The 57,671-nt window shown below is 41.1% G+C and carries 59 protein-coding genes and 5 pseudogenes (1 of these 64 running past the window's edge); 14 read left to right on the top strand and 50 right to left on the bottom strand.

All coding sequences use genetic code 11. The features are described 5' to 3' along the window. Positions 1-29: 29 nt before the first annotated feature. On the bottom strand, positions 30-224 hold the full coding sequence (locus D7D50_RS10245; protein ID WP_227877765.1) for a hypothetical protein: 195 nt from the start codon (positions 222-224) through the stop codon (positions 30-32). A gap of 285 nt (positions 225-509) precedes the next feature. Next, positions 510-1,445, bottom strand: a complete 936-nt coding sequence (locus D7D50_RS04920) for a dihydroorotate oxidase (protein ID WP_120701642.1) — start codon at positions 1,443-1,445, stop codon at positions 510-512. Positions 1,446-1,818: 373 nt separating this feature from the next. On the opposite strand from D7D50_RS04920, the gene gdhA reads away from it, so the two are divergent. Next, positions 1,819-3,165 (top strand): NADP-specific glutamate dehydrogenase, encoded by a 1,347-nt coding sequence (gene gdhA / locus D7D50_RS04915; RefSeq protein WP_120701641.1) that lies wholly within the window; start codon positions 1,819-1,821, stop codon positions 3,163-3,165. A gap of 245 nt (positions 3,166-3,410) precedes the next feature. Here the strand turns inward: gdhA and dnaJ are convergent, their stop codons facing one another. The 13 genes from dnaJ to D7D50_RS04845 all read right to left on the bottom strand — a co-directional run bounded on the left by dnaJ (position 3,411) and on the right by D7D50_RS04845 (position 15,158). Beyond that, complete coding sequence (gene dnaJ, locus D7D50_RS04905) at positions 3,411-4,553, bottom strand: molecular chaperone DnaJ (protein WP_023027240.1); 1,143 nt, start codon at positions 4,551-4,553, stop codon at positions 3,411-3,413. Between the two features lie 267 nt (positions 4,554-4,820). After that, positions 4,821-5,453 (bottom strand): DJ-1/PfpI family protein, encoded by a 633-nt coding sequence (locus tag D7D50_RS04900; protein WP_120701640.1) that lies wholly within the window; start codon positions 5,451-5,453, stop codon positions 4,821-4,823. Between the two features lie 111 nt (positions 5,454-5,564). Next, entirely contained in the window at positions 5,565-7,388 is a 1,824-nt protein-coding gene (gene dnaK / locus D7D50_RS04895; protein WP_120701639.1) for a molecular chaperone DnaK, read from the bottom strand. Positions 7,389-7,630: 242 nt separating this feature from the next. Then, positions 7,631-8,173, bottom strand: a complete 543-nt coding sequence (gene grpE, locus D7D50_RS04890) for a nucleotide exchange factor GrpE (RefSeq protein WP_023027243.1) — start codon at positions 8,171-8,173, stop codon at positions 7,631-7,633. Between the two features lie 6 nt (positions 8,174-8,179). Next, positions 8,180-9,214, bottom strand: a complete 1,035-nt coding sequence (hrcA, locus tag D7D50_RS04885) for a heat-inducible transcriptional repressor HrcA (RefSeq protein ID WP_023027244.1) — start codon at positions 9,212-9,214, stop codon at positions 8,180-8,182. A 166-nt stretch (positions 9,215-9,380) separates the two neighbouring features. Beyond that, positions 9,381-10,154, bottom strand: coding sequence for a M15 family metallopeptidase (locus D7D50_RS04880; protein WP_120701638.1), 774 nt, complete (start codon positions 10,152-10,154; stop codon positions 9,381-9,383). After that, positions 10,147-10,845: a histidine phosphatase family protein gene (locus tag D7D50_RS04875; RefSeq protein ID WP_023024350.1), complete on the bottom strand. Its 699-nt coding sequence runs from the start codon at positions 10,843-10,845 to the stop codon at positions 10,147-10,149. The genes D7D50_RS04880 and D7D50_RS04875 overlap by 8 nt, the downstream gene beginning before the upstream one ends. A 41-nt stretch (positions 10,846-10,886) precedes the next feature. Then, positions 10,887-11,603 (bottom strand): histidine phosphatase family protein, encoded by a 717-nt coding sequence (locus D7D50_RS04870; RefSeq protein WP_120701637.1) that lies wholly within the window; start codon positions 11,601-11,603, stop codon positions 10,887-10,889. 133 nt (positions 11,604-11,736) lie between these two features. Continuing rightward, entirely contained in the window at positions 11,737-13,074 is a 1,338-nt protein-coding gene (locus D7D50_RS04865) for a PFL family protein (RefSeq protein ID WP_120701636.1), read from the bottom strand. An 18-nt stretch (positions 13,075-13,092) separates the two neighbouring features. Then, a complete protein-coding gene (locus tag D7D50_RS04860; protein WP_006595627.1) occupies positions 13,093-13,359 on the bottom strand; it encodes an ACT domain-containing protein in 267 nt (88 codons plus the stop codon). Between the two features lie 162 nt (positions 13,360-13,521). Further along, positions 13,522-14,112 carry a rhomboid family intramembrane serine protease gene (locus D7D50_RS04855; protein WP_120701635.1) on the bottom strand — a complete coding sequence of 197 codons (591 nt, stop codon included), beginning with the start codon at positions 14,110-14,112 and terminating at the stop codon, positions 13,522-13,524. A 113-nt stretch (positions 14,113-14,225) separates the two neighbouring features. Further along, positions 14,226-14,654: a CPBP family intramembrane glutamic endopeptidase gene (locus D7D50_RS10240; RefSeq protein WP_227877764.1), complete on the bottom strand. Its 429-nt coding sequence runs from the start codon at positions 14,652-14,654 to the stop codon at positions 14,226-14,228. Between the two features lie 318 nt (positions 14,655-14,972). Further along, positions 14,973-15,158 carry a hypothetical protein gene (locus tag D7D50_RS04845; RefSeq protein WP_120701633.1) on the bottom strand — a complete coding sequence of 62 codons (186 nt, stop codon included), beginning with the start codon at positions 15,156-15,158 and terminating at the stop codon, positions 14,973-14,975. A 480-nt stretch (positions 15,159-15,638) separates the two neighbouring features. On the opposite strand from D7D50_RS04845, the gene D7D50_RS04840 reads away from it, so the two are divergent. Next, positions 15,639-15,842, top strand: coding sequence for a CsbD family protein (locus D7D50_RS04840; protein WP_021154436.1), 204 nt, complete (start codon positions 15,639-15,641; stop codon positions 15,840-15,842). A gap of 235 nt (positions 15,843-16,077) precedes the next feature. Here the strand turns inward: D7D50_RS04840 and D7D50_RS04835 are convergent, their stop codons facing one another. The 8 genes from D7D50_RS04835 to D7D50_RS04805 form a co-directional block, all read right to left on the bottom strand. Then, entirely contained in the window at positions 16,078-16,482 is a 405-nt protein-coding gene (locus tag D7D50_RS04835; RefSeq protein ID WP_227877763.1) for a DUF1211 domain-containing protein, read from the bottom strand. After that, the gene (locus D7D50_RS10235) at positions 16,443-16,640 is read right to left on the bottom strand and encodes a TMEM175 family protein (protein WP_227877762.1); all 198 of its coding nucleotides are present in this window, start codon (positions 16,638-16,640) and stop codon (positions 16,443-16,445) included. The genes D7D50_RS04835 and D7D50_RS10235 overlap by 40 nt, the downstream gene beginning before the upstream one ends. 151 nt (positions 16,641-16,791) lie before the next feature. Continuing rightward, positions 16,792-17,442 carry a DsbA family oxidoreductase gene (locus tag D7D50_RS04830; RefSeq protein WP_120701632.1) on the bottom strand — a complete coding sequence of 217 codons (651 nt, stop codon included), beginning with the start codon at positions 17,440-17,442 and terminating at the stop codon, positions 16,792-16,794. A gap of 23 nt (positions 17,443-17,465) precedes the next feature. Then, positions 17,466-17,645 (bottom strand): type Z 30S ribosomal protein S14, encoded by a 180-nt coding sequence (locus tag D7D50_RS04825; protein WP_120701631.1) that lies wholly within the window; start codon positions 17,643-17,645, stop codon positions 17,466-17,468. Beyond that, complete coding sequence (locus D7D50_RS04820) at positions 17,646-17,915, bottom strand: hypothetical protein (protein ID WP_120701630.1); 270 nt, start codon at positions 17,913-17,915, stop codon at positions 17,646-17,648. Beyond that, entirely contained in the window at positions 17,912-18,832 is a 921-nt protein-coding gene (gene trxB, locus D7D50_RS04815; RefSeq protein WP_120701629.1) for a thioredoxin-disulfide reductase, read from the bottom strand. Before trxB ends, D7D50_RS04820 begins: the two co-directional genes overlap by 4 nt. 8 nt (positions 18,833-18,840) lie before the next feature. Further along, positions 18,841-19,155 carry a thioredoxin gene (gene trxA / locus D7D50_RS04810; RefSeq protein ID WP_120701628.1) on the bottom strand — a complete coding sequence of 105 codons (315 nt, stop codon included), beginning with the start codon at positions 19,153-19,155 and terminating at the stop codon, positions 18,841-18,843. A gap of 442 nt (positions 19,156-19,597) precedes the next feature. After that, positions 19,598-20,284 (bottom strand): ArsR/SmtB family transcription factor, encoded by a 687-nt coding sequence (locus D7D50_RS04805; RefSeq protein WP_120701627.1) that lies wholly within the window; start codon positions 20,282-20,284, stop codon positions 19,598-19,600. A 415-nt stretch (positions 20,285-20,699) separates the two neighbouring features. Here D7D50_RS04805 and D7D50_RS04800 point away from each other — a divergent pair. Continuing rightward, positions 20,700-20,999 (top strand): annotated as a pseudogene (locus D7D50_RS04800) (tyrosine-type recombinase/integrase); the annotation flags it as partial. Positions 21,000-21,458: 459 nt separating this feature from the next. Here the strand turns inward: D7D50_RS04800 and D7D50_RS04790 are convergent. From D7D50_RS04790 to D7D50_RS10190, 12 genes and pseudogenes are all read right to left on the bottom strand, one after another. Continuing rightward, positions 21,459-22,508: a DUF389 domain-containing protein gene (locus D7D50_RS04790; protein ID WP_120701625.1), complete on the bottom strand. Its 1,050-nt coding sequence runs from the start codon at positions 22,506-22,508 to the stop codon at positions 21,459-21,461. Next, positions 22,505-22,828, bottom strand: coding sequence for a potassium channel family protein (locus D7D50_RS04785; RefSeq protein ID WP_001253404.1), 324 nt, complete (start codon positions 22,826-22,828; stop codon positions 22,505-22,507). Before D7D50_RS04785 ends, D7D50_RS04790 begins: the two co-directional genes overlap by 4 nt. Before the next feature lie 13 nt (positions 22,829-22,841). Continuing rightward, on the bottom strand, positions 22,842-23,183 hold the full coding sequence (locus D7D50_RS04780) for a hypothetical protein (protein ID WP_000397556.1): 342 nt from the start codon (positions 23,181-23,183) through the stop codon (positions 22,842-22,844). Continuing rightward, on the bottom strand, positions 23,108-23,410 hold the full coding sequence (locus D7D50_RS04775) for a TMEM175 family protein (protein ID WP_004240734.1): 303 nt from the start codon (positions 23,408-23,410) through the stop codon (positions 23,108-23,110). The genes D7D50_RS04780 and D7D50_RS04775 overlap by 76 nt, the downstream gene beginning before the upstream one ends. Positions 23,411-24,333: 923 nt before the next feature. Beyond that, complete coding sequence (locus D7D50_RS10340) at positions 24,334-24,468, bottom strand: hypothetical protein (protein ID WP_023024363.1); 135 nt, start codon at positions 24,466-24,468, stop codon at positions 24,334-24,336. Between the two features lie 43 nt (positions 24,469-24,511). Beyond that, positions 24,512-24,850: a Cd(II)/Zn(II)-sensing metalloregulatory transcriptional regulator CadX gene (gene cadX / locus D7D50_RS04755; RefSeq protein WP_000711078.1), complete on the bottom strand. Its 339-nt coding sequence runs from the start codon at positions 24,848-24,850 to the stop codon at positions 24,512-24,514. Between the two features lie 11 nt (positions 24,851-24,861). Further along, positions 24,862-25,476 carry a CadD family cadmium resistance transporter gene (locus D7D50_RS04750; protein WP_002911684.1) on the bottom strand — a complete coding sequence of 205 codons (615 nt, stop codon included), beginning with the start codon at positions 25,474-25,476 and terminating at the stop codon, positions 24,862-24,864. Positions 25,477-25,775: 299 nt separating this feature from the next. Then, positions 25,776-27,839 (bottom strand): heavy metal translocating P-type ATPase, encoded by a 2,064-nt coding sequence (locus D7D50_RS04745; RefSeq protein ID WP_002893754.1) that lies wholly within the window; start codon positions 27,837-27,839, stop codon positions 25,776-25,778. Position 27,840: 1 nt separating this feature from the next. Next, positions 27,841-28,119 (bottom strand): DUF6110 family protein, encoded by a 279-nt coding sequence (locus D7D50_RS04740; protein ID WP_002902306.1) that lies wholly within the window; start codon positions 28,117-28,119, stop codon positions 27,841-27,843. A 180-nt stretch (positions 28,120-28,299) separates the two neighbouring features. Beyond that, a pseudogene (locus D7D50_RS04735) lies at positions 28,300-28,890 on the bottom strand (IS256 family transposase); the annotation flags it as partial. Positions 28,891-29,038: 148 nt separating this feature from the next. After that, positions 29,039-29,372: pseudogene (locus D7D50_RS10230) on the bottom strand (diacylglycerol/lipid kinase family protein); the annotation flags it as partial. A 3-nt stretch (positions 29,373-29,375) separates the two neighbouring features. Beyond that, positions 29,376-29,519, bottom strand: a pseudogene (locus D7D50_RS10190) (IS982 family transposase); the annotation flags it as partial. Between the two features lie 350 nt (positions 29,520-29,869). Between D7D50_RS10190 and D7D50_RS04720 the strand changes: the two are divergent. Both D7D50_RS04720 and D7D50_RS04715 read left to right on the top strand, forming a co-directional pair. After that, positions 29,870-30,478 (top strand): DUF1269 domain-containing protein, encoded by a 609-nt coding sequence (locus D7D50_RS04720; protein ID WP_120701624.1) that lies wholly within the window; start codon positions 29,870-29,872, stop codon positions 30,476-30,478. Positions 30,479-30,722: 244 nt separating this feature from the next. Then, on the top strand, positions 30,723-30,944 hold the full coding sequence (locus D7D50_RS04715) for a tyrosine-type recombinase/integrase (protein WP_002893762.1): 222 nt from the start codon (positions 30,723-30,725) through the stop codon (positions 30,942-30,944). A gap of 109 nt (positions 30,945-31,053) precedes the next feature. Here the strand turns inward: D7D50_RS04715 and rpsI are convergent, their stop codons facing one another. From rpsI to rlmB, 5 genes are all read right to left on the bottom strand, one after another. Beyond that, positions 31,054-31,446 carry a 30S ribosomal protein S9 gene (rpsI, locus tag D7D50_RS04705; RefSeq protein WP_000075969.1) on the bottom strand — a complete coding sequence of 131 codons (393 nt, stop codon included), beginning with the start codon at positions 31,444-31,446 and terminating at the stop codon, positions 31,054-31,056. 18 nt (positions 31,447-31,464) lie between these two features. After that, complete coding sequence (gene rplM, locus D7D50_RS04700) at positions 31,465-31,911, bottom strand: 50S ribosomal protein L13 (protein ID WP_023024367.1); 447 nt, start codon at positions 31,909-31,911, stop codon at positions 31,465-31,467. Positions 31,912-32,064: 153 nt separating this feature from the next. Then, entirely contained in the window at positions 32,065-32,928 is an 864-nt protein-coding gene (locus D7D50_RS04695; protein WP_023024369.1) for a DegV family protein, read from the bottom strand. After that, positions 32,925-33,440: an NYN domain-containing protein gene (locus D7D50_RS04690; protein ID WP_023024371.1), complete on the bottom strand. Its 516-nt coding sequence runs from the start codon at positions 33,438-33,440 to the stop codon at positions 32,925-32,927. Before D7D50_RS04690 ends, D7D50_RS04695 begins: the two co-directional genes overlap by 4 nt. 29 nt (positions 33,441-33,469) lie before the next feature. Beyond that, complete coding sequence (rlmB, locus tag D7D50_RS04685; protein WP_042361243.1) at positions 33,470-34,198, bottom strand: 23S rRNA (guanosine(2251)-2'-O)-methyltransferase RlmB; 729 nt, start codon at positions 34,196-34,198, stop codon at positions 33,470-33,472. Positions 34,199-34,302: 104 nt separating this feature from the next. Here rlmB and D7D50_RS04680 point away from each other — a divergent pair, with 104 nt between their 5' ends. From D7D50_RS04680 to D7D50_RS10385, 3 genes and pseudogenes are all read left to right on the top strand, one after another. Beyond that, positions 34,303-35,268: an aromatic acid exporter family protein gene (locus tag D7D50_RS04680; protein WP_023027252.1), complete on the top strand. Its 966-nt coding sequence runs from the start codon at positions 34,303-34,305 to the stop codon at positions 35,266-35,268. A gap of 507 nt (positions 35,269-35,775) precedes the next feature. After that, positions 35,776-38,374, top strand: a pseudogene (locus tag D7D50_RS04675) (M14 family metallopeptidase); the annotation flags it as partial. A 17-nt stretch (positions 38,375-38,391) separates the two neighbouring features. Continuing rightward, entirely contained in the window at positions 38,392-38,670 is a 279-nt protein-coding gene (locus tag D7D50_RS10385; protein WP_414280859.1) for an LPXTG cell wall anchor domain-containing protein, read from the top strand. Between the two features lie 59 nt (positions 38,671-38,729). Here D7D50_RS10385 and D7D50_RS04670 read toward each other — a convergent pair whose 3' ends face one another. The 10 genes from D7D50_RS04670 to D7D50_RS04620 all read right to left on the bottom strand — a co-directional run bounded on the left by D7D50_RS04670 (position 38,730) and on the right by D7D50_RS04620 (position 50,685). Beyond that, a complete protein-coding gene (locus D7D50_RS04670) occupies positions 38,730-40,397 on the bottom strand; it encodes an alpha-glucosidase (protein ID WP_120701622.1) in 1,668 nt (555 codons plus the stop codon). 64 nt (positions 40,398-40,461) lie between these two features. Beyond that, a complete protein-coding gene (locus tag D7D50_RS04665) occupies positions 40,462-41,592 on the bottom strand; it encodes an ABC transporter ATP-binding protein (protein WP_023024380.1) in 1,131 nt (376 codons plus the stop codon). A 123-nt stretch (positions 41,593-41,715) separates the two neighbouring features. After that, positions 41,716-42,576, bottom strand: coding sequence for a helix-turn-helix domain-containing protein (locus D7D50_RS04660; RefSeq protein ID WP_120701621.1), 861 nt, complete (start codon positions 42,574-42,576; stop codon positions 41,716-41,718). Then, a complete protein-coding gene (locus tag D7D50_RS04655; protein ID WP_120701620.1) occupies positions 42,576-42,971 on the bottom strand; it encodes a Mini-ribonuclease 3 in 396 nt (131 codons plus the stop codon). The genes D7D50_RS04660 and D7D50_RS04655 overlap by 1 nt, the downstream gene beginning before the upstream one ends. Further along, positions 42,964-44,307 (bottom strand): cysteine--tRNA ligase, encoded by a 1,344-nt coding sequence (gene cysS, locus D7D50_RS04650; protein WP_120701619.1) that lies wholly within the window; start codon positions 44,305-44,307, stop codon positions 42,964-42,966. Before cysS ends, D7D50_RS04655 begins: the two co-directional genes overlap by 8 nt. A gap of 17 nt (positions 44,308-44,324) precedes the next feature. Next, on the bottom strand, positions 44,325-44,846 hold the full coding sequence (locus tag D7D50_RS04645; RefSeq protein WP_000301974.1) for a dihydrofolate reductase family protein: 522 nt from the start codon (positions 44,844-44,846) through the stop codon (positions 44,325-44,327). A gap of 22 nt (positions 44,847-44,868) precedes the next feature. Next, the gene (locus D7D50_RS04640) at positions 44,869-45,735 is read right to left on the bottom strand and encodes a GNAT family N-acetyltransferase (RefSeq protein ID WP_120701618.1); all 867 of its coding nucleotides are present in this window, start codon (positions 45,733-45,735) and stop codon (positions 44,869-44,871) included. 12 nt (positions 45,736-45,747) lie between these two features. Beyond that, positions 45,748-46,365: a serine O-acetyltransferase gene (gene cysE, locus D7D50_RS04635; RefSeq protein ID WP_120701617.1), complete on the bottom strand. Its 618-nt coding sequence runs from the start codon at positions 46,363-46,365 to the stop codon at positions 45,748-45,750. Between the two features lie 24 nt (positions 46,366-46,389). After that, positions 46,390-48,606, bottom strand: coding sequence for a polyribonucleotide nucleotidyltransferase (pnp, locus tag D7D50_RS04630; protein ID WP_335926150.1), 2,217 nt, complete (start codon positions 48,604-48,606; stop codon positions 46,390-46,392). A 762-nt stretch (positions 48,607-49,368) separates the two neighbouring features. Further along, complete coding sequence (locus D7D50_RS04620; protein WP_120701615.1) at positions 49,369-50,685, bottom strand: DUF6287 domain-containing protein; 1,317 nt, start codon at positions 50,683-50,685, stop codon at positions 49,369-49,371. A 176-nt stretch (positions 50,686-50,861) separates the two neighbouring features. On the opposite strand from D7D50_RS04620, the gene pepF reads away from it, so the two are divergent. From pepF to D7D50_RS04590, 6 genes are all read left to right on the top strand, one after another. Continuing rightward, a complete protein-coding gene (gene pepF / locus D7D50_RS04615; RefSeq protein ID WP_120701614.1) occupies positions 50,862-52,658 on the top strand; it encodes an oligoendopeptidase F in 1,797 nt (598 codons plus the stop codon). Between the two features lie 473 nt (positions 52,659-53,131). After that, complete coding sequence (locus tag D7D50_RS04610; protein WP_120701613.1) at positions 53,132-53,869, top strand: response regulator transcription factor; 738 nt, start codon at positions 53,132-53,134, stop codon at positions 53,867-53,869. Beyond that, a complete protein-coding gene (locus D7D50_RS04605) occupies positions 53,866-55,203 on the top strand; it encodes a sensor histidine kinase (RefSeq protein WP_120701612.1) in 1,338 nt (445 codons plus the stop codon). The genes D7D50_RS04610 and D7D50_RS04605 overlap by 4 nt, the downstream gene beginning before the upstream one ends. Before the next feature lie 200 nt (positions 55,204-55,403). Beyond that, on the top strand, positions 55,404-56,153 hold the full coding sequence (locus D7D50_RS04600) for an amino acid transporter (RefSeq protein WP_120701611.1): 750 nt from the start codon (positions 55,404-55,406) through the stop codon (positions 56,151-56,153). Positions 56,154-56,205: 52 nt separating this feature from the next. Continuing rightward, positions 56,206-57,081, top strand: a complete 876-nt coding sequence (locus tag D7D50_RS04595) for an ABC transporter ATP-binding protein (protein ID WP_120701610.1) — start codon at positions 56,206-56,208, stop codon at positions 57,079-57,081. A 1-nt stretch (position 57,082) separates the two neighbouring features. Continuing rightward, a protein-coding gene (locus D7D50_RS04590) for a hypothetical protein (RefSeq protein ID WP_120701609.1) crosses the window boundary here: on the top strand, positions 57,083-57,671 show its 5' portion. It continues 185 nt past the right edge of the window; 589 of the gene's 774 nt are visible here — the first part of the coding sequence; it begins with the start codon at positions 57,083-57,085; the stop codon falls past the right edge of the window.

The raw sequence follows: 57,671 nt of genomic DNA, 5'->3' as shown, positions 1-57,671 counted from the left end.
CAATATTTCTTAAGCAAACACTCAGTGGCTTACAAGATCATGCTTGGTCCATATACCTGTAACTGAGATTTCACAGCTTCGTAATGCCAGTGATCGTAAGCCCGCCAGGCTTGAAAGGACTCTTCATTCAAACGAAGCCCACTCAAACCAATCAATAAACTCGCATTCTGATAAAACTTCTCCAACTCGATCAATAGGCGATTGTCTACCTGTCTTGCCCTCAATAAAACTTCCAAAATATGATTTAGATTTTCCTAAAATCGAAGGGCATCTGGACTGGGGATAAAGTCCCTAGAAAAGGCTGTTCGAAGAGTTTTGATCATCGTTCTTGCTTCTTGAATCACATCCCTTTCTCCCATATAAACCACCTTCCTTTTCACCTTCATTGTACACCTTTTTCTCTCTATAAAAATGAAATTTCTCTAAAACTAGGAACAGAATGTTCTCCATTGACAAGAATCCATGAAAAAATCCCCAAGCATCCACTTGAGGAAGTTCTTTTCGAAAGATTAGTCAATGTAGTGCAATTTCCCACGGAAATCTTCCAGGCTTTGGTAGCCTTTTTCTTCCATGATGGCTTTAAGCTCAGCTGTAATGCGGTCAAAAGCCACCACTCCTTCTTTATGAAGCGTGGTTCCGATTTGCACCATGCTAGCGCCACAAAGGATATGCTCAAAGGCATCACGACCAGTCAAGACCCCACCGGTTCCCACAATCTGAATCTCTGGATTCAAACGTTGGTAAAAGGCATGAACATTAGCCAGAGCAGTCGGTTTGATGTATTCCCCACCAATTCCACCAAAACCGTTCTTAGGACGAATCACAACGGATTCATCCTCGATATAAAGGCCGTTTCCAATCGAGTTGACGCAGTTGACAAACTTGAGTGGGTATTTGTTAAAGATCGTTGCAGCTTGATCGAAGTGGACAATATCAAAGTAAGGTGGTAACTTGATGCCAAGAGGTTTGGTGAAATAGCCAAATACCTCTGACAAGATCCGATCGGTCGTCTCAAAGTCATAGGCAATCTGAGGTTTACCAGGAACATTGGGACAAGAGAGGTTCAATTCCGTCAAGCCTTTAAAGTCACTGTCTTGCACTTTTTTTAGAATGGTATGGGTCTCTTCGGGAGACATGCCGACAAGAGATAGAAAGAAGGTCCGATCTGGATCGCTTTCTTGCAATTCTAACAAGTAATTCAAATAATAGTCCAAGCCTTGGTTGGGAAGGCCCATCGAGTTAATAGATCCTAGCGGCACATCTTGGTAGCGTGGCTCTGGGTTCCCTTGACGATACTCCAAGGTCGCAGTTTTCGTCACAAATGTTCCCGCAGCAGAATTCTTTACTTCTTCAAGTTCTGCAATTGTCATACAGGCTACACCCGCGGCATTCATCAGGCAGTTGTCAAACTCAAAACCTGCAATAGTTGTTTTTGTCGATACCATCTTCTACTCCTTGAAATAAATTCTTACAGTCATTATAGCATGAAAAAGAGGATGGATGGCTAAAAAAATAAAAAAGAGGAAGGATCGTCCGGAAATAACAAGACATTACTCGAAAAGGAGTAGATTTTCGCTCAAAAAAGGCTAAAAATCGTATCATTATTTCAACTGGAGCAAGTCCAAGGTAGGTATCTTTTTACCATCCTCTATTAGCTGTGGAAATTTTCTGAAAATTCAACTTTTTTCTTTACAAGTCAAAAAAAGTCTGTTATAATGTTCCACGTAATAAAACATGACATTGCTTCTAGCAGTGCCTCCAGATGCCAGTAATTAGCCAATTTGCTGGAAGTCGTTTCAATCAAAAAGGAGAAACAAGATGACAACTGCAAAAGAATATATCCAAAGCACTTTCGAAACCGTAAAAGCTCGCAACGGTCATGAAGCAGAATTCCTTCAAGCTGTTGAAGAGTTCCTTAGCACTTTGGAACCTGTATTTGAAAAACATCCAGAATACATTGAAGAAAACATCTTGGCCCGTATCACTGAGCCAGAACGCGTAATTTCTTTCCGTGTTCCTTGGGTAGACCGTGATGGAAAGGTTCAAGTGAACCGTGGTTACCGTGTCCAATTTAACTCAGCTGTAGGTCCATATAAAGGCGGACTTCGTTTCCACCCAACTGTAAACCAAGGGATCTTGAAATTCCTCGGCTTCGAACAAATCTTTAAAAACGTCTTGACTGGCCTTCCTATCGGTGGAGGTAAAGGTGGATCTGACTTCGATCCTAAAGGAAAAACTGACGCTGAAGTAATGCGCTTCTGCCAAAGCTTCATGACAGAATTACAAAAACACATCGGTCCTTCTCTTGATGTCCCAGCTGGTGATATCGGGGTCGGTGGACGTGAGATCGGATACCTTTACGGTCAATACAAACGCCTTAACCAATTTGATGCCGGTGTCTTGACTGGTAAACCTCTTGGTTTCGGTGGTAGCTTGATCCGTCCAGAAGCAACTGGTTATGGTTTGGTTTACTATACTGAAGAAATGCTTAAAGCTAACGGCGACAGCTTTGCTGGTAAGAAAGTCGTGATCTCAGGTTCTGGTAACGTAGCCCAATACGCTCTTCAAAAAGCAACTGAACTTGGTGCAACTGTCATCTCAGTCTCTGACTCAAACGGCTATGTCATCGACGAAAACGGTATTGATTTTGACCTTCTTACAGACGTCAAAGAAAAACGTCGCGCTCGTTTGACAGAATACGCTGCAGAAAAGCCAACTGCTACTTACTACGAAGGTTCTGTATGGACTTATGCTGGCAACTATGACATCGCTCTTCCATGTGCGACTCAAAATGAGATTAACGGTGAAGCAGCTAAACGCCTAGTTGCTCAAGGTGTTAAAGTTGTTTCTGAAGGAGCTAATATGCCAAGCAACCTTGAAGCCATCAAAGTCTACAAAGAAAATGGCATCCTTTACGGACCTGCCAAAGCCGCCAATGCTGGTGGGGTTGCTGTATCTGCTCTTGAAATGAGCCAAAACAGCCTCCGTCTTTCATGGACACGAGAAGAAGTGGATGGTCGTTTGAAAGATATCATGACCAACATCTTCAACACTGCTAAAACAACTGCTGAAACCTACGGTCTTGGTAAAGATTATCTTGCTGGTGCCAATATCGCAGCCTTTGAAAATGTTGCAAATGCGATGATTGCCCAAGGTATTGTTTAATTTGATTCTTTTGCCACACCTCTGAAACCCCTAGTTTCGGAGGTGTTTTTCTTGATAAAAAAAGAGAGTGGGACAGAAATCAGTAATTCGTTAGAATTCGATTTCGTCGTCCCACCTCCGCACAGTTGAGTAGGGCTGTAAAAGCTGATGAAATCAGCGTAGTAGAGGCCACTCAACCACTGCGTCTTGCTCGACAATCCAAAGACAATTGAGAGGCTAGGACTTTTGTCCCAGCCTCCTTATTTTTATAAATCATCCAAGGCATCTTTCACCTTATCAAAGAAGCCTTTTTTCTTTGGACTTACCTTGATATCACCAGCTTCCGCAAATGCACGAAGGGCTTCTTTTTGCTTGTCATTTAGACCTGTTGGTGTCACCACATTAACAGTTACATATTGATCTCCCACAGATCCACCACGCAAGCTTGGTGCTCCTTTGCCACGGAGGCGGAATTTCTTACCAGTCTGGGTTCCTTCAGGGATGACTAAGTCGACATCGCCGTGAACCGTTGGTACATGAACCGTATCTCCAAGAGCAGCTTGAACAACGTTCAAGTTCAATTTATAGTAGATGGTTGATCCATCCCGTTCGAATTTGTCGCTTGGCTCAACATTGACGACTACATAAAGGTCTCCGTACGGCCCCCCATTAAAGCCAGCTTCTCCTTGTCCAGAGAGGCGGATTTGTTGACCTGTTTCGACCCCAGCAGGGATTTTCACGCTAACACTGTGGGCTTGTTTCTCATGCCCAGTCCCATGACAGGTAGTACAAGGATCCTTAACTTCCTTTCCTCGACCATGGCAGACATCACAGGTGACTTGGCGACGCATCATCCCAAGTGGGGTTTGCGTATCCACATTGATGACACCCGAACCATGACAGCGTCCACAAGTTACTGGACTTGTTCCTGGCTTAGCACCAGTTCCATCACATGTCCGACAGCTAGCTTCCCGATGGTACTTCACTTCCTTCTCAGTTCCAAAGATGGCTTCTTCAAACTTGAGATTTACGCGGTACTGAAGATCATCTCCCTGACGTGGAGCATTGGGATTGCGACTTCCACCTCCACCAAAGAAGCTTGAGAAAATGTCCTCAAAGCCACCAAAGCCAGCGCCATCAAAACCACCGAAACCACCAGCTCCGCCACCGAAACCGCCAAAACCACCGTTGGCTCCTGCAGCACCGTATTGGTCATAAGCCGCCCGCTTTTGTTCGTCACTTAAAGTCTCATAAGCTTCTTGAACTTCCTTGTACTTTTCCTCAGCGCCAGGCTCCTTGTTGATATCTGGGTGATATTTCTTAGATAATTTCCGATAGGCTTTCTTGATCTCATCTTGAGATGCATTTTTCGAAACGCCCAAACGGTCGTAAAATTCAGTATTGTTCATGCAAGATACTAAGAGCGAACAGAAAGCGACTGAAATTTAGGAAACCGACAAGAAATCCTGATTTCTTAGGAGGTTTATCTAATTTCCAAGCTTTCCGCTCGAGTTCAATTTCTCGAACACTCTTTATCCTTTCTATTGATATTGTGAATCAAACCACGATTTAGGTCGGGTTCAATTCTTTTCTTTTACATTGAGTAAGAAACTTCAGAGCTCAGCTACAATTTACCAAACACTCCTTGTTCCTTTCTATAATTTTCATGTAAATCTTTAGAGAGTGTTTTCTATACTCTGCTTCACTTGATCAAACTCTTCATCCGATAGAGTAAACATCAAATCCTCTTCAGCATACTCGTTCTGTTCTTTAAAATAGTTGTCCGTATTCTCTGCCAACCCTAGACTTAGAATCACTTTCCTTGCAAACTCTTGATGTGCAAAACCGATAGCCGTAATGATTTGTTTATCTTGGACAATAACTTTCGGTTGGAAATTCTCACGTGGAAGAAATTTAAAATAGTCAAAGAAGTTTTGCCAAATTCCACCTGTAAATTTCGTTTCGTTCAACAAGCCTGCTTTCGCCAATAAAAGGGGCGCTGAAGAAATGGCTGCAATTAGGATATCTTGCCCATCAAGACTTCTCAAAAACGAGATCAATTTCTCATCTTGTAGAGCAGGACCTATATTTACCATTCCTGGCAAAATCACACAAGAATAATCTTCTATACGGATTTGATCCAATGTTTTCGTCGGTTGACAGGGCAAACCATCCTCAGAGACAACTATTGAATTCTCAGAAGCTACATAATCAATCGTGATATCAAAAGACAGAGCTAAAGTACTCGTTAAAGTGGTTATCTCATAAAGAGAAAAATTAGGATAAATAATACAAAGTACTTTTTTCATACGCAACATCCTCTATTTTACCGAAAAACAGAGGCTGGGTTGCAACCTCTGGATTTCTTCTTATACTCGCCTGATTTTCAAGCTCGGGATAAAATAGTCCACTGGACTATTTTATTTCTCAGTAAACTCTCCGTCTACGACGTCATCGCCTGCATTTCCTGTTGCTTGTGCGCCTTCTGCTCCTGCTTGAGCTTGTTGGGCTGCTGCAGCTTGTTCGTAGAGTTTCACAGCAAGTCCTTGAGCTTTTTCGTTCAACGCTTCAAGTTTTGCTTTCATTTCGTCCAAGTTGTTGTCTTCTTGGGCTTTCTTAAGCTCATCAAGGGCAACTTGGGCAGCATCACGTTCTGCATCGAAGCCTTTACCTTCAGTTTCCTTGATTGTCTTTTCAGTCGCAAAGATTGCTTGGTCTACTTCGTTACGAAGATCTACTTCTTCTTTACGTTTCTTATCTGCTTCAGCGTTTGCTTCTGCATCTTTCATCATGCGGTCAATTTCTTCGTCTGTCAAACCTGAATTTGATTGGATAACAATGGTTTGTTCTTTTTGAGTTCCAAGATCTTTCGCCTTAACAGATACGATACCGTTCTTATCGATGTCAAATGTTACTTCGATTTGTGGGATACCACGAGGTGCAGCTGGGATGTCAGTCAATTGGAAACGTCCAAGAGTCTTGTTATCTGCTGCCATAGGGCGTTCACCTTGAAGAACGTGGATATCAACGGCTGGTTGGTTGTCTGCTGCAGTTGAGAAGACTTGTGATTTAGATGTTGGAATTGTTGTATTTCGCTCGATGAGTTTTGTGAAGACACCACCCATTGTTTCGATACCAAGTGACAATGGTGTTACGTCAAGAAGGACAACGTCTTTGACATCACCAGTGATCACACCACCTTGGATAGCCGCACCCATAGCAACCACTTCATCAGGGTTTACTGATTTGTTTGGTTCTTTACCAGTTTCAGCCTTAACAGCTTCAACAACGGCAGGGATACGAGTTGAACCACCGACAAGGATTACTTCGTCGATTTCTGACAAGCTCAAACCTGCATCTGAAAGGGCTTGGCGAACTGGAACTTTTGTACGTTCTACAAGGTCACGAGTCAAATCATCAAATTTCGCACGAGTCAAAGTCATTTCCAAGTGAAGAGGTCCAGCCTCACCAGCAGTGATGAATGGCAAGCTGATTTGAGTTGAAGTCACACCAGAAAGGTCTTTCTTAGCTTTTTCAGCTGCGTCTTTCAAACGTTGAAGAGCCATCTTGTCTGTTGACAAGTCAATGCCGTTTTCTTTCTTGAATTCTGCAACCATGTGGTCGATGATTTTTTGGTCAAAGTCGTCACCACCGAGTTTGTTGTCTCCTGCAGTTGCCAATACATCAAAGACACCATCACCGAGTTCAAGGATAGATACGTCGAAGGTACCACCACCAAGGTCGAATACCAAGATTTTTTCTTCTTTGTCAGTCTTATCCAAGCCGTAAGCAAGAGCTGCTGCAGTTGGTTCATTGACGATACGTTCTACTTCAAGACCAGCAATTTTACCAGCGTCTTTAGTTGCTTGACGTTGAGCATCGTTAAAGTAAGCTGGAACTGTGATAACAGCCTTGGTTACTTTTTCACCAAGGTATTCTTCAGCGTAGCCTTTCAAGTATTGAAGGATCATAGCTGAGATTTCTTGTGGAGTGTATTCTTTTCCGTTAGCAGAAACTTTTTCAGAAGTACCCATCTTAGATTTGATAGAGATAACTGTATCTGGGTTTGTGACTGCTTGACGTTTTGCAGCGTCACCAACGATGATTTCACCGTTTTTGAATGAAACTACAGATGGAGTTGTGCGGTTTCCTTCTGGGTTTGCGATAATTTTGCTTTCAGTTCCTTCAAGAACTGCAACTGCTGAGTTTGTTGTACCTAAGTCAATACCGATAATTTTAGACATGTGTTTTTCTCCTTAAATTTTATCTTCTTTTTTTCTTTTTGATACTCTTCTTAAGTGGCGACGCCGTCAGAGCTTGACTTCGTCAATCTCTTTGACTAAACTTTGAGCCTAAAGACTCAAAGTTTGCGAAAATAGCGCCACGGCGAAGAGTATCGCCTTTGGTTCGCTTCGCTCACTATTGGTAAAGCTGAACCATTATTTATCTTTCTTTCATAGTTTATTGTCATTTCGGACAAGATAGCCTAGTTGTAGACAACCACCATGGCTGGGCGTAGGATCCGGTCATGGAGTTTGTAGCCTTTTTGGAAGACTTGTGCGATGGTATCAGCCGGATGCTCATCATCCGCTGGAACTGTTTGAATGGCCATGTGGTAGTTATGGTCAAATTCTCCGTCCGCTGCGATTTCTTCGATTCCTTCTTCTTTCAGAGCATGAATCAAGCTTTCTTGCACCATTTCCAAGCCTTTCTTCACATCATCTGTCAACCCTTCTACAGCAAGGGCACGTTCAAGGTTATCAAGTGATGGCAAGATTGCTTTTGCCAAATCTTGGCTACGATAGCGTTGCAAGAGCTGGCGTTCTTCATTGGCACGACGTTGAATATTTTGCATTTCTGCGTGGGCACGAAGGTATTTGTTTTCAAATTCTTCGGCACGCGCTTGTGCTTCTTCTAATTCAGAAGGTTGGTTGGTTTCCTCTACAACTTCTTCAGTTGTCTCGACAACTTCCTCTTCTTTCACGTCTTCTTTTTTGATTTCTTCTGTCAAGGCATACACCCCTTTCATTTGGTCTTAATTTACTTCATAATGGTTGCTGTTGAGGTAACGGTAGTAGTCCGTTAACTTCATGACCAGCACTCGGCCGATAACATTGACGAGGCTAATCACACGCCTGTAATCCATCTCTACGGGACCAATCACATGCATGAGGGCCATCCCACGATAAGGAACCAGGAATTTGTGACTAATCACGGTCACATTTTTCAAGGCCTTCTCTTGGGATTCAGCAACCAGGATCTGGGTCATTTGGTCCTCCGCCATCCCCCCTCGCAACTCAAGAGCTACGTGTTGAGGGTTATCTAAGAACTGATAAGTCTGAAGATCGGCGTAGGTTAAGGATGAAACCTTTCCTTCTACAAAGACCAGTTCTTGAAACAATTGCGAGAAGACGTAATCAAACAGATCCAATACATTGTCTGTCGTCTTAAAATAGCGCTGTACAATCTGTGGAATCTCCGTCCGCAAGCGGTAGTGGATATCCAAAACTGTATTTCCAATGAAACGTTCTTGAACCAACTGATGGAAGATTTCCAAGTCACTGGTTAAGAAATTCTTTGGAATCGCAAACTGGACGGTAACAGGCTTTGATTCATCCAAGGTCAGAACCGCTAAGGCATCGTGGTTGGATAATGGAACAATCTCAAAACCAGTCAAGCGCTGTCGTGTCGGTTCAACATCCTGAATGACTGCGGTGTAGCCCGTCATCTGGGCCAGCAACTTAGCCGTAGCATCCAAAATATCATCTAACTTAAAGGCCTCAAAATCAAAGGCTTTCACCACCTGGTAGACATCTTGTTCATCAATCAGCTCTAGGTCAAGTGAGTTCTGAACAAAATATTGAAAACCAGCTCGGCTAGGCATTCGGCCACTCGAAGTATGGGCTTTTTCTAATAAGCCTTTCTTTTCGAGGGCAGCCATGTCGTTTCGGATAGTGGCACTACTAGATTGAATGACATCTTGCAGTGCTTTTGAACCGACTGGTTCGTGGGTCTTGGTAAAGATATCAACGACAAGATTTAGAATCTCATTTTGACGTTCTGTAACCATGACCTCACCTCTCTTTCGTATTTAGCACTCTAAACACTCAAGTGCTAAACCATGATTCTATTATACACCCTCTCAAGAGAAAGTCAAGAGAAAAATCCAAAAAATTAGCACTCTTTTTCAAAGAGTGCTAAAAATCATTCTTAAGACCGATACTTGTCTAAAAAGCCTATAAACCTGCTTCTTTCAATTTTTGAATATATTCTTCTAAAACCAGCTGATGCTTGACCATATACTGGGCATTTTCTACACCAACGTAGCGAAAATGCCAGTTTTCATAGTCCACACCTGTAATCGCATTTTTCCCTTCTGGATAGCGGAGAACAAAACCATACTGGGGAGCCAAAGCAATAATCTGCTGGGCTACCTCTTCAGACTGTCCATTTGGAGCACTCATATCAATCGCAAGACCCGTCTGGTGCTCACTAGCACCTGGAACCTGTACTTGAGCTTGTGCTTGACCTTCTGCCTCCTCATGAGAAAGACCCGTAGCTTCTAACTGCGCTACCCGCTCATTATAGAGTTCTGTTTGCTCCTCCACACTTCGATAACCCGAAATCAAGGATTCTTCAGGCGCGACAGCTCTCGCCGCTGCTAGAAACTGTTTCGTTTGTTCTGCAATCCGACTATCCACCTTGATTTCTTCAACATCAACTAACTGAGGGTTCAGCTCGGCTAACTTGTTGTCCCGATTGACCAGGACTAGGTTCCAATCCTTGCTAGAAGCTTGGGGAAGGTCTGTTTTAGGTTTTTCTTCCTTTTTTTCAACTTTTTTTGGAGTGGTTGTTTCTACTTTTTTATCTTCAACAGAGCTCATATGAAGCCATTGAGGTTTCAAATAGAAAATACCCACTCCTGCTCCGATCAGACAGAGACCTAAACAACAGAGCACGATCCAGCTAACTTTCTTTTCTCTTTTCTTGGCAAGTTTGTATTTAGTCATGATCTTCCTCTAACAATTTTGCTCCAACCTGTCGGTATGACATATCTCCAACTGCTTCTAGTTTAAGTTGGCCATCCTCATACTCAATAACAGTCACACTACCATTGTCCAAGACCAATTCTTTAAAAGCTTTTGGATCAATCAGGTAAATCAAGGTGCTGATGGTCATCCCATGACTGACCACGATAGCATTGCCACCACCTTGAGACTCAACATCCTTGGCAATTGCCGTAAAACCTTCCAAAATTCGATCGCGAAGAGTTTCCCAAGACTCTGCCCAGCCTGCTGTATCCACTTCGACAATTCCTTCAGCCAACTCCATCAAGCTCAAATGATGGAAATCATCGACCCGAAAGACACGTGGCAGAACCCCCATAAAGAGTTCTCCATCGTAGGCGCCATCAAAGCTTCCAAAACACCATTCGCGAATACGCTTATCATAGCGATAAGGAATTTTACCTGTTAACCCTAATTCTTCTAGCACAATCCCCATGGTTTGAATGGTTCGACCAGAGTCACTGGACACAGCTTGTTGGAACTGGATTCCTGCTTGACGCAGACCAATCCCTAATTCATGAATCCCTCGTTCGCCAGCTTCCGTCAAGGGACTATCGGACCACCCTTGGGCGCGACCGATCGTATTAAACATGGTTTTTCCGTGACGGGCAATATACAATTTTGTCTTTGCCATTTCTATCCTCCTGCAATTGTTTTCTTCTTATATAAGATATCTTATTTTTTCACATCAATTTCTTCTGAATGGGCCTCTAACCAGTTAGCACCTAGCTTGCGATAAGATTCATCTCCGATGGTCTGGATCGAGAAGTGTCCATTTTCATATTCTACCAGGGTAACACTGCCATTTTCAACCCTTGGATCTAGCACAATCTCTGGATTTAAAATGCACACAAAGGAACCGATCGTCATGCTATGACTGACAACAAGAACATTTCCACCACCCTTAGCTTCAACTTCTTTCGCAATCTCTTCAAAACCATCTACAATCCGTTTTTTCAACACATCCCATGGTTCAGCCCAACCGGCTGTATCCACTTGGTAGATCCCATTCGCTAACTCTTCTAGTGTTAACTTCTTGTAGTCTTCTATATTCAGAACACGGGGAACGACTCCACGGAACAGCTCTCCTCCATAGGCACCATCAAAACTTCCAAAACACCATTCCCGGATCTTTTTGTTGAAAGTATAAGGAATCTGATCTGTGAGTCCAAGCTCGTCTAAAACAATCCCCATAGTTTGAATGGCGCGACCTGAATCACTGGAAACAGCACGGACAAAGTCCAAACCAGATTCTCTCAACCCAACCCCCAATTCACGGATACCTTCTTCTCCTTGAGTAGTTAAAGGCGTATCCGACCAACCTTGAGCACGACCTATCGTATTAAACATGGTTTTTCCATGCCGAATAATAAATAATCTTGTTTTCGCCATGTGATCTCCTTTTACGTTCTTCTATTATATCATTTTTTATAAGGAAACTGGCAGAGATGACCTCTAGATTCACTTTCACTAGCTTGGTCAATAGTAAAAGCCCTGAGCAATCATTATGCTCCAGGGCCATTTTTTAATTTTTAAAACTATGAACTGGGGCTGGAATTTGACCACCACGGGCAATAAAGTCAGCTGACGAAGCTTTGTTAACTTTCATAACGGGGGCAGATCCAAGAAGTCCTCCAAGTTCTAACATATCGCCTTCTTTTCCATAAGGAATAATCCGAACTGCTGTGGTCTTTTGGTTGATCACTCCGATAGCCGCTTCATCGGCAATCATAGCTGCAATGGTCGTATCCGGAGTATCAGCTGGGATGGCAATCATATCCAGACCGACTGAACAGATGGCAGTCATGGCTTCCAATTTTTCCAGGTTGATATGACCCGATTGGACCGCTGCAATCATCCCCTCATCTTCTGAGACTGGAATGAAGGCACCTGACAAACCACCAACTTGGTTACAAGCCATGATGCCGCCTTTTTTCACTTGGTCATTGAGCAGAGCCAGCGCTGCGGTTGTCCCGTGGGTTCCTACTACTTCAAGCCCCATAGCTTCGAGGACACGGGCAACCGAATCCCCAACAGCTGGCGTTGGCGCGAGAGACAAGTCTACAATCCCAAACTCCACACCGAGACGTTCACTAGCCATTTGACCAACCAATTGCCCAACACGAGTAATCTTGAAAGCAGTCTTCTTAACGGTTTCAGCCAATACATCAAAGCTTGCACCTGGAACTTTTTCAATCGCCCGTTGGACAACACCAGGACCAGAAACCCCAACGTTGATGACAACATCCGCTTCACCGACACCGTGGAAAGCCCCTGCCATAAAAGGATTATCTTCTACTGCATTAGCAAAGACCACCAGTTTCCCTGGCCCCATCGGATCTGCTTGGGAAGCTTCTTTAATGATACGGCCCATGTCTCGGACAGCTGTCATATTGATCCCTGTCTTAGTGGAACCAATGTTAACCGAAGAGCAGACAAAGTCCGTCTCTGCTAGAGCGCGAGGTATGGAGTTGATAAGGATTTCATCCCCCTTTTGGTAGCCTTTTTGAACCAGGGCTGAGAAGCCACCGATAAAGTTGACCCCAACTTCTTTAGCCGCACGATCCAGCGCCTTGGCAAAGGGCACATAGTCTGTCGCATTGGTTGCTGCTCCAATAATGGATATAGGAGTGACCGAAACCCGCTTATTCACAATCGGAATGCCGAGTTCTGCTGCAATCTCATCCCCGACAGCTACTAAGTCCTTGGCCTTTGTTACAATCTTCTGGTAGACTTTTTCAGCCGCCTTATCGATATCTGGATCAATACAATCTAGCAGTGAGATTCCCATGGTGATGGTCCGAACATCAAAGTTCTGCTCCTCAATCATGGCAATGGTTTCTGTTACCTGTTTAATGTCCATATTTCTACCACCTCACTCTTACAAATTGTGCATGGCATCAAAAATCGCAGCGCTCTGGATATTGATTTTTACATGAAGAGACTGACCGAATTCTTCTAATTCTGAACGAAGCTGTGTGAAATCTTTTTTCTCATCCGATGTCACGACCGCCATCATAGTGAAGTACTCATCCAATACGGTCTGTGAAATATCATCGATATTGAGTCCCAACTCTGCCACTTTAGTCGCAACACCTGCTACGATTCCTTTTTGGTCTTTTCCGACAACTGTAATAATTGCTTTCATTTCACTGCTCCATTCTATTTATTTGCTTCCATTGTAGCATATTCCCCTTAAAATCGCTTAAATGTTTTAGAAAAGGTTCGGTTTTACAAATAAAAATAAGACATCCAAGAGAATCTCTTGAATGTCTGTAAATCTGAATAGCATGATCAATCAACGGATGGCTCAAGCGATGTTTCTTAAGGTAGCGGCTGAAGATAAAATCAAAAGGTAACTAGCAATCCCCGAAAGATGCAAGAAGGTCGAGATCCATCCGGTGATCATTGGTAGTAGCATCAGGATAGATAGAAGGATTAAGAAAAGATAACACAATTTTACGGTGCATGAAAATTCTTTCCATATCTTAGGCAGAAGCATGACTCCTCCAGTTGTAAAAGCATAACCAACCGCAGAAATCCCCGTCGCCTGAATTTTTTGTCCCAGTGTTAAGAAGTGAAAGGCGATAGAGGAGATGACTGTCGCAGTCAGAAAAACAAACAAGACATGCTTGGAGCCTCTTTTCCTTTCCAGCAGTCCACCAAAAGGAAGAATCATGAGCCCATTCAAAAACAGATGTAGCCATAAAAACCAGAGGGGAGCGCCTTTACTTCCATGCATCAAGGTTCCACTCAAATACTGCCAATGATATACTGGTTGTGAATGAAAGGCCAATAGGTCGTAGATAGCATCCCCATAAATAGAAGTGAGAACTCCTAAAAATAAACAAATGAAAGTTAAAATACTGACAACAGGGTAGGTTTTTAAGATGTTTTTCATGTTGCTAATTCTCTTCTATATACTTCTCATTTTAAAGTTCATCATCTATGACTATTATACTACACTCCGATTCCTAATTTACCATTTTATGCCACCTTCAAAGACAATAGATATTAAACAAGAAAATGCCAATAGATATAGTTGTAGACGAAAATCCAGATTGGTTTCCAAAAAGTGAGAAAATTGCTAAAGGCATGCAAGAAGATGGGCAACCGGATATCTTTAGATTTCTTATAGACAGCAGCGAAGAAGAGCCCCGAACAGAAATAAAGAGCAAAGGTGACAGGATCCCGATATTGATGAATCAGATGAAAGGCCGCAAAGAGAAAGCCCGAAAGTAAAACATCTAAATGGAATTTGCTTTCTTTAAAGAAGACATTCATCAGATATCCTCTAAAAATGAATTCTTCTATCATAGGAGATGTAACGGTTGCCAGGACAAAAAACAGAGTAGCCGAAATGCCGGGGCCATTTAGATAAATAGAGGTTGGCAATTTGGTTTGACGAACAACAGGAACAAGCAAATCTTGAAAAGTTTGCAACACCCATCTTTCAAAAAAGAACCACAAAAACACCAAAGCAAAATACGCCAGATAGGACCACTTCCATTTCTGTTTGTTTGAACAGGTGGCTATCTTCTGTCTTTTAAACCAAAATAGAATGGCGATGAGTAGCAAAGAGTAGAGAATCAAATACATGAAATAAAGAAAACTTACATCACCATTGAAAACTCCGGTTAAGTAGATACCAAGGCCATCGATTCCAAAAACAAATAGATATAACAGGAGTAGTAAAGCGACTCCATGTCTAGCATATTTCATATCATCCTCCACCAACAAAAAATTTTTAGCCGATACTCATTAAATTGCGAAGAAACTTCGCATTTCAAGTGGTCCAATCAACTTACGGTAATATTCCCAGCCATTCGGACCACCTGAAACTGGGGGTGGCCCCATATATATAGTATTAAAAATCGCACCACCAGCTACTGTTGAAAGAATATCGCTATCTAAACCATCAAATTGTTCCAAAATCTTTGTATTCATTATGAATATCTCCTTATATTTATTAGATTAAAAAATATTGTCTAGTTGCAACTTTGACAATTTTAGTATAGCACACGAAAAAATCTTTAAATCAACAAACTCCTAAATTGTACCTTTTTGAACAGAAAGTGGCATCTTCTTTTGTTTTTTACTCCACTTTGATAGGAGAAAACAGCCGTTTAGATTTTCTAGCCTGACGATTCTACAATATATTATCCCTTAATCATCTGGACGATTTTGCTTTGAAGTAGCTGAAAACTGAAGTTTTTTCAATTAGAAAACAAGGCAGTAACTTATTCATCCCTCTTTTTCACGATATCGTAAGGACTCACTCCAACTTTCAGAATACCGTAGCGAATATTTGACTTTCCATTTCAGAGGGTATATACTTATATTAATCTGAACTAAATAGTTTTAATTTTTTAAATGAACTGTCTTGAATTCAGATTAAAAAACTATTTACTTAACGGAGGTGGCGCTATGTCATTAGAAGATAAATTAAACCAAGTTAAAGGTTCTGTTAAGGAAGGTCTCGGTAAAGTAACCGGCGACACAAAAACAGAAGCTGAAGGCGTTGCTGAAAAAGTTGCATCAAAAGCTAAAGAAGTTGCCGAAGATGCAAAAGAAGCTGTTGAAGGAGCTATCAACGGTGTGAAAAACATCCTTCACAAAGACGATAACTAATTTTTAACGTTCTAGAGCTACTCTATTTTCTACCGTCACGTTTGATTGTGGAAGATAGGGTGGTTTTTGTTTATCTTTGATTTAGTTTGGGTATAGGAAAAAACACCTCGAAAGGTGCTCTTTGTAAGTATTGTAGTTCTTTCGAAGAACGTTTACTAAATTGTGATGCTTTACGGGCCATTTTCAAGCCTGGTTTTTATAACCGATGCTAGTTAGCCATTATTTTTAGTCTTTTTCAAGATTTGTTGTTTAAAAAACCATAGATAACATTAATAATCATCAGTAGCGGGGCAAAAGGAATGAAATTTGGAAAAAGATAACCAACTAATAATATGAGTACTAGCTGCAATCCATATAATAGTGCCCACCGATAAGGTATCTTTTTTTCTTCAGCTGATAACGGTCTTTGACTCGTCTTGATCACCATTGCTGTCATAATTATCCAAGCTACATCCCAAAGGGCAAGAACGATGAGGTAAAACAGGAGAAAGGCAAAATTAGCGGAATGCTGTCCAATCCCTCGAGTCGCTAAGGGAACAAAACTAGCTGTTAAAAGCCAAAAACTATTGGCTCCAAATAAACGAAAGCTGACATGATCTACTAATTTGTAGAGTTCATGATAATATAGCCAGACTGCCATATTTGCAAAAAACTAGTAATGTAGATAAAAAGCATGGGTAGCATGCTTCTAAGTCCTGCTACGGTCAATTCATTAGGTAACTGTAACTCCAAGGCCATAATTGTGACAATAATGGCCAATATAGCATCTGACAAAGCTTCTACTCTTTGTTTTTCCATTCTGTCCTCCTAATGACTGCTTTTTTCTAATGGCTGAGAGGGAGTTTCTAACGGCTGTGCTGAGGGCTCTATGCTGCAGCCATCAATCCCACAAACTAAACTTTTCTCTTCTGAATTGCTATCTAGTAGTTGAAAAGGGGTATCTATCATGTTATTGTTCTCCTTCCTCTGCTTGAATTTGTTTTAATACCGCTAACATGTATTCATAAGGCTGAGCACCTGAAATGCCATACTTATTGTTCAGAACAAAGAAAGGTGCACCTTGAACGCCTGACTGATGGGCTTCTAAGATATCGCGTTTGACTTCGTCAGCAAACGCATCTCCAGCAAGTACCTGCGCTGCCTCTTCTTGTGGTAGAGCGAACTCACTAATAACAGCTAGTAACACAGAATGATCCGCAATATTGGCATGTTCTTCAAAGTAAAGATGGTACAAGGCCGTAATGAAATTTTGATGATCTTTTTTATCTAAATACTTCTGCGACCATTTAATAAGACGGTGAGCTGAAAAGGTGTTGGTTGGGATAATCCCCGCCATATCAATACGAAGCCCTTCTTCATTTCCCATACTTTCCATGTGCGCAAACTGAGCTTTAGCTTGCTCAGTGGTCATACCGTGACTGGCAGCAAACTCTGTGAGCATGGTTTCACTTGTTTCTAAAGGCGCATTGGGATTTAGCTGGTAAGCTTTCATTATCAAATCTTCCGGGTTTAAACCAACAGCTGCCATAGCACGCTTCATCCGACTAGCACCAATGTAACAAAATGGACAGGCAATATCTGACCAGTAACTAATTTCCATATTTCTTCCTTCCTTTCTTTCCACTACCAAGAAGCTTTTTTCAACCCAGGAATGACACCTTGGTAAGCTTGCTGGCGTAAACAAATCCGACAAAGTTTAAACTTGCGGTAGACCGAATGCGGGCGGCCGCATGCCAAACAGCGTGAGTATTCTTGAACCGTGTAGGCCTTCTTTTTCCTTTGTATCAAAGCTTTTCTTGCCATTTAAACCTCTTTCTTCTCCACTAATTGACCCTTTTTAAAGATTAATAAACTCGTCAGGGTGGGCTGAATGCCAAATAAAGAAATGAGACGGGGCACTTGAAAAATATCTGCTTGGTAAAGCACCAAATGCTCTCGTTCAGCCGTGTCTATGAGTTCTTTTTGTCCAAGAGACGATAGACTGCATTGATTTCCTGAAACAAGAAGAGCTAGATTTTGATGTTCGGCTAACAGTTCTTCTAATTCGATACTAGACGTGACTGATTTCATCATAGGTTATCAATATAGGCCAATGTATCTAGGGCAGCAATGGCACCGCTGCCTGCTGCAGTAATGGCTTGTTGGTATTTTGGATCTTGCACATCACCAGCTGCAAAAATACCTGCAACAGAGGTCTTTGCTGTTCCTGCCTGTGTTTGAATATAGCCTTTATCATCCAATGCTAATTTCCCATCAAGAAAATCGGTGTTTGGCTGATGACCAATGGCCACAAAGAGACCGTCAGCCTGAATGTGCTCAATATCACCTGTTTCATTATTACGAACATCCAAACCAGTCATTCCCATCAGATTAGATGTAACTTTGACAGGCGTGTAATTTAACATCCAATGAATTTTATCATTTGCCTGAGCCCGTTTGACCATAATATCAGATGCGCGTAACTCATTGCGGCGGTGGACAACGGTCACTTTCGATGCAAAGCGTGTTAAATAGAGGGCTTCTTCCATAGCGACATCACCCCCGCCAACTACAAGGACTTCACGCTCTTTATAGAAGAAAGCATCACAGGTCGCACAAGCGCTGACACCTTTTCCGACGGCCTCTTCTTCGCCTTCAATCCCTAGGTATTTAGCGCTAGAGCCTGTTGCGATAATAACGGCCTTGGTATCAATGATTTCACCATTATCCAGATGTACCTTGAAAGGAGAAGATTCGCCTTCAATTTTTTGAACAAATCCAAAGGTCATTTCGGTGCCAAACTGTTCTGCTTGGCGGCGCATTGTTTGGACTAATTTATTGCCTTCAATCCCGTTTTCAAAACCTGGATAATTTTCTACGAGGGTTGTGGTGGTTAATTGCCCCCCCTCAGAATAGCCTGTGATCAATCGATTTTTCAAACCAGCTCGACTTAAATAAATGCCAGCTGTGTACCCTGCAGGTCCTGAACCTACAATAATTGTATCATACATAAATCACCTCATGATAACTGTGCTTGGATTTTTTCCATCAATGTTTGTTTAGGATGAACACCAACAAGAGCATCAACGGGTTTGCCATCTTTAAAAATCACCATTGTTGGGATAGAACGGATGCCAAAGAGATTGGCCAGATCTTGTGATTGGTCCACATCCACCTGAGCAATCGTTGCTTTTCCGTCAAAGTCCTTTGTAAGTTCTTCCACTACCGGTTCCATCATCCGACAAGGTGGGCACCACTGCGCCCCAAAATCGATAAGACTCACCCCATTTTGGATAGCTTTAGCAAATGTTTCGGTTGTTAGTTGTGTCGTCATAAAAAACTCCTATCTAAAATAAATCGCTACTATTCAATCATATAATTGAATAGTATAAGAATAAAAGAATGAATTTCAAAAAGGTTAACTTAGCCCTTTTAAAAATCCAATTTGTATCACTTAGTTTCTTTGAGATACTAAATAAGAAGCATTTCAAAGATATAATTCAATAAAATTGTTGAATAGGTTGAGTAAAAAAGAAATTCAACTTTTTTATTGAATAATTGAATTATAGCACACTAAATCTATTTTGCAATGATTTTGCTCACGAGTCTCCGGTTATAAGAAAAGAGGCTGGGACAAAAGTCCTAGCCTCTCAATTGTTTTTGGATTTTCGAGCAAGACGCAGTGGTTGAGTGGGCTCTACTAGACTGATTTCATCAGCTTTTACAACCCTACTCAACTGTGCGGAGGTGGGACGACGAAATCGAATTCTAACGAATTACCGATTTCTGTCCCCACTCTCAAGTTCTGAACGAGAGGATGCACCCCACTTCCAATCAGCAAAACTGCGATTGAGACTATAGATACTGTAGCCCAAACTCTGTAAATCCTGTGCTGCTAGGTTAGCATAGCCACATTGGCGCCCGCGACAATAAACAATGATGGTCTTCTCTTTGGGAAGCTGAGCTTTTTTTTGATCAAACTCATCGATTGGTAAATTAAGAGCTTTTGGCAAGTGCCCTGCCTCATACTCCTCAACAGGCCTTAAATCAAGTAGGAGAGCATCTGTCTTAGCTGCTAATTCAATTGCATTCGCGAGCTCAATCTGAGGAACACCAGCTGCCTCATCATAGGCTGACTCAATCGCTCTGACTTCTGCTAACTGTTCTTCACCGACGGCAAATAACAGAAGGACTAACTGGACAACCTTTTCAGAAGCCAAGCTATAACGGATAAAATTACCATTTCGACTCGTCACCACCAAGTGACTTTCTTTTAAAACCTGAAGGTGGCGCGAAGTATTGGCAACAGAGAGACCCGTCGCATGCGCAATTCCCTCAACTGTCTTTGGTCCCTGTGATAATATATTTAAAATATCAAGACGCTTCTCACTTCCTATCCCCTTTGTTAAGCGAGATAGCTCTTGGTAAATATTTTGTTTGTAATCAATCATTGTCTCTTGCATCAAATCAACTCCTTATCTATTCAATTCAATAGTATAATTCTTAAAAACAGTTGTCAACTATTCCATTCGAAAGATGTTGATACTCCTTTGTGGCAAAAGGGCGGCATTCGCCAAACAATAAAAAGAATACTTATCCTTAACATTTACTCATATTAATAGGCAAATCATGTAAAAAGAGACCTATCTCTGAAAAAATGAAATTTTTAACGAGCCGCAGTTTCTTTTGTGACATACTATCTATGTGCGACTATAAATTGTATCAAAATGATTTACTTAGAGCTCTCAACTGCCAACAATTTTCTAATGATTAATTTGAACATTCATAAAAATAGTCCACAACTACTTCTGTTGTCGCTATTATCTCAAAGCCTAAAACAAGAGACAAGAAGTAAACAGCATGCAAGACATACTCTCTGAACAGTTTGTCTTTACTTATATAGACACCAAAAGAAACGTCAATAAACCTTTACACGCTGACTATCTCAACAATAAGATGAAGACTATCAGAAAGCGATACCCTGAACTTGCACATGCCACACCTCACAAGTTACGCCATACAGGAGCAACTTTAGCTAAAGAATCCGGCATGAGTTTAGAAGCTATTTCCGAAGCTTTGACTCATAGCGATACAGGAACAACTCAGAATTATGTCAATACTTCTAATGTCGTTCCTATGGCAGTTGGTGAATTTGCCTTAAAATCACTAAAACAATAAGGTGAATTTTGGGGTGAACTTTAGTTTTTTGAACAAAAAAAGACATCCAAGAAAAAATTCTTGAATGTCTGTAAACGTTGATATAATCGTGTTGATTAACGTTTTGAGAATTGTGATGCTTTACGAGCTTTCTTAAGACCTGGTTTGGAAAGTATGAATTTCAGTTGGACTAAAAACAGCGTAATATCAAGACTTTTCTCCGCTTTTATAAAAGCGTTTTTCCAATCAAATTCAACTAATTTTATCTAAATGGTGTGGATTTTACCCCCAAAATTACAGAGAATGGAGCTGATAAACACTAAACGTTCACACCATTAGTTAAATGATTTTTTTCATCATTTTTCTTAGATGATAGAACTTCTAATTTATTTCTTATTCAAGCAAAAACAACCTGCTATAAGTAAGAAAGAGGAAGATACAAGAAAAACACGGCGTAAAAACCGATTCAGTTCATTGTCCTCAATCCTTGTCTGCTTCATTTTCTTTTACGAGATCGTTTTGTGAATCTTTTTCAGAGAGTTTTTGATCAATATACTTGTCAATGTTTTCATAAAATTCCTTGGTCGCTTCACTATCTAATGTTGGCGAGTTCTGAACTTGATTCACTTTCAATTGAACAGATTGAATACCGTAAGAGGCTTGTTTTTGGTGGAGTGTTTCTAATTCTTCTTCTGAAATCGGATCTCCAACAACCGTCAAGACCAATTCATTGTTACTTGACTTGTAGACTTGATTAATAACCGTATAATTGGCGAACTCTTTTCCTACAAACTGTTTGATCCCTTCTTTGCGCGCTTGTTCTATTGTCAGAGTAACTGCCGAATAGCTAGCTGGAAGAATCAACAATACAATCAAAGAAATCAAGCCAATTCTCATTTTAATGCTCAGCTCTTTAAATGAAGTTAAAGGAGATTTTCTCATCAAAATTCTTGTTCCAACAATGTTGGCTAGCATGATAAAGACACAGTTGATCAAGAAAAGATAGAGAGCCCCCAATAAAAATCGTACATTCCCATTAGCTAAACCATAGCCAGCAGTACAGATAGGCGGCATCAAAGCTGTAGCAATGGCTACTCCTGGCACGATATTGTTTGCTTCTTTTTTCCTTGAACCGATCACACCAGCAATCCCACCAGCAATAGCAATGAGAACATCCCAAATGGTTGGAGAGGTTCGTGCGATCAACTCGCTACTTGCATAAGACAAGGGAGAAATCCAGAAATACAGAGTCGAGACAAGCAAACTGACCAACACTTGAGTCAATAAAACCTCTAGAGATTGCTTGATTAAACGCGTATCAAAAATAGCTAAACCGAATCCCAGTCCAACAATCGGTGTCATGAGAGGTGAAATTAACATGGCTCCAATAATGACAGCTGTTGAATTCGTATTTAGACCTATAGAGGCAATAAAAATCGCACACATCAAAATCACTGTATCTCTTAATCGAACATGAAGGTCATCATATAATTTCTCACGGAATTCCCGTGTTGAATAATTGGCAGTCATTTGTCCTCTCCTCTTTCCTTATTTAAATCGGTATAATAATTAATAATAACAGCTGATAAACAGCCAAAAAATATGAGCCCATAAATCGTCAAGAAGACACTGGTAATCCTTCCAATCAAGGTCACAGCTAGGAGATCCCCGTAGCCGACAGTCGTCGAAGTCACAAAAGCATACCAAAGACCGTCTCCGTAATTTGTGATAGCAGGTTCAACTAGGAAAAGCACGCCTCCTGACCCAAAAACAAAGGTCACAAAACTCAGAGCAAACCGAGTAAAACCCGTAACCTGTATAATATGCCATAACATTTTTAAACGTCTCATTTGTTCTCCTTATTCATACTAGCTCCTGACCGAGCCGTTTTTTCCAATAATCAAAGTGAAGATAGGACATGATCTCCATCAGAGAAAGATAGACAAACTGATAGATCTGATTTAAGCTGATTATCAACTGATATTGTTTGAAAAATGACTGGAAGAAAGACCAGATATGACTGTCTTGAATCAGTCCCTTCTTAACATCAGACAGGATATTAGCTAAAGCTCCCAAGGACTGAAACGGTAAATCCTTGACATTTATATAGATCCGGTCCACCACATCATTCAGACTGGTATCTTGGATGGCATGAAATTCTCCAAAGAGAACTCCTGCCGCTCCAAGAGTAGAAACAAATTCCACCAAATAATTTCTGAGGAAATTTTCTCAACCTTTTCCCATAATGTGTTTAGTGCCATCCATAACGATCCCAACCAGAAAAAGGAAAGAAAACAAGCAAAGAAATTTTGCCGTAAATCCCAAAAAGCTTCAAGACTTGGTGTTGTTGGTTTTTCTAACTCTAAAATCAAGATGGTCATAATAATTGCTAGAACAGCATCTGTCAATACAATTAATCTGTCTTTCTTCATCGGATTGCATCCCCTTTCTTTTTTGTAACATTCTATCTTATCGCATAATATTGGATATTCTTTCATAATCCGACTACAAACAAAAATAAACCAAAAAGTCTGTCCCTATTATGCTATATTTAACTCTAGAAGTATTCATCCATCTAATTAATAAATATATCATATTTCACAATAAATGAATACTATCAAAGATTCATCCCCTTTCACTTCATCATTTAGTGTTGCTTAGATTTATCAAAAACAACCAAATTTGTATTAATTTCAAGTATCACCTAGTTACAAAAATTTGGGGTGAACAGAAAAAGCATCCCGTATTTTTGATACGAAATGCTTTCAATAAGTTTAAATAAGTTTTAACGTTTACTAAATTGTGATGCTTTACGAGCTTTTTTCAAGCCTGGTTTGGAAAGTATGGGTTTCAGATGGACTAAAAATAGCGTAATATCAGGGCTTTTCAGAACGATATCTACTAATTGATTTCATAAAATTTGAATCAATATTTTTTAAACGGGGAAATAGTTTAGGTCTCTAAGCATTAAAATAATACACCTAACTTTGGTCACCGTTTTTTAGTTATTCACTCTTTTTTCGGATAGTGTTTTTAAAGTTATGATGTAAAATGCCGCAATTAAAACACTATACATCATAATCAGAGGATAGACAATTAAGGATAGAATCAATCCCACTCCTTTAATTATTAGGTCAGGTATCAATAACTTCCTATATTGTGCGGTAGCTTCAAGTAATTCTTTCTGATCTATATTGGGTTTATCAATTACTTTATGTAAAAAACAGTTTGCTACCGTTGAAACAATAACGATCAGTCCATAAAAGAGCTGTGCCGTATGATTCATGAAATGACTACTAACTATTCCAGTAGCATAGGGCATAAATGAAACAAAAAATAAAAGATACAAATTCTTTCAAATTTCTCCCTTTTCAATTTGCCTAACTTGACCTGCATTACCTAGGTCGCTTTGCTTTAAATTATACTTTTTTCTTAAACATTTAATACGAGTAGGTATTTCTTGTGAGTAATTTTCATCAAAAAATTTCATATATAATCTCCCTATAATCATGGAAAAGTAGTAAAAATAGTTGTTATCCTAGTTGATTAAAAAAATCTCTGATTTCCTCATCTTTTATAAAATAATATATAATTTTCCCCTCTCTTCTAGTGTCCAAGATGTTTTGATTGGCTAGTTTACGAAGATGGTGGGAGGCAGATGCCATACTGAGATTTAATAAACAGGCTATATCGCAGACACAGAGTTCTTCGACGGCAAGGAGATAAAAGATGATATTTATCTGTTTATTATCGGTAAATTTTGATAAAATGCGAAGTGATTTTTGGACTTTTTCCTTTTCAAGGTAGTTCGTTGCGGTTGTAACATTTTGTTGATTTATAACATCCACTTGACAGATACTATCTTTTTTCATAATTTTTTCTCCTAGCCTAACACAGCCCATAGCATGTCAAAGCTGTTGTTTTCAATCAGGATATACATCCCCAATCCTAAATAGACAACGGCAATAAACCATCTGCTATATTTTTCCAAAGTTTCTCCAACAGAAGGGACTTGTGCTAATTTTTGGGCAGAAAAAACCAAGAGATAAATCATGACTAGAAAAGTAAGTAAAGTCACTATCAAATTCGCTAAATTTAAGGTGGTAAAATATGGGACAAAGACACCAATATTGTCAGCGCCACAACTTGCAAAAGTAATCATAGCGACTAGAAAAATCAGGTTTTTATTGTCTTTTCGCAAACCATCTTTTGCAATAGCTTCTCCATCAGAATCTCCTAAAAGCAAAACTTTGAGGCCTAGGAAAATTGGAATCAAACCGAGTAAACCTAAAATCTCTTTACTAGGAATATAATTTAAGACAAATGCAAAAAGCAAACTTAGGAATATTAGACTAACAGAGCCTAGAAATTGTCCTAAATAGATGTTAATGATGTCCTTTCTGCTTTTTCTTTTGGCAAAAAATAACATTAGGATAATAAGTAAGTCTACGGCTGTCCCAGAATACAGGATTATTGAAGTAACAATATTTTGAATCATAAAACACCTCATTCAAATATATTTTTGAATGTATTCTAACATTAACCTTTGTAGATGTCAACTTAAAATCCACCAATTAATAATTGCATGTCAATATTTGTATTGTGAAACTAGTTTCAGAAATATATAGTCTTAAAGTATGTCCACTGCCAATGGTTTTTTCAATATTTAAAAGGAGAGAACCAATTTGGTCCTCTCCAGGGTATAATTTTCCACCAACCCACTACAGTTGACAAAGAACCGTTATTCTCAAATGAGACAACTCCTTTTAGTTTTTATAACCTCAGCTTCTCGGTCTCTTACCTACTTTTAATAGAAAGACTACGAAGGACGATTCTTAAAGTAGTCAGATTGTGCAATATCGAAAGATTAGATGGGCTTAACCAATTTAACAACCCAAATCCAATTAAACTTCCATTTATTACAACTGTTTCTTGAATATTTCTTTGAATTAATTTCTGCAACGATTCAGATAAAGAATTCAATTCCTCGAAGAAATCTAAACGATTATCTAATAATAAAATATCACTCATCTGCTTAGAAATATCAGCACTTTCATTCATCACAACCCCAATATCTGCAAGCGTCAAGGCAGCAGAGTCGTTTAACCCGTCTCCAACCATCAAAATAGTTCGGCCAGCTTTCTGTAATTCCTGAACCAACTGAAACTTACCATCTGGTTTTAAATCAGTATAAACGTTGTCAAATGGCAGATCTTTAACCAACTCTTCTGTTCTAGCCAACGTATCACCAGTTGCCAGAATCAGTTTTTTCCCTTGGCGCTTTAGCTTTTTCAATGCAACTTTCGCCTCGCTTCTCAAGGGAGTGTGGATACAAAACATCCCAATTAATTCTTTCTTATAAGCCAAAAACAATAAATTGTAATGAGTCTTATATTGCTCAATCAAGGCCAGCTGCTCAGAACTAATTCTTACCTGTTCGTCTTGCATTAGTACATAATTTCCAATGACAACCGATTGACCATCAATTTGCGATTTAATCCCTTTGCTTGCAACATACTGAAGCTTGCCATGCATTTCTTCGTGTTCAATGCCTTCAATTTCAGCTTGTTTAACAATTGCATTGGCAATAGGATGATAGATATGTTCCTCCAAACATGCACTTATTCTTAAAATATCTTTCTCAGTATAATCTCCGAAAGGAAGAACCTTTTCAACCAAAGGATAACTCGTCGTGATGGTACCCGTTTTATCAAACAAGAAAGTATCCACTTCCAGATATTTTTCTAATACATCACCATCTTTAATAACCATTTCTCGATTTAGACCTTCCTTTATGGCCGTAAGGTAGGCTACAGGTGTGGATATTTTTAGAGCACATGAAAAATCCACCAATAAAAAGGAAATGGCTTTTGAAAACGAACCTGTTAACAGATAAGTCAAACCAGCACCTAAGAAGTTATATTTTACAACCTTGTCTGCCATCCTAATAAAATGACGTTGTTTTGTCTTCTTACTCTCTTCAGATTTTTTCATCAGATTGATGAGTTGCAAAATACGACTGTTTATCTGATTATCAGTCACACGAATTCTTAACTCTCCTGTTTCCAAAACAGTATTCGCACATACAGAATCTCCCTCTTTCTTTTCAACAGGGAAGCTCTCTCCAGTCAAGGAACTCTCATTGACCATGCCTAATCCTGAAACCACTTGGCCGTCAAACAAGATTTCATTACCTTGGGAGACAACTAATACATCACCTACTTGAACATCAGAACTCTTGATGCTGATGACCATGTCTCCCCGCACTAAGAAAACATCACTTTCTTTAGCAAGAAGGCTTTGTTCCAAATCTGTTGCTGTTTTTTTTAAAGACCACTGATCCAGATGATTACCCAAATCAAGCATAAACATGATGTTGCTAGCTGTCTTGGATTGGTTCATAAACAAGGACAACAAAATGGCCGAACAGTCCAAGACCTCCATGGTTAGTTCCTTGCGCGCTAAAGTTTGATAGGCTTCTTTGACATAACCCAAAGCCTGATAACAAGTCCAAATATAACGAATAGGGTAGGGTACAAAACTTCGAAACAGCAAACGCTTAATCGCTGCACCCGATACAATTGAATAAGCACTCTCTTCTCTACGAATGGGAAGAGTCATCAAGTCCGAAACTTTCCCCTTGTCAATTTTTTTTAAAAAGGCCTCTGCATTTTCTAATACAGAGAAGCCTTCTTTCATACGTAGAGTAAAGTGCTGCTGATCCATATAAAACTGAATAGAGTCGATCCCTTTTTCATCTTTAGCCAAGGAACGAAGATAATCTTGAATATCCAAGGTCAGTGAAAACGAGGACGATAATCGGATATGTTGATATCCTCTGTGTAGCACTTTAAAAGACATATTATTCACCTGTCAGGCTATCTAATTGTTCTTCTTTCTTTTCCTGTTCGTATAAATATTTAGCGTCTTGTAAAACATCATCACCGTGTTGTTTTACAACAGAAACAGATGCATCCAGTCCATCTTTCAATTTGTAAGCTTTAGCCAAGGCCTTAGAATAGCCTTTCTTAGCTTCTTTACTTGCTAAGACTTTCAAGCCAAGCGTCCCAAATGCTACCCCTCCTAAGAAGAGAGATGATTTTTTCGCAACTTTTACGACGTTTAATACTTCTTTTAACATGTTTATTTCCTCCTTGTAACTATTGTAGCGAAAAATGACAGCAAAAGCAATTGCTGATATCTGATATATAGATAAAATTCTCTATACTGATATTTAATTATATTATGATGAAAACAATATACTTTATTTTTTGATACTGTCAATAATTATGTGTAAACACTTAAGTAGAGTTACGGAGTGTTAATTAAATAAGCTTTCAAGTGTATCAGAACATTGACCAAACCCTTTATGGATTCGTTGACTTTGCTTGAAATTATAATCTTCAAACAACGTAACTAAGTAACGTTCCAGAGCCTCCTCATTAGGAAAAAGAACCTTCTTTTTCGTTTGATGTTTGATTTCTTTGTTAAGAGACTCAATGAGGTTTGTCGAATACATGCTGTGCCAAATCTGGTAGGGAAACTGATAAAAAGTTAAAAGATTATCCGTCTTCTCCAGACTTTCCATGACTTTCCTATACTTTGGTTTCCATTCGGCGAGAAAGTCCTCTAAAGCTTGTCCTGCCATTTCTAAATTTTCAGCACGATAAATCATTATAAATTGCCCCAGAATAACCGCTCTATCTGCTCGTTTCACTTTACTAGCTAGATTTCGACTAATATGAATTAAGCAACATTGTTGTTTAGCTAATGGGTGAGCCTGACTGATAATCTGCTCAAGCCCCTTAAAGCCATCTGTAACTACAAGAGAAATCTGTTGGATTCCTTGGTTTTGAAGCTTGTCTAACAGGGTGGACCAAGAAGCATTGTTTTCTTGAGGCAACTGTGCATAGCATATCTCTATGCGACTAAAGTCGCTAGAGCTATCCTAATTGCGCACCGCCAGTTCTCATAGAAAAAAACACCTTGCAAGATGCAAAGTGTTTTCGTTTGTATTCTGCTGTCCAGCAACGAATTAACGTTTAGAGAACTGGCTAGCTTTACGAGCCTTTTTCAAGCCTGTTTTCTAGTATTTTTATATCTATTGGCAGATTATCCGACTTATCCCCATCAACATCTGACTCTAACTCAACCTCTGAAGAAATCCTAATATTGCGTACTTTGATATATTCGATATTATTGTTACCTACTAGATCCCCTTTTTAATAAATCTGGGATAGCCGATAATTTAGAAATGATGGATGAATCCTTTAAAATCAAGATATTTCCATATTCATCTGTATTTTCATCAAATAGTTTTTTGTCTGCATAGTAATTGGATAGAAGAACTAAGACCTGAGTAGCTTCACCTTCATAATTGCCATTTTTGCTTTCAAAAGGTAATAATTGCTTGTTCATAGCTTGGCGAATCAGTTGCACCAGCCAAATTAATTGTCTTGACCGACGAATAAAGCGACTTCTTTCAAGGATTCGACCATAAGGAAACAGTTGGCAGATTCTATAAAAGTGTCGATGTGATTCGGCACGCTCATCAGACTCGCTACACAGAGCTGGTACATAATATCTGCTATAATTTTCTGGAAGATTTGGTCAAGCGGTCTTTTAGCCGTGTGACAGGCATACAGGAAAAACACTATTTATTTACTTTTTGCACGGGAGGCTTTAAGATGTTGCTGGACGCCTTTCTTGATAATCACTCAGAGTCGCCAGAGTGTCTGGGCTGGGATATGGCAAAGATATACCGCTGCCTGAAACTGTTCTTTGACGCTGATAAACGCGACATATCAATTAAAATGTCGCACTAAAATGATTGAAAAGTGATTGAAACTGTATTATAATGAACGTATATATTTAGAAAAGAGGTACTAACTATGGAAAACCTAGTAGTTTCAGTCTTTAACACTGAAAGCGAAGCTTATCAGTCCTTTGCGGATTTGAAGGCTTTCCGCCAAACTCAGACGACCAAGGTTGCTCAAATCGCCTTGGTCAAAAATGAAAACGGTCACATCGTTGAAAAAGAACGCTATGACTTTGAAGATTCAACGACGGATGCAACCCTAGAAGGTGGCTTGCTCGGTGCAGTTATCGGGCTTTTGGGTGGTCCTATCGGCGTCTTGTTTGGTTATGGTATTGGCAGCCTCTATGGTTTGGCTGCTGGTGATACCGTTGATACGGCAGAAGCTGGCTTGATTGACGTTGTGTCTCAAAAATTGATCGACGGCGAAACAGCCGTTGTCGCCTTGGTGCAAGAAAACAACGAAGCAGTCATCGATGCTTACTTCACCAAGTACGACACCCAAATCGTGCGTTGGGATGTAGCAACCGTCGTAGCCGAAATCGAAGCAGCTCTGCAAGTCCAAGAAGACCTCTACAACCAGGCACGTGCACAAATGAAGGCTGAACGTAAAGCCGAACGCAAGTCTAAACTTGAAGAATTCAAGGCAAATGTCAAAGCAAAATTTGACAAATTGAAAGCCTAACGTCTAAGCGTCTCATAAATTTAAATGTGACTGAGACGCCATTTAAAATTTATGTGCGTCGGATTCTCACAGTTAAATAATTGCGTTGACAAAGCCGTTACAGCCGTTCTTCCATTCTTTGAAAAGAATGTTTAATAGACAAGAAATCTGGACTAGTATTGGTCTGGATTTTTTTGTGAATATAGAGGTCATAGCTTTTTGACTATGCTTCGTTATAATTAGAAAAATTTTAAGTTTTATCAAGATGAAATCAGTCAGACGAAGACATCCCGAATTAGCACCAGCATCACCACACAAACTAAGACATACTGGTGCTACTCTTGCTAAACAAGCAGGTGTTTCTCTTGAAGCCTTCTCAGAAGCTCTTACTCATAGTGATAAAGAGATTACAAAAACTTACGTTAATATCAAAGATAAAGTCAATCAGACTGTAGGTGATATTGCTTTTCGTAGTTTAAAAAATTGATGGGGTGAATATGGGGTGAATTTTGGGGTGAACTTTGATTTTTTGAAACAAAAAAGACATCCAAGAAATAATTCTTGAATGTCTGTAAACGTTGATATAATCGTATTGATTAACGTTTTGAGAATTGTGATGCTTTACGAGCTTTCTTAAGACCTGGTTTCTTACGCTCAACTTTACGTGAGTCACGTGTAAGAAGTCCTGCGCGTTTCAATGAATCGCGGAAGTCTGGGTCTACTTGAAGAAGGGCACGAGCGATACCGTGACGGATAGCTCCTGCTTGACCAGCGTATCCACCACCTACAACGTTAACGAAAACGTCGTATGAACCTACAGTTGAAGTAACTGCGAATGGTTGGTTAATGACCAAACGAAGGTCAGCGTGTGGGATGTACTCTTCAACATCTTTTTTGTTAACAGTGATTTTACCAGTTCCTGGAACAAGGCGAACGCGTGCAACAGCGTTTTTACGACGTCCAGTACCTGCATATTGTGCTTGTGACATACTTTATTGTTCCTTTCCTTAGATAAGTCCTGAAATATCAAGAACTTCTGGTTGTTGTGCAGCGTGAGTGTGATCAGCTCCAACGAATACTTTCAATTTCATACCTTGAGCGCGGCCAAGAGTATTGTGTGGAAGCATACCTTTAACTGATTTCTCAATCAAACGAACTGCATTTTTAGAACGAAGTTCACCAGCAGAGATTGATTTCAATCCACCTGGGTGGTTTGAGTGAGTGTAGTAGATCTTATCAGTTGCTTTTTTACCAGTCAATTTAACTTTTTCAGCATTGATAACGATTACGAAGTCACCTGTATCAGTGTGTGGTGTGAATGTTGGTTTGTTTTTTCCGCGAAGCACGCTAGCAACAACTGCTGAAAGGCGTCCAAGAGGTACATCAGTTGCGTCAACAACGTACCATTTGCGTTCTACTTGGCCTGGTTTAGCCATGAATGTAGTTTTGTTCATGATTTCTCCTATTATGAATATCGTTTTTGTTTACAGGGCGGATGTTCCGGTCCGCGAGTTATTTGAAAGGTTCCGGGGCCTTACAAATGGGGTAAACAATACCGCCTACTATTGTATCAAATTTTTCAAATAAAAGTCAACCGATTTTAAAAATTATTTGCGATTTTCTTTTCCTATGACAAAGCCGATGAGAGAATTAGGACCGACGTGGGCTGCAATGACTGGACCTAAAGGCATAATCAAAACTTGAGAGATGGCCGGATTCTCCAACAATTGAGCCTTGAGCTCTTCCGCTCCAGCAAGATCGTCCGTGTAAGAAACCAAAGCTGTGCTGTGGCCGATATCATCCTGGATGAGTGAAAGCATTTCTCGCATGGCTTTTTTACGCCCCCGAACTTTGGCTATAGGGGCTAACTTGCCTTCTGCATCAATCCAAAGAAGGGGTTTGATGTTGACCAAACTTCCCACGATGGCTGAACTCTTAGAGAGACGTCCTCCGCGCATCAGATGGTAGAGATCATCCACCAAGAAATAGGTCCGTAACTTAGGGGCAACTTCCATCAGCTCTTCCTTAACTTGATCCAAACTCTTTCCTGCATCACGCGCCTCAACTGCTAGCATAGACAAGTAGCCCTCTCCAATCCCTGCAGCTTTTGGATCGATGATTTCAATCACAGCTTCTGGGTAGTCTTCAAGGATTAAGTCTCTTGCCATGACCGCACTCTGGTAGGTCCCTGACAAGACTGAAGAGAAGGCGATATAAAGGAGGTCTTCCTTGCGCTGAGCATAACCCTTGAAAATCTCTTGGAATTGCCCAACATTGACCTGGCTGGTCGTTGGTTTAGCACCCTTTTGCATTTCTGCTAATAATTGGGGGCTAGTAAGTTTGTCTGGACCTACTGTCTCATAATGAGTCCCATCGACTTGGATCGACAAACCGACGATTTCTACATCATGCTCCTGTGCCCATCTTTCATCTAAATCTGCAGTTGAATCTGTTAAAATTTTAAAGGTCATTTACTTGCTCCCATCTCTTTTTGTAGTTGACGTAGGCCCTCTTGGTCAAAAGGCCGTATCGGTGGTTTTTGATCGTTGACGGCTCCTCGCGCCTGGTTCAAATCAGCTTTGACAACGGCGACTCTCTTCTCCAGCTCACGCGCCGAAACACGGAGCGCTCCTTGAGCAAAGACCGTCCATTGCTCATTCAAGTCACTCGTCGCGACTGATACTTGGTGAAGGGGGGTATTGAGCTCTGCCGCCAAGCGTTCAATGTAGTCATCGGCGGTTTCATCCTCCGCTGTGAAGACCACTTGGACTTGAAATTCCTCATAGGTCTGACGAATCCCTGGCATATATTGGGCATCAAACACACAAATCACGCGAATGCCTTCAAAGCTGGCATAGTGACTAAGCTTTTCTAGGAGGATCGTTCGTGCGGCATCTAGCTCACTCTTCTTAAAGAGCTGACGGGTTTCCTGCCAGAAGGCAATCATATTGTAGCCGTCCACTAACAAAATCTTTTCCTTCATCGACTCCCCCTTCCTAGGATTTTCTTCTATTATAGTTTATTGCGAAAGACCTCATACATGAGGATTGCTGCCGCGACACTAGCATTCAGACTTTGGACATGCCCCTGCATCGGAATCGCGATCATTTCATCCACTTGCTTTTTAATATTGGACGAAATGCCCTTGCCTTCGTTTCCAATGATGAGGGCCAACTTCCCACTGGTATTCCATTTGTGAGAAGGCGTTCCATTCATATCGGTCCCAAAGATCCAAAAACCTGCTTCTTTGAGCTTATCCAAGGTTTGGCTAAGGTTGGTCACCCGAGCAATAGGGACATGCTCTACTGCTCCAGTTGAGGTCTTGGCAACAACAGGTGTCACCCCAACAGCACGGTGCTTGGGAATGATGACTCCAGCCACCTGGGTAGCGTCGGCTGTTCGGAGAATGGATCCTAAGTTATGGGGATCGGTCAAGCCATCCAAAATCAAGAGCAAGGGATTGTCTTGATCAGCTACCTGGGCCAAGATATCATTCAAGTCCGTATAGGCAAATTCTGAAACTCGCAAGACAAAACCTTGGTGGACAGCCCCTTCTGTCATTTCTTGTAAGGTCTTCTTAGGAGTCCAAGAAATGGACACCTTCTTATCTGCAGCCAGATCCTTGATTTTTTCTACATTCTTTCCTCGCAAATCGTCCTGGATATACAATTTATTTCCTGTATTTGCGATCAGTGCTTCTGTGACGGCATGAACGCCGTAAACAATATCGTTTTTTTCCATGAAACTAGTATAACACAATTGCCATATCTGGTGAAACATTTGGAGTAGCCCACTTTGCTTGTGGTATAATAAAACTAGTTTAGAAAAAGGAAAGAATCAGCATTATGCCACTTATTCACCGAACCATCAAGATGGTCCTCGCCACCTGTTTGGCCATCTTGCTTGCAGAGTTTTTAGGTCTGGCCTACGCCACCTCTGCGGGGATTATTGCCATCCTCAGCATTACCGATACCCGTCGCAGTACAGCTAGATTGGCCTACAACCGCTTTATGTCCATGCTTCTAGCCCTGTTCCTTGGAAGCTTAGCCTTTCAGATTCTCGGCTACAATCTCTGGGCTCTTGGTCTTTATCTGGCTACCTATGTCCCACTTGCTTTTCTACAAGGCTGGGAAATTGGCATCACACCAAGTTCCGTCCTGGTTACCCATCTCCTGCTAGAAAAATCCACTTCTCTAGCCCTATTAGGAAATGAAGTGGCTATTTTCCTAATTGGAACCAGCTTTGCTCTCCTTGCCAATCTCTATATGCCTTCTCGACAAGAAGAAATTGATCGCTATCACGAGATTGTTGAGGAACAACTCAAGAAGATTCTCTATCGGTTTGCAGAATTTCTGGGAAAAGGAGATGGAAGCAACGATGCCAGCTTGATTCGTGAGCTAGATACTATCTTAAAAGAGGCTCTCGATTTGGTGTATCTAGACCATTCCAACCACCTCTTCCATCAGACCAACTACCATATCCACTATTTTGAAATGCGCAAGCGCCAAAATAATATCCTGCGAGACATGGCCAACAACGTAAACAACTGCCAATTAGCCGCGAGCGAGAGTCTTATTTTGGCTCAACTCTTTGCTAAAACAGCCAGCCAACTCAGTCAGGAAAATCCAGCTCAATTCCTTCTTGATGAAATCAATCGCTATCTAGCAGTCTTTCGTGAACGACCTCTTCCTCGATCTCGTCAAGAATTTGAAACCCGAGCGACCCTTTTGCAACTCCTGCGAGATCTTGAAACCTTCATCTCCTTCAAGGTCGAATTTTATCAAAATTATCAGAAGGAACTTCAAGCTTAGCTCTATCTTTAGATCTATAAAAAATAGACTGGAAAGATTTTTCCAGCTCTTTTTTCTTTGTCATCAATTTATAACGAATTTTAAGAGAAAAACCTCCATATATATTGAAAGCGCTGTCATAAAGTGTTATGATAGGGGTGCATACATGTAAAGAACAAAGGAGGTCTCTTTATGCATTCTTCTTATAAGAAGCGTTTGTACACAAACGCACTCAGTCTCTCTACCGCTGTCCTATTAGCCTTCCTCGCACAAGGCCAAGTTGCTGCGGACACTGTTGAACCAGCAAGTCCTGCTACACCTGTCGAAAACGTCCTCAAGCCAGAGGAAACCAGTACTAGTCCGGCAAGCAGCACAGAGGCAACAAATCCTGCCCCTGCAACAGAAGCGACTGCTAGTCCAGCTAGGACAGGAGAAAGCTCTCCGACCGCTTCAGACACAGCGAGTCCTACAGCCAAAGTAGAAGCCCCTGTAACAGAGCGGGCTGCAAACGCAGAGCCTACTATCAGTCTTACTGATAGCCCTATTTACATGTCTGAAAAAGGGACGCTGACGGATACCGTCAAGGATCAAGCTCAGGCTGCCGGAAAGATCAACTGGACCTTGGACGACAAACCACTAGAAGAATGGAAAACTTGGGATATGGAGACAGGTACTCTGTCCAAAGATCCCTTCATCACAGTTGAAGAGAACAAAAACGGAAATGATTTGGATCTAACCTTTACTGTCAAGGAACTCTTTGGTGAAGATTTAAGTCTTCGGAGCCCCAATAATATCCGTCGGACCTATCGAAACTATATCGGTGAACACACTTTGGTTGGAACCAGCGCAGATCTTGGACTAACTATTCGCAAGAATCTAACCTTCCGTCCATATAAAGATTTCCATACCCACGAGGAAATGCTAGCTTCCATTGAACAGACAAAGGCAGAAGCCAAAACAGACCGTCTGGTTCAGCTCGAAACTCTTGGCAAGAGCGCCCAAGGCCGGGACATGAAGATGGGAATTGTGAGTAAGGATCAAGCAAGTATTGACCACTACCTCTCATCTACCAATCCAAAAGCTCTTACCAAACCAAGTGAAATGCTGGCAGCTTTGAAGGACAAGACCTTGGATTACAAACTGCCTGTCCTAGTTCATAATACGCATGCGGATGAACAACCTGGTATTGATATCATCACTGGTCTCTTCCGTACCTTCGCCACAGAAGATCAAGTCACTTTTAAAACGACAGACGAAGCTGGTAACGTCAAGAATGTGACTCTGGACATCCCAACTCTCTTAAACAAATTTATCTTCTTGTTTGACTTCACGGAAAACCCAGACGGGGATGCTCTCAACTTGCGTGCTTTGGCCAATGGACTGGACCCAAACCGGGATGCTAGCTACCAAACCAACCCAGAAGTGCGTACCGTCATCCAAATGATCAACAAGTGGAATCCGATCGCTCTCTATGATATCCATGGATTTGTCAAAGAATTCTTGATCGAGCCTGCAACACCTCCACATGATCCGAACTTTGAATACGACCTTATGTCCAACCTCATGTTGGAAAATGCCCGTCATATGGGACGGGCTGGAGTTGCCAATTCCAAATACGATAGCTACATCATTCCAAAACTAGACTGGGGAGATGGCTGGGATGATTCCTTCTCTGGGTATACAGGTGTCTATGCTGTCTATCACGGTATCCTAGGCCATACGATTGAAATTCCAGAATCCAACCAAGAATCTTATTATGCTGGTCGTAATGCTGTCCTCGGAGGCATTGACTTCCTCAACCAAGATCCAGACAAACTCCTTGAAATGCGTCTCAACTTCTACTTACGTGGTCTCAACAAAATTGAAGATCCAAAAGCAGAAAACGAACTGGTCGGTCCAAATGGGGAAATCGTTGGACGTGTGAAAAATGGTCGTCCGAAATTCTTCCCAGACTACTATGTCATCCCAATGAGCCTCGACAAGGACAATGACGCCCAAGAAGCCTTCAATATGATCGACTACTTCAAACGAAACGGTGTCCTCGTTAAAGAACTCAAAGAAGATACAGGCAGCTACAAAAAAGGAGACTTAGTCATTGATATGGCCCAAGCCAAACGGGGCTATGCCAACCATATCCTCTATAAAGGTTCGAATGAATCCGCCTGGGCAGCCATGTATGCAGAACTTCTCGTTAACTTCCCTGATATGAAAGGCTTCAAGGCAGAACCTGTATTCAAGGACGGTCTCTTTGCTGGAAAACTTGGAGAAGTCACAGCCACTCGCGCGACTCGGACCTCTGAGATCGATCCGAAAGCACCTTACTACGTCATCGCCAATACATCAGCTAGCGCTGTTCAAGCAGTAAACAAGGCGATTTCCCAAGGCAAATCTGTTTACCTAACAGATGATGGTTACATCGTTGACCGCGATACCTTCGCATCGCTCCTTCCAAATTATGCTATTTACGGTGAAGCCCTCTACAAGGTTCCAAACGGTCCAACCTTAAAACCACTGAAAATCTACTCACCTAATTATCACTACAATTGGACTGGAGTAGATGCGCCTGCTCATACTAGTTTGGTTCTTGAAAAATTAGGTTTCCAAATCGTCGATACTCCTGAAGAGGCCGATGTCATTGTGCTTGAAAACAATCGCTATGATGCCTCCATCTTCGGAAAGAAACCAACTCTCGTCATCGGCGGGGAAGCCATGCAGAAACTGGAAAAATTGGGAGTTCTTTCAGGATTTGATGCTGAAAAACTAAAAGGTGGCAGTGACTACGAAGGCTTGATGAAGGCCATCATTGATGACCAAGACCCACTGACCAGTGGTTACAAGAAGAACGCCCTCTTCTACTCCAACTCAGGAAACTGGATTGAAAAAGTTCCAAGCAACTTCAAGACCTTGATGAGCATCGCTTCAAGCGACTACTACATTGCGGGCTGGTGGCCAAAAAATGAGGTCCTAGCCAATAAGGTCATGGCCATTTCTGGGGAACTTCTCGGCCAACCACTCTTTGTCTATGCTGGAAATCCAACCAATCGCCAACACCCTGTCCACTTCTTCCGCTGGGTAACCAATGCGATCTTTGGTAGTAAGTTAGCTACCTTGACAGACTACGTTCCAGCTAAAGACCCAGATCAAGTGGTAGTTCCAATTCATAACCAAACAACCACTCAACAGCCAATCTTGGCCAAGAAGGACACTCCTACAGTTCTCCTTCCACAAAAAGAAACTACAGCTGAAACTGGAGAAAGTGTACAAGCCTTGGCCTACCAAGTTGGACAAAGCTTCCAAGAAAATCCAGCCAAGCCACAATTGCCACAAACTGGAGATCACTCAAGTGGACACTTTATCCTTTCAAGCTTCTTGCTAGCCGTTAGCGGTGGATTCCTCCTCTTGAAAAAGAAAGAAGTTGAATAAGTTCCAGGTATAGACTTGGACGACATGAAAAGAACCTTCGCAGACGCGAAGGTTCTTTTCTATTCTGCTAATTCCAACACGATGGTTTGGTAAGGGGCCAATTCTAACACTTGTTCTCCTTCTTGGAATAGTCCCGTGACATTAGTTAAAATGACAGTTTCAATCGGAGCTGGCAAGTCCAAGCTAGATTGACGATTTTGAAAATTGCTGACAATTAAGAGACGCTTGTCCCCACGACGTTCGAAGGCGATGATGTTTTCACGATCCCGATAAGCTGGGATCATATCTCCAAACCGGATGGTATTTCCATAGAGAGGATGGCGATACAAGGCCGTCAGCTGACGATAATAATTCAAGATGGAGTCTGGGTCCTTTTCCTGGTCTTCCACATTGATGGAATAATCCGGTTTGGGACTGATCAACCAAGCTGGTCCATCGCTAAAGCCCAGACCTGGCTCTGCTGTCCACTGCATCGGCGTCCGCGCATTGTCTCGGCTGTATTTGGCAATCGCTGCCAAGGCTTCTTCCTCGCTCAAACCAGCTTCTTTAGCCACATGGTAGCCATTGATCGTTGCGATATCATCAAAATCCTCCACTGATTCAAAGACTTGGTTTTCCATCCCAATTTCTTGACCTTGATAGATAAAAGGAATTCCCTTGCGCAACACTTGAATGGTTCCTAGGGCTTTTTTACTGGTATCGTTTACAGGACCTTCTGCGATATAGTGGGACACACCACGAGGCTCATCATGATTTTCAATGATGGTTGAGAGGACCCCAATGCTATCCGCGCGCTCATGCGCTTGAAAAATACTTTCCTTAAGTTCATCTGCTGTTGGAAGAGTATGGTCAAACCAGCCCTTTCCTTCCTGACCTAGCATGGTTTGCTTGAAGTCAAAAATCGAAGAAAAGACACTATCTTTTCCGATAAAGAAATGCAATTCTTCGTCGGTTTCATTGAAAACTTCCCCTACAGTGAAGGCATTGTACTTAGCAAAGGTTCGCTCCTTTAACTCTTGCAAGAAGGGTTCAATCGCGTGGGCATTCACCAATGATTCCGGCACTGGGACCAGGCCATTGGCACGATCTGATGGAAGCGAACGCCATTCCAAATCCTTTTTAATATTGATAATGGCATCAATCCGAAAGCCCGCAATCCCCTTGTCCAACCACCAATTGATCATGGTGTAAATTTCTTCGCGCAGGACAGGATTTTGCCAATTGAGGTCCGGCTGATCCTTATGGAAAGAATGGAGATAGTATTTGTTAGTGCCAGGTACCGGTTCCCAGACACTGCCTCCAAAATAACTTTCCCAGTTGTTGGGTTCCTTGTCACTTTCGATAAAATAAAAGTAATCCGCATAAGGGCCATCAGGATCCGCTAAAGCTTTTTGGAACCACTCGTGATGACTGGAGCAGTGGTTGACCACCAAGTCCATAATAATGGAAATGCCCCGCTTCTTACCTTCCGCAATCAACTCTTCCATGTCTTCCATAGTCCCAAAGATGGGATCAATGGCATAGTAGTCTGAAATATCATAGCCCTGATCAATAAAAGGACTCTTGTAAATAGGGGATAGCCAGAGAATATCGATTCCAAGTTTTTCAAGATAATCTAGCTTTTGAGTAATTCCTTTCAGGTCCCCAATCCCGTCGCCATTGCTGTCCTTAAAGCTTTTCGGGTAGATCTGGTAAGCGACTTTTCCCTTCCACCAATCTTTTTCCATTTCTTGTCTCCTTTAATAAATAGAAGGCCAAGACATGCGTCTCAGCCTCTATATTATTCAAATTTTAGTATACTGTTTTTTCAGTTTCTTTATCGAAGAAGTGAGCTTTGTTCAAGTCAAATCCAAGTTCGATAGTTGCACCTGTTTCATGGTAGTCACGCGCATCCACTTTAGCGATGAATTCGTTGTCACCAACTTGGCAGTACAAGTGAGATTCAGAACCAAGCAACTCAGATACAGAGATGGTTGCTTTTACTACTGATTCTGGGAATGTTTCAAGGAAAGCAGCCTCTGTATTCACATCTTCTGGACGGATACCAAAGATCAATTCTTTGCCTTCATAGCCTTTTTCACGAAGAACTTTCAAAGCACCTTCTGGAACTTTCAAATTCAAACCGTTAGCAACGATGTAGCCATTTTCCAATTTCACGTTAATGAAGTTCATCGCTGGGCTTCCGATGAATCCAGCTACGAATTTGTTCACTGGGTTTTTGTACACTTCTTGCGGAGAACCAATTTGTTCAACACGTCCAATTGTACCAGTACCAGCAGGGTTCTTAGTTGCTGACATGATAACGATACGGTCTGCCAATGTCATCGCTTCTGTTTGGTCGTGAGTTACGTAGATAGTTGTAGCTCCGATACGACGGTGGATTTTCGCAATTTCAGCACGCATTGATACACGCAATTTGGCATCCAAGTTTGACAAAGGTTCGTCCATCAAGAACACTTTTGCATCACGGACAATGGCACGACCCATAGCCACACGTTGACGTTGACCACCAGAAAGGTCAGCTGGTTTACGATCCAAGAATTCTTTCAAGCCAAGGATTTCTGCTGCTTCTTGTACACGTTTGTCGATATCTTCCTTGCTGTATTTACGCAATTTCAAACCAAAGGCCATGTTGTCATAAACAGTCATGTGTGGGTAAAGAGCGTAGTTTTGGAATACCATGGCGATATCACGGTCTTTAGGTGCCACGTTGTTTACAACAGTACCATCGATCGAACATTCACCTTCTGTGATGTCTTCAAGACCAGCGATCATACGAAGAGTTGTTGATTTACCACATCCTGAAGGACCTACGAAAACGATAAACTCTTTGTCTTTGATGTCCAAGTTGAAGTCTTCAACTGAATAGTGTTCGCTGTTTGGATATTTTTTGTAAATATTTTTGAGATTTAATTCTACCATGATGGTACTCCTTTGATTTTTATAATTCTATTGTAAATGAAAACGTTTTACAAAGCTATGGCAAGTCTCACAAAAAAGAAAAAGAGTTTTGTGCAAGTTGCACAAAACCCACTATTTATTCCGTTACATCACATCCTGTAGAACCAAATGGTAACAAAGAGCTAGATCTGTCAGGTTTTTCAGTTGGAGACCTGTTAGCTCTTCCCATTTGTCCATCTTGTATTGAAGGGAATTCCGATGGAGATAGAGTTGCTGAGCCGCCTTGGTCACAACTGCTCCGTTATCCCACAGTGCAACAATGATATCCTGCAACTGGTCTTGACTCCCGATCAACTGATGCAAGCGTTCTTTGATAGGATGGAGATCCAAATCTGCCTGCTCGATTCCCCACAGATAGAGTTGAGAAAAGCGGTAGACACCTTGGTGCCCTTCTCGGATCCAGGCTCTAAAGGCTGCCCATTCTGCTCGGATGACAGGAGACACTTTTCCATCTTTTGACTCTGTCCATACCTGCCCGACCATAATGGATAAGCGAATATTAAAGTCATACTCCATGGCAGAGACGGTATCTTTTAAGATATCAGCCACAGTTAGCGACTGCTCTTGATCCAGAATAAGCACATAATCTTGTCCACTCAGTTGCAAGGTTGCTCGAAAGTTTGGCAAGAGCGTCTGCATCATCTCTAGCCAGGAAGAAATACCTTCTACTGTCGAATGTGAGAGGTGACAATAGACGAGTTGCATCTTTTTGATGACTTGAGGGGCTTCCCCTTTCCCATCAATCAGGTATTGGTACCAAGGATTGGGAGTAAGATCTTCCTCACTAGCCAACCAGGCAATCAAATGTTTTTCTCTCTCGGTTAGCTCTTCTTCCTTCAATTGCAACCATTGCTGGGCCTGTAGGGGAATGGCCACAAAACCCTCTGGTGGATTGGGGTGATCCGTCACCTCTGCCTGAGGGAACCACTCTCTGATATCTTTCACTACTTTGTCCCTTCTTCCACTTTTTGAATACACCAAGCCACCAATTCCTCTAAGCGGTTGATTTCGTCTGTCAAATGCAAGTAACCCATGACCGCTTCAAAACCTGTCGACATACGATAGGTCACGACGTCGGCATTTTTGGCCTTGGTGTGGCTATTGGTATTACGACCGCGCTTATAGATTTCAACTTCTTTGTCTGTCAAAACATCTTCCTCAAGCATGGTCGCAATCAGATTAGCTTGCGCCCTGGCAGAGACATACCTAGTCGCAGTCTGGTGGAGTTTATTAGGCTTGGTCATCCCTTGCAGAATCAAATGCTTACGGATATACATGGAATAAACCGCATCTCCTTCAAAGGCCAGGGCAATCCCATTAATCAGATTGACATCAATCACGTGTCCACCTTACACCTTCTTTTGTATCCAAAAGCTTGATCCCTTGCGCAGCCAATTCATCGCGAATTTCATCTGCTCGCGCAAAATCTTTCTTAGCCCGCGCTTCTTGGCGTTCAGCAATCAAGGCTTCAATATCCGCATCCAAGACTTCTTCGACAAAGACCACTCCAAAGACTTCTAACATCTTTGCCAAGGCCTCCTTGACATCTTGGTTGTAATGTCCTGAGTTGATCCATTTGGCCAATTCAAAGACGACGGTGATTCCGTTTGCCGCATTGATATCTTCATCCATAGCCGCTACAAACTTGTCCACAAAGCTTTGCAAGTCTGCTGGATCCACTTCTCCTGTGAAAGGTTGCTCGTAGGTATTTTTCAAATACTTGAGGTTGGTTTCCGCATCGCGCACAGCTTTTTCTGTGAAGTTGATGGGCTTGCGGTAGTGCTGGGTCGCAAAGAAGAAACGAAGCACTTGGCCATCGATGGTCTTGAGAGCATCATGCACAGTGATAAAGTTGCCCAAGGACTTGGACATCTTGACATTGTCAATATTGACAAAGCCATTGTGCATCCAGTAATTGGCAAAGGTCTTGCCTGTTTTAGCCTCTGACTGAGCGATTTCATTGGTATGGTGCGGGAATTCGAGATCGGCTCCACCCCCATGAATATCAATGGTATCTCCTAAAATCCCCGTTGACATGACCGAACATTCGATGTGCCATCCCGGACGACCAGGCCCCCAAGGGCTTTCCCAAGAAACTTCACCTGGCTTGGCAGCTTTCCAAAGGGCAAAGTCGACAGGATTTTCCTTGCGAGCCGTCTCTTCGTCTGTCCGACCTGAAGCACCTAACTCCAAGTCTTCTAGAGTTTTATTAGCCAATTTGGCGTAGTTGTGGGATTTTTCCACACGGAAATAAACATCCCCTTGACTCTCGTAGGCATAGCCTTTTTCGATCAAGTCGGTGACAAAACGAATGATGTCATCCATAAACTCAACCACACGAGGGTGACGAGTTGCAGGCTTGACCCCCAAAGCCGTCACATCTTCCCGAAAGGCCGCAATGTACTTGTCTGCCACTTCCTGAGGCGTAATGCCTTCTTCCTTGGCACGGTTGATAATCTTATCATCCACATCTGTAAAGTTGGAAATGTAGGCAACTTCGTAGCCACGATACTCAAAGTAGCGACGAATGGTATCAAAGGCTACTGTTGAACGGGCATTTCCTACGTGGATGTAGTTGTAAACCGTTGGCCCACAAACATACATCTTGACTTTGCCGTCCACTATTGGGACAAATTCTCGCAAATCACGAGACATGGTGTCGTAAATTTTAATCATGCGGTCCACTCCCTTCTCTATTTCTGACTTTTTCGGCTGAAAACCAGCTCTGCAAAAGGACCAAATTGTCTGAGGCTATCCAGTTGGTAAAAGCGCTGCCCTTCCTCTTGGGTAAAGAGGGGAACCCCCTTTCCTAGGATAAGGGGCGCTATCTGAATAATGAGGTGATCGAAAAGATCCGCATCCAAGAGCGGTCCTACCAAGGAATTACCACCAATCACAAAGACATTTTTGCCTTTGTCAATCTGATGAACAAAGTCCACTACATCCCCAGCTACTGGCTGGTAATTACTGACAGGCAGATGCCTATCATGCGTAAAGACATAGTTTTCCGTAGCTTGATAAAAACTTTCTACATCTTGCAAATCTTGGATTTCCTCAAAGGTCCGCTTGCCCATGATGGTGATATCCATTTGCCTGTAAAAGTCATCATAGCCTGTATCCTCTACAGAACCAAGCTGATGCAGCCAGTCTATCCTGTGCTGGCTGTCTGCCAAGTAGCCATCCATGGTGATACAGCCGTAAAAATATACTGCCATTCTTGTAGTTACCTTTCTAGTTCTACACTTTTGCTTTCAGATAAACCACCTGGGTCTGTTTGACAAAACCGATCTTTTCATATAAGCGTTTGGCACCTAGGTTGCTGTCTTCCACGGCAATCTGAAATGCCTTGTCATTTTGCTCAATCAGTTGGTTGATAAGGGATTTTGCTAGGTAGCTCCCATAACCTTTGCCACGATAATCTTCTACTACTGCAAGTCCATAGAGGTAGTTGCTAGTTCCAGATACATCGACGGTACAAACTCCAATGACTTGACCATCCTTGAGTAAAATAAAAAGCAAGCTGTCGGGATCCTTCAAGGCCTCAGAAATGTATCTGTGGCTTAATTCCGGCGATTCCGTTTCATCTGAAAACGTTTGATGATGGAGCCTGGCAATGGCTTCGAGATAAGAAGACTCCGCCAAGAGCACATCGACATCCGAACGGGAATCTAATGCATAAGCGGCTCGATCACGTCCTAACCAGGTTTCTGTATCTTCATCCTCGACCAGTCCCCAGTTGCTGGCGAAATCAGGATGGCGCTCTAGGAAAATACGCTCTGTCTGAAAGGTAACAGACTCAATTGGATAAGAGGCCGTTTCTTTCTCATAACTTCTATATAAAGCCCGCGCAATGCCTTGACGACGATGGTTGGGGTGGACCAGTATCGTCACATCCACATCTGGGTCATCTGCATAGACTGTTAATAGGCCAACAAGTTCGCCTTTTTCATAATAAAGGAAAAAGGCGGGCATGTTTGGGTCAAAATTAAGCATATTGGAGAGATAGGGCTCTCGAAAAGTTCCGTCATAGTTCTGACAGGTAGCAATCAGAGCCTTTGCTTCCAATAGTTGGTGGTCATTCAATGTATTGGTTGCTTGAATCACGTAGCTATCTCCTTACAAGCTAGAAGACCGATGACTAGCTTCCTTGGCGTGCTCCATCTTATTCACGTAGTATTCGCGTTTTTCTTCTTCCTGGTGAATGATTGGCTCATCCTTTTTGCCGTGCACCCGCACAATCTTGGCAGGGACTCCGACAACAGTCACATCACTCGGTACATCGGAGACCACGACCGCTCCTGCTCCCACTTTGGCCTTGGCTCCAATCTCAATTGGGCCGATGACCTGGGCATGAGCAGAGACCAAAGCTCCTTCACGGACCGTCGGATGGCGCTTCCCTGTATCCTTCCCAGTTCCACCGAGCGTCACCCCGTGATAAAGCATGACGCCTTTTTCAACAATGGCCGTTTCTCCGATTACGAGGCCCGCTCCATGGTCGATAAAGACACCAGAAGCAATGGTCGCACCTGGATGGATCTCAATCTGGGTCCAAAAACGCCAGAACTGACTGTGCATCCGAGCTAGAAGCTTAAAGCCATGATTCCACAAAAAGTGAGAAACACGGTGAGCAGCTAGCGCTTTAACCCCTGGGTAGGTCAAGAGGACCTCCAGCGAGGTACGTGCTGCTGGGTCATTTTCTTTTACAATATCAATGGTTTCACGCCACCATCCCATACCGTGCTCCTTTCTTTTGATTGCTTATTCTTTTGTTTCTTCACCTGCATCTTTGGCAAAGTCTTGTCTAGGTTTGTGGTGACGAGGACGATCGCCATGACGATGACCCTTATCCCCTTTTTCTTCTGCATGTTCAGGTTTTGGAGGGCGTGGTAAGAGAGCCTTCATAGAAGCATCGACACGGCCTTTTTCATCAATCTTGATAATCTTCACATCGACTTCATCTCCAATCGCTACCAAGTCTTCGACACGGTTGGTGCGAGTCCAAGCCATTTCAGAGATGTGAACGAGGGCATCCGTCTTGTCAAAGAGGTTAACAAAGGCACCGAATTTCTCGATACGAACAACTTTGGCATGGTAAACTTCGTCCACTTTGGCTTCACGAACCAAACCAGCAATGATTTCTTTAGCACGGTTAATCGCTGCTTGATCACTTGAGTAGATAGATACATTACCTTCTTCGTCGATATCAATCTTAACGCCTGTTTCAGCGATGATCTTGTCGATGGTTTCTCCACCTTTACCGATGACAATCTTGATCTTGTCCACATCAATCTTGATGGTATCAATTTTCGGAGCAGTTGGAGCCAATTCTGGACGAACTTCTGGAATGGTTGCTTCGATCACATCAAGGATTTCAAAACGAGCTTTCTTGGCTTGAGCAAGAGCCTCCGTCAAGATTTCTGCAGTAATCCCTTGGATCTTGATATCCATTTGAAGGGCTGTAATCCCGTCACGCGTACCTGCAACCTTGAAGTCCATGTCTCCAAAGTGGTCTTCCAAACCTTGGATATCTGTCAGTACTGTATAGTTATTTCCATCAGAAATGAGACCCATTGCAATACCAGCTACTGGCGCCTTGATTGGCACACCACCAGCCATAAGGGCAAGAGTTCCCGCACAGATAGAGGCTTGAGAAGAAGAACCGTTTGATTCCAAGACTTCTGCTACCAGACGGATCGCGTATGGGAATTCTTCCAAGCTTGGCAAGACTTGCTCAAGAGCACGCTCACCAAGAGCACCGTGACCAATCTCACGGCGACCAGGCGCACCGTAACGACCCGTTTCCCCTACAGAGTATTGAGGGAAGTTATAGTGGTGCATAAAGCGTTTCTTGTACTCTGGATCCAAACCATCGATGATTTGCGTTTCACCCATTGGTGCCAACGTCAAGGTAGAAAGAGCCTGCGTTTGTCCACGAGTAAAGAGACCTGAACCGTGCACACGGGGAACGAAGTCAACAACCGCTTCCAAAGGACGGATTTCATCGACCTTACGACCGTCAGGACGAACCTTATCTTCTGTAATCAAACGGCGCACTTCTGCGTGTTCCATTTGTTCCAAGATTTCAGCCACATCCCGCATGATACGGTCAAATTCTTCGTGGTCTGCATATTTTTCTTCGTAAACGGCTGTGACTTGGTCTTTGACTGCTTGAGTTGCAGCTTCACGAGCTAATTTTTCTTCTACTTGGACCGCTTTTTGAAGGTCACTGTTGTAGGCTGCGATGATTTCAGCTTGCAATTCCTCATCTACATGAAGCAATTCAACTTCTGCTTTTTCTTTGCCGACTGCCGCAACGATTTCTTCTTGGAAGGCAATCAATTCTTTAACGGCTTCGTGTCCTTTCAGAAGAGCTTCCAACATGATTTCTTCTGACAATTCTTTGGCACCAGACTCTACCATGTTGATAGCGTGCTTGGTACCAGCTACTGTCAATTCAAGAAGCGAGCGCTCTGCTTGTTCTTGAGTTGGGTTGATGATGATCTCACCATCGACATAACCTACTTGGACTCCAGCGATAGGGCCGTCAAATGGAATATCTGAGATAGACAAGGCCAAGGATGAACCAAACATAGCTGCTATTGGTGCAGATGCATTTTCATCGTAGGAAAGGACCGTATTGATGACTTGCACTTCGTTACGGAAACCTTCCGCAAACATGGGACGGATCGGACGGTCAATCAAACGCGCTGTCAAAGTCGCATCCGTTGAAGGACGTCCTTCCCGTTTCATAAAACCACCAGGAAACTTCCCAGCTGCGTACATTTTTTCTTCGTAGTTAACTTGGAGTGGGAAGAAATCCCCAGTTGCCATCTTCTTAGACATGACAGCTGCCGTCAAGACAGTTGACTCACCGTAACGCACGACAACAGAACCATTTGCTTGCTTAGCAACCTGGCCAGTCTCTACGATCAACTCACGACCCGCAAAAGTCGTTTGAAACACTTGTTTTGTCATTGTAATCCCCTTTGGATTGATAAAATTATACGACTTGCCTACAAAAATCAGGATACAAAGGGCGTGAAGAATCCCGTATGAAAATAGGAGATTGACGCAGTGTGCCACGCACACAAGGAAATCTCTCTTTTTCACTAGGGATTTAGCCCGTGTTCAACTACCAAGATATTTTGGACGGTTCGGCTTGCCGAACATTTCTGTAGAAAAATAGGAAGGTGACGCCGCACTCGATGAGTGCTAGGAAGCTTATCTTTTTTCCTAAGAAATGAGGTCAAAATTCAATTCATCAAGATACCAAGGACGTCAAAAGCAAAGTAAAAATAGGAAACTGACGAAGTCTTCGATGAAGACAAGACAGTTTATCTTTTTTACACAGCTTTTCGGCCGGGTTCAATTCCCAAGATACTAAGCCGTTAAACAACTCAAAGGAAAATAGGAAATCCAACGACGGAGCGACCGCTCCTAGGAGTATTTATCTTTTTCCACAGAGTTGTAGGCGGGTTCAATTACACCTGATAGCATAGGATTTCAAGCATCTATCTGTATCTTATATCCTCATCTTTGTATCCAAGCACGTATAACCTTTATTTTACCATATTCAAGCCCAAAAGAAAAAGGCTTAAAAAGCCTTTTTCGAGGAATATTTGATTTCCACTTATTTTAAAATTCTAGAGCTAGATATAGGTGCTATCTATTTTAAAGTTTACATGAAATCTCTACTCACTACACAACTAAGTGCTTCCTAGGTAAATGACAATTCTATTAATCTACACGATAGAAGAAGTCCTCTGGGTTCCAAATGTACTGCTGCCCAATCCAAATTCGATCTTTTTTAGTATCTGACGGATCACTATTATAGTTACTATCTGGTTTGATAGATGTCCCTGCTGGTAAAAACGAAATTGCTGCTCCACCAGCTGTATTCGGTTTTGAACTGTGAATAGCTCCAGTAATATAGCTATGATCAGGATTAATGTTATTGACGACCCCACTACCATCTGTAAAAAATTGATTTCCGGTCAAGCCATCTTTATCAAATTCCAAAGTCCATCCCAAGCCATTTCGCCAAGTCCCCGAAATACTTGAAAAATCTCCGTTCTGAATCTCTTGAATATTCATCCCACCACTTCCCTTATTTGAAGTAGCTGCATTAGAACCCTCCACTCTCGTCGTGAATTCAAGCGCAATCCACCCCTGGCCAGACTGGAGCTTTCCCCAGGTATAACCGTCAGCTGAAACCTTCTCTGTGATCGTATAAACACCTTGTGGGATCATTCCAACTTCCTCTCCCTTGATCGATGCTTCTTTACGAATCCGAAGATCTGAAACTCCTACGCGGACTTGAAAACTACTTGTTTGCGACTCTGAGTTACTTGCTTGGCTCGTCGCCTTCTTACCGGTCTCTAGTTCTTTCCATCCAAATTTTGCTTGATCCAATTCTTTTGCTGTAATCCCCAAGGCTTTTTCTGGCTTCTGGCCGTCCCCATTTTTTATTTGGATCTGATTGACAGTCTCAAGTTTCCCTTTTTGGAACTTGTAATGAATTAGATCCACCTCTGGTTGAAGAGACGAAAAGCTAGCATAAATGACTGAACCATCCTCAAAAATTTGGAAACCTGAGCGAGAACCGCCAGAGGAAGCTACAAAAGCCGTATGGAGCAATTCTGGTTGCTGGCCTTTTAGATAATAAATCGCTGATACTGTTTGGCCATTTCCAATCAAGAGCTCATCCCGCCCATCTTTATCCAAATCCGTATAAAAATAGGAAAGACTTGGTTTTCTCCCCAGGGTTTGAAGATACCTAGCATAAACATACTCATCGGACTGAGGATCTATTTCTTTTAGTTTGGTCTCTAAACCTGCACTATCACCTGCCTCGATAGCCCTAGAATATGCCTGATAACGTTCAAGAACCGTTTGATAGTACTCATGCCCAGACGATGTTTTCTTAGAACCTTTTCCATCTGCTACTTCACTCTGAACTGTAGAAGGTTGCGTCCGAGGTCGTCGCTTAGGTCCACATGCCACCAGGGCTAGCAACGTCATCGCTGCCAAGCTAACTTTATAGATTTTTTTCATCATATACTCCCTAGAACTTTCTCCATTTTATTATACCAAAAGAAGTTCAAAAAGCTAGAGAATCCTTGTTTTCTTATTGGAGCAGTCAGGCTTTGACAAGATCCCCCATCCACCTATCATTCTGCCCTTTTTTCTGCTATACTTAGTATAGTTATTTGATCAAAAAGGAGAACACTATGGAATTAAAAAAACGTTCTGAATTTCCTGAGAACGAACTCTGGGATCTCACAGCCCTCTACCAAGACCAGGAAGACTTCTTACGCGCCATTGAAAAGACGCGCGAGGAAATCAATGAATTTGTCCGCAACTACAAGGGCAAGCTCCACACTTTTGAAGACTTTGAAACTGCCTTTGCGGTCTTGGAACAGATTCAGATCCAACTCAGCCACATCGGCAACTACAGCTTTATGCCACAAACGACAGACTTTGGTGATGAAGCTTTTGCAGAAATTGCCCAAGCGGGGATGGATTTCGAAACTTGGGCCAGCGTCGAACTCTCTTTCTTTGATGATGCCTTAGTCGAAGCGGATGAGGAAGTCCTCGAACGTCTCGGACAATTGCCTCATCTTACTTCTGCCATTCGCCAAGCTAAAATCAAAAAAGCCCACTACTTGGGAGCTGATGTGGAAAAGACTTTGACAAACCTCGGTGAAGTCTTCTACGGACCGCAAGACATTTACACCAAGATGCGGGCAGGTGACTTTGAAATAGCTGATTTTGAAGTGGATGGAAAAGTTTACAAGAATAGCTTTGTCACCTATGAAAACTTCTACCAGAACCATGAGAATGCAGAAGTCCGTGAAAAAGCCTTTCGTTCCTTCTCAGAAGGATTGCGCAAGCACCAAAACACTGCTGCTGCCACCTATCTAGCCCAAGTCAAGTCTGAAAAGCTGATCGCAGATATGCGAGGCTACGACTCTGTCTTTGACTATCTCTTGGCTGAGCAGGAAGTGGATCGTTCTATGTTTGACCGTCAGATTGACCTGATCATGAGGGACTTCGCTCCGGTCGCTCAAAAATTCCTCAAACACGTGGCCAAGGTCAACGGCCTTGAAAAAATGACCTTTGCTGATTGGAAGTTGGACTTGGACAGCGCGCTCAACCCAGATGTCACCATTGATGACGCTTATGACTTGGTCATGAAATCTGTGGCACCACTTGGTGAAGAATATTCTCGCGAAATCGCCCGCTACCAAACCGAACGTTGGGTCGACTTTGCGGCCAACGAAGGCAAGGATTCCGGTGGTTATGCGGCTGACCCCTATCGCGTCCATCCTTATGTCCTGATGAGTTGGACAGGGCGCATGAGCGATGTTTATACCCTGATCCACGAGATCGGACACTCTGGTCAATTCATCTTCTCAGACAACAACCAAAGCTACTTCAACGCCCACATGTCAACCTACTATGTGGAAGCTCCATCTACCTTTAACGAGCTCCTCCTCAGCGACTATTTGGAACAGCAGTTTGACGATCCTCGTCAAAAACGTTTTGCCCTGGCTCACCGTTTGACAGACACCTACTTCCACAACTTCATCACCCACTTGCTGGAAGCGGCCTTCCAACGCAAGGTCTACACCCTGATCGAAGAAGGTGGTACCTTCGGCGCTAGCAAGCTCAACAGCATCATGAAGGAAGTCTTGACCGAATTCTGGGGCGACGCTGTAGAAATCGATGATGATGCAGCTTTAACCTGGATGCGCCAAAGCCACTACTACATGGGGCTTTACAGCTATACCTACTCAGCTGGCCTAGTTATCTCAACCGCAGGTTACCTGCATTTGAAGAACTCCGAAAATGGAGCCAAAGATTGGCTGGACCTTCTCAAATCTGGTGGCAGCAAGACCCCACTTGAGTCTGCGATGATTATCGGAGCAGATATTTCGACGGACAAACCACTTCGCGATACGATTCAGTTCTTGTCAGACACAGTTGATCAGATTATCGCCTATAGTGAAGAGTTGGGTCAGTAAGAATTCCTCCAGTGTGGTTTTCTTAATTTTGTTAATCATTTACATAAAAAGTCACCAATTTTTGCTGACTTCAGATTGAAGAAAGAGTCCAAAATGGACTCTTTCTTCAATCTTTTTCTTTTACTAGAGAAAATTTTAAAAACTCAAGAATAGCATTAAATCAGCATTTCCAAAAGTTTTCGATATATGGTAGGATATCTCTATTAGGGCAATTTAAAAATTAGAGATTCATTCTTAGTTTACTGTGCCCGATTTTTTATAAACATATCTACTTTAACCAAAGATGTTCCTTGAGGTGTGTTTATGATAAAATAAGGATTATGAACAAATCATCTAGCTGTAAAAATTATCATTACAGAAAAATGAGAAACCATATTCGATAAACAAACAGTGTCTTCAAAGACAAGTTTAAGAGAAAATATGACTGAATTTTTTCTAGGATGAAAGGATCAATAAGTTCAGAAGGGAGAAATATGCTAAATATCTTTGTATTAGAAGATGATTTTCTACAACAAACTCGTATTGAAACAGCAATCAAGAAATGTATGACAGATCATCATCTAAAGTATAAATACTTAGAGGTATTTGGGAAGCCAACACAATTGTTAGAGGCCATCAAAGAGACAGGAAATCACCAATTCTTTTTTTTAGATATTGAAATTAAAGGGGAAGAAAAAAAAGGAATGGAAATTGCGCGTGAGATTCGTGAAAAAGATCCTAGCGCTTCAATCGTATTCGTAACGACTCACTCAGAATTCATGCCCGTTACCTATCGTTATCGTGTCTCCGCTTTGGATTTTATTGATAAAGGATTAAATGATCAGGATTATCAGGAAGCGATCTCATCTGTTTTGATACATGCTGCTGAGAACGTCAATAAGACAATAGGGGAGGATTCCTTCAGCTTTAAATCAGAGCATTCCCAGATTCAAGTCCCTTTCTCAGATATTCTATATTTTGAGACATCTTCGACCGTTCATAAGGTCGTTTTAACAACTAAAAAAGGACACATGGAATTTTATGGTAAAGTCTCAGATATTGCTAAAACCGACAAGCGACTTTACCAAAGTCATCGAGCTTACGTTGTAAATCCAGAGAATGTCGTTCGTATTGATAAAGCAAATCATATTGTTTATTTTGAAAACAATGAATCATGCTTTGTATCACGTTTAAAACTGAAGGGGCTAGTTGAAAAGGTAGATAAAAAATGACTCTAGAGTTTGAAGGAATATTTTTAGTTTCTTGGATATTTAGAATAGTGATTCTATCTTATGTTACTAATCAAAAAATAAATTTATATTATCTTTTACTTCCGTTTATTTTTCTAGGAATTTATATTATAAATTATGACATTGTTTTTTGGGGGGAGATTTTCTTATTGCCCCTGTCATTAATTATTGTTAAGAACAAATATAATTGGAATTGGTCTCAATATATCTTTTATAGTTTTTTTCCATTTGTCATTTTTGAAATTTTTTCAAATTTTGCTAACTTATACGATCGTTTTTTATTTAGATTATCTGCAGCTCAATGGTATAATTTTTTTTGGTCTTCTTGGATTGACTATTGTCTTGGATTTTTATTTTGCTTTGGATTCTTTAAGTTATTACAGATAGATTTCAAAGTAATAAGTGAAGAATTGAATAGACAAATGAATTTTAAGAAACAGGTCTCATTGTTCTGCTACTCTCTTATATTTTACGTAATGTCAGTATATTTACTTGATAATCTAATACATCTTAGCGAATATGGTTATATTGTTAGTTCTATAGATTTTGTATATTTAAGAAGAAATATTTTGATTTTGTATCTTATTTTTACAATTGGAATTATTTTCAAAATGAATGATCAAGCTAAGAAAAATAAAGAAAAAGAGCTTCAGGAAAGTAAGGATAATCAATTAAAAAATCTTACTTCATATAGTCATCATATTGAATCGCTATATAAAGAAATTAGAAGTTTTCGTCATGATTATACAAATATATTAGTCAGCTTAAATGAATCGATAAAGAAAAGAGATATGGATGGGGTAGAGAGGATCTATAATGCCGTACTGAAAGAGTCTGATAAATCCTTTTACAATAGTCAATACGATATTGCTAAACTTGTTCATTTAAAAAACCTAGCAATGAAATCGGTTGTATCCGCAAAATTGATTGAAGCACAAAATAGAGGAATTGATGTATCTGTAGAAATAGCTGAACCTATCGGAACTCCTCAAATAGATTTAGTCGATTTTATTACGATACTATCTGTCTTTTTAGATAATGCCATAGAAGCTGCAGTTAACGCAGAATCTCCAAGAATTAGTTTTACTTATTTTCAAGAGAATGAAAATAAAATTTTAGTCATCTATAATACCACTGCTGACTATAAGATCCCTACTAAAAATATTTTCCAATATGGAGTCTCAACCAAAGGAGAAGGACGAGGTATCGGTCTTTCCAATGTCAAACAAATCCTTTCCAAATATCCTAAAGTCACTTTAGAAACAAAAAGTATAGATCATGAATTCACTCATGAATTAAAGATGCACGAAGGATAACTTTAAAACTAGAATAAATGGTCTGTTTTTTATAATTCCATTCATTATAAAAAACAGACCATTTATTAGATTGATCATTTCTTTTATTGAATTTGAAATATACTGTTGTATGTAAGAACTTAGAAAACTAAAACCGAGTTACAATTGTTTAGTGAACTCACCGACATTCTGTTTATGATTATAGTTAGGAGAACTAGCCCATGTTTAATAGATTAACAACCGCTGTCTTTCAATCTATTTTAAAAAGGAGAGATACGAAGATCTTCTTATCCTTTTGTCTATTACCTATTCTTGTTCCATTTTTGGCAGGAAATATGGAAGATATGAAAACCGACTATACGAATAGTTTTTTATCTTTCTTTGATATCACTCTTTTAACACAGTATCGTTTAACAATCCCAGTACTCATTTTTTCGATCCTGATTTCTTCCGTTTTTAGAGATGAAATTGATAGTAAGATCATGTTTTTATACAAAGATATTAAGCGTTCTAAAATATTTAATGCTAAAATAATCGGACTCGTATTGATTTATCTAATCTATTTATTTGGAACTTTTTTTGCAACTTTCATTACCTATTATGGCATTATGTTGCCTAGATTTGGAGTTAATTCTAACTTCTTACCTTCAAGCTCTATTTTAGTTGAGAAATCTATCTTGTCGATTCTTTCTGTGGTTTTACTTAATCTTATAACAACCGTCATGGTTGCGATGGTTTCCATTAAATCTAAGACCTTAGTGGCTGTTTTAGTAGGAATCTTCTTCACTTTATTCGCCTTCACAGCTCCCTTACTGATTGGAGTAAGGTATGTGATTCCAACCACTTATGCAAATGCTTTACAAGCAGGTAAGTTTGGTTTAACGCTGTTAATCATCATTGGCTTGTCTTGCATTTACTTCTTACCTAGCTATTTCTCAGCTAGAAAGAATTTTGAAAGAATAGAGTTTTAAAAAGAGCAAGCTGACTCATTTATTATTTATAAAAATTGAAAGGAAACTAGATATGCTAAAAATCGAAAGTATTTCAAAAAAATTTGTTGGGAATGACTTTTATTCACTCAAAGACGTCAATATGGAAATCAATAAGGGGGAGATTGTCGGTTTGATTGGTAGAAATGGGGCAGGTAAATCGACACTCATGAAGTTGATGGCAAAATCACTAAAACCAACTTCTGGACTTATTACCTATAATGGGATCGATATTCATAGTAAAGACAATGTATTAACAGACTTTGGTATTATGATTGATCCAGTATTCTACCCAGAAATGTCCGTTATTGATAACTTAAAATTTTATCTACGTTTACATGGGAAAGAGGAACTTTTTTCAAATATTGAACCAACTCTAAAATTGGTAGAACTATGGGAAGCTAGAAATAGAAAACCAAAAGGATTTTCTTTTGGTATGAAGCAAAGGACAGCCTTGGCAATTGCTTTGGTTGCCGAACCAGACTTCCTTATTCTAGATGAACCATTCGTTGGACTAGATCCGATTGGTGTTCAGAAATTAATTGATATTTTGAAACAGTGGTCTAATGAGAGACAAATTTCAATGCTTATTTCTAGCCACCAATTAGGAGAGCTAGAAGCCTTGTGTGAACGTTATGTCTATATTGAGGCAGGGCAGTTAGCAGACGCTTTTGACGGTGCAGCTTGTCCTAGTTTGCTTGTGTACTTGAAGGAAACTAAGAATCTTGAAGGGATTCAGTCTTTATTAAGTGATGACGTCATTCTAGAAGGCAATGTTTTAGATATTTCCACAAAGATAACCTCTGAAGAGATTAATGAGATTTTTAAAACTTTAGGAAATCATGCCTTGATTGAGAAGATAGAGGTGAAAGAGAACCACCTAAAAGAGATCTTTACGAAAGGACAGTAATATGAAACAAATCTTACCTGCCATTTTCACATCTGTCTGGAAGCGTAAAGAAAGCAAGATTTACCTGCTATTCGTTTTATTTCCAGTTATCTTTCTTCTAGCTTCCTTTTTTGGAAAATCTAATTTCATGCAAATTTCCGTAATAGGAGACAATAGAGTAAGTGGGATAGCCTTTCTAGATATGATGATCAGTTCAGCAGATTCATTTATCTTACCTACTCTTGCAATCTATTTCTTGACAATTTCTGTCTTTAGACGAGAGATAGATGATCATACCATGTTTCTTTATAGAGATTTAAGCCGTAAGAACATATTTTTTTCAAAATATCTTAGTTTACTCTCAATCTTGGTACTTTTTTATATTCTATTTACTTGTGTTTCTACTACAGTCTATTTTACCAGGGTCGTTCAGTTTCCTTTTGCCTCGAATACCTTTTTTGATAATGATTTATCTATTACTTTATCAACCCTAGAGGATATTTTTGGAATCTTTTTAAAAGATATTTTTTCAGTAACTGTCGCTTCTGTGTTATGCCTTTATTTAAAAATAGGCTCAACCATAGTGGTTGCAATTATTTTAACAATTGCAA

The organism is Streptococcus koreensis, assembly GCF_003627135.1.
In the GTDB taxonomy this organism is placed as follows: domain Bacteria; phylum Bacillota; class Bacilli; order Lactobacillales; family Streptococcaceae; genus Streptococcus; species Streptococcus ilei.
This window is presented reverse-complemented; position numbering and strand designations above follow the sequence as displayed.

Excerpts from the sequence above, each read along its gene's own strand:
- D7D50_RS04620 (WP_120701615.1), bottom strand. The coding sequence starts at position 50,685 with ATGAAAAAAATCTATAAAGTTAGCTTGGCAGCGATGACGTTGCTAGCC.
- dnaK (WP_120701639.1), bottom strand. The coding sequence starts at position 7,388 with ATGTCTAAAATTATCGGTATTGACTTAGGTACAACAAACTCAGCAGTT.
- D7D50_RS04695 (WP_023024369.1), bottom strand. The coding sequence starts at position 32,928 with ATGACCTTTAAAATTTTAACAGATTCAACTGCAGATTTAGATGAAAGA.
- D7D50_RS04900 (WP_120701640.1), bottom strand. The coding sequence starts at position 5,453 with ATGAAAAAAGTACTTTGTATTATTTATCCTAATTTTTCTCTTTATGAG.
- D7D50_RS04830 (WP_120701632.1), bottom strand. The coding sequence starts at position 17,442 with ATGGAAATTAGTTACTGGTCAGATATTGCCTGTCCATTTTGTTACATT.
- D7D50_RS04605 (WP_120701612.1), top strand. The coding sequence starts at position 53,866 with ATGACTCTAGAGTTTGAAGGAATATTTTTAGTTTCTTGGATATTTAGA.
- D7D50_RS04820 (WP_120701630.1), bottom strand. The coding sequence starts at position 17,915 with ATGATGAAATCAGTCACGTCTAGTATCGAATTAGAAGAACTGTTAGCC.
- D7D50_RS04720 (WP_120701624.1), top strand. The coding sequence starts at position 29,870 with ATGGAAAACCTAGTAGTTTCAGTCTTTAACACTGAAAGCGAAGCTTAT.
- D7D50_RS04825 (WP_120701631.1), bottom strand. The coding sequence starts at position 17,645 with ATGGCAAGAAAAGCTTTGATACAAAGGAAAAAGAAGGCCTACACGGTT.
- trxB (WP_120701629.1), bottom strand. The coding sequence starts at position 18,832 with ATGTATGATACAATTATTGTAGGTTCAGGACCTGCAGGGTACACAGCT.
- D7D50_RS04610 (WP_120701613.1), top strand. The coding sequence starts at position 53,132 with ATGCTAAATATCTTTGTATTAGAAGATGATTTTCTACAACAAACTCGT.
- D7D50_RS04855 (WP_120701635.1), bottom strand. The coding sequence starts at position 14,112 with ATGAAAAACATCTTAAAAACCTACCCTGTTGTCAGTATTTTAACTTTC.
- rplM (WP_023024367.1), bottom strand. The coding sequence starts at position 31,911 with ATGAACAAAACTACATTCATGGCTAAACCAGGCCAAGTAGAACGCAAA.
- D7D50_RS04680 (WP_023027252.1), top strand. The coding sequence starts at position 34,303 with ATGCCACTTATTCACCGAACCATCAAGATGGTCCTCGCCACCTGTTTG.
- grpE (WP_023027243.1), bottom strand. The coding sequence starts at position 8,173 with ATGAAAGGGGTGTATGCCTTGACAGAAGAAATCAAAAAAGAAGACGTG.
- pepF (WP_120701614.1), top strand. The coding sequence starts at position 50,862 with ATGGAATTAAAAAAACGTTCTGAATTTCCTGAGAACGAACTCTGGGAT.
- D7D50_RS04835 (WP_227877763.1), bottom strand. The coding sequence starts at position 16,482 with ATGGCAGTCTGGCTATATTATCATGAACTCTACAAATTAGTAGATCAT.
- D7D50_RS04715 (WP_002893762.1), top strand. The coding sequence starts at position 30,723 with ATGAAATCAGTCAGACGAAGACATCCCGAATTAGCACCAGCATCACCA.
- D7D50_RS04920 (WP_120701642.1), bottom strand. The coding sequence starts at position 1,445 with ATGGTATCGACAAAAACAACTATTGCAGGTTTTGAGTTTGACAACTGC.
- D7D50_RS04775 (WP_004240734.1), bottom strand. The coding sequence starts at position 23,410 with ATGAAGAAAGACAGATTAATTGTATTGACAGATGCTGTTCTAGCAATT.
- rpsI (WP_000075969.1), bottom strand. The coding sequence starts at position 31,446 with ATGTCACAAGCACAATATGCAGGTACTGGACGTCGTAAAAACGCTGTT.
- D7D50_RS04805 (WP_120701627.1), bottom strand. The coding sequence starts at position 20,284 with ATGCAAGAGACAATGATTGATTACAAACAAAATATTTACCAAGAGCTA.
- D7D50_RS04750 (WP_002911684.1), bottom strand. The coding sequence starts at position 25,476 with ATGATTCAAAATATTGTTACTTCAATAATCCTGTATTCTGGGACAGCC.
- D7D50_RS04790 (WP_120701625.1), bottom strand. The coding sequence starts at position 22,508 with ATGACTGCCAATTATTCAACACGGGAATTCCGTGAGAAATTATATGAT.
- D7D50_RS04600 (WP_120701611.1), top strand. The coding sequence starts at position 55,404 with ATGTTTAATAGATTAACAACCGCTGTCTTTCAATCTATTTTAAAAAGG.
- D7D50_RS10235 (WP_227877762.1), bottom strand. The coding sequence starts at position 16,640 with ATGGAAAAACAAAGAGTAGAAGCTTTGTCAGATGCTATATTGGCCATT.
- D7D50_RS04785 (WP_001253404.1), bottom strand. The coding sequence starts at position 22,828 with ATGAGACGTTTAAAAATGTTATGGCATATTATACAGGTTACGGGTTTT.
- D7D50_RS04690 (WP_023024371.1), bottom strand. The coding sequence starts at position 33,440 with ATGAAGGAAAAGATTTTGTTAGTGGACGGCTACAATATGATTGCCTTC.
- hrcA (WP_023027244.1), bottom strand. The coding sequence starts at position 9,214 with ATGGTTACAGAACGTCAAAATGAGATTCTAAATCTTGTCGTTGATATC.
- D7D50_RS04595 (WP_120701610.1), top strand. The coding sequence starts at position 56,206 with ATGCTAAAAATCGAAAGTATTTCAAAAAAATTTGTTGGGAATGACTTT.
- D7D50_RS04860 (WP_006595627.1), bottom strand. The coding sequence starts at position 13,359 with ATGAAAGCAATTATTACAGTTGTCGGAAAAGACCAAAAAGGAATCGTA.
- D7D50_RS04740 (WP_002902306.1), bottom strand. The coding sequence starts at position 28,119 with ATGTTAAAAGAAGTATTAAACGTCGTAAAAGTTGCGAAAAAATCATCT.
- cadX (WP_000711078.1), bottom strand. The coding sequence starts at position 24,850 with ATGAAAAAAGATAGTATCTGTCAAGTGGATGTTATAAATCAACAAAAT.
- D7D50_RS10340 (WP_023024363.1), bottom strand. The coding sequence starts at position 24,468 with ATGAAATTTTTTGATGAAAATTACTCACAAGAAATACCTACTCGTATT.
- pnp (WP_335926150.1), bottom strand. The coding sequence starts at position 48,606 with ATGACAAAACAAGTGTTTCAAACGACTTTTGCGGGTCGTGAGTTGATC.
- gdhA (WP_120701641.1), top strand. The coding sequence starts at position 1,819 with ATGACAACTGCAAAAGAATATATCCAAAGCACTTTCGAAACCGTAAAA.
- cysS (WP_120701619.1), bottom strand. The coding sequence starts at position 44,307 with ATGATTAAAATTTACGACACCATGTCTCGTGATTTGCGAGAATTTGTC.
- cysE (WP_120701617.1), bottom strand. The coding sequence starts at position 46,365 with ATGGGATGGTGGCGTGAAACCATTGATATTGTAAAAGAAAATGACCCA.
- D7D50_RS04870 (WP_120701637.1), bottom strand. The coding sequence starts at position 11,603 with ATGGCGAAAACAAGATTATTTATTATTCGGCATGGAAAAACCATGTTT.
- D7D50_RS04670 (WP_120701622.1), bottom strand. The coding sequence starts at position 40,397 with ATGGAAAAAGATTGGTGGAAGGGAAAAGTCGCTTACCAGATCTACCCG.
- D7D50_RS04880 (WP_120701638.1), bottom strand. The coding sequence starts at position 10,154 with ATGACTAAATACAAACTTGCCAAGAAAAGAGAAAAGAAAGTTAGCTGG.
- dnaJ (WP_023027240.1), bottom strand. The coding sequence starts at position 4,553 with ATGAACAATACTGAATTTTACGACCGTTTGGGCGTTTCGAAAAATGCA.
- D7D50_RS04645 (WP_000301974.1), bottom strand. The coding sequence starts at position 44,846 with ATGGCAGTATATTTTTACGGCTGTATCACCATGGATGGCTACTTGGCA.
- D7D50_RS04875 (WP_023024350.1), bottom strand. The coding sequence starts at position 10,845 with ATGGCAAAGACAAAATTGTATATTGCCCGTCACGGAAAAACCATGTTT.
- D7D50_RS04865 (WP_120701636.1), bottom strand. The coding sequence starts at position 13,074 with ATGGACATTAAACAGGTAACAGAAACCATTGCCATGATTGAGGAGCAG.
- D7D50_RS04665 (WP_023024380.1), bottom strand. The coding sequence starts at position 41,592 with ATGGTAGAATTAAATCTCAAAAATATTTACAAAAAATATCCAAACAGC.
- D7D50_RS04840 (WP_021154436.1), top strand. The coding sequence starts at position 15,639 with ATGTCATTAGAAGATAAATTAAACCAAGTTAAAGGTTCTGTTAAGGAA.
- D7D50_RS04745 (WP_002893754.1), bottom strand. The coding sequence starts at position 27,839 with ATGTCTTTTAAAGTGCTACACAGAGGATATCAACATATCCGATTATCG.
- trxA (WP_120701628.1), bottom strand. The coding sequence starts at position 19,155 with ATGACGACACAACTAACAACCGAAACATTTGCTAAAGCTATCCAAAAT.
- rlmB (WP_042361243.1), bottom strand. The coding sequence starts at position 34,198 with ATGGAAAAAAACGATATTGTTTACGGCGTTCATGCCGTCACAGAAGCA.
- D7D50_RS04845 (WP_120701633.1), bottom strand. The coding sequence starts at position 15,158 with ATGAATACAAAGATTTTGGAACAATTTGATGGTTTAGATAGCGATATT.